Here is a 57,671-nt window from a genome sequence, read left to right as displayed (position 1 = left end):
CAGCATACTCCTGGAAATATTCACCAAAGACGGTATAGGCACCATGATAACCCCATAATAGGACAACCAAATTTATTCTTTTTTTTAAATAATAAGTAGAGATTAAAAAAATTGGGCCTATTTGCATTAATAAGCTGCTATGAAGATAAAGAAGAAGGGTATAAAGATAAAATGAAAGGTAATGCAGATACTGAGGGGAATGAATAAAAATACAGAGGGAAATGTATGAAAATAAGCATAGTAACCGATGGACCCTACGGTGAACGGGCCTACGCCACCATTAAAGAGGAATTCGACTGTGACTACGTGGTAATGGAAGCTCCCCAATCCAGCTTCATGGATGAAATCCAACTCCCCCCAAAAACCATGTCCCAACTGGAAAAAGCAGACCTCATTTTGACCTATGTTCTACACCCTGACCTCACCCTGGACCTGGTTGACGCCCTCCACGATAAAGTAGAATGGATCATTGTCGGTGCCTGGAGAGGAGAAGGTTTTAAAAATCAGTTGGAAAACTATGGTAATGTAAACTGCCCGGAAAACATGTGCGACCTCACGGAGAATGGAAACCCAGTTTTCGATAAATTCGTCTCTAAATTCGGGAGACCTATAGTTCGGGTTAACTGCCAGGGCGATAAGGTGGTTGAGGTGGAGGTTCTCCGCTGCTCACCCTGTGGCAGCACTAACTTTGTGGCCCAGGAAATGGTAGGTGAGGACACCGCCACCCTCCCCATTAAGGCCGGTCTCCGGATACAACATTACCCCTGCCGGGCCCCTAAAATGCGACTGTTCACTGATGATGAGTGTAAAAAGGAAATGGCAGCTAATTTCCACAAGGAAGCCTTCCAGGAAGCCCTTAAACATAAAAAATGATTTAAAATTGAATTAATTCCTTTTTTAGTACCTAATTTTTTTAACCTATTTTTAACCTCTTCTCATTAATTACCCACTTAGAAACCATTTTCTTTAAATTAATCTTCTGTTATTAGCCTCTTTTTCCCTCAATGAAAAGGGGGTTTAAGTGTAAACTGGTCTACTCTGAAAATCCTGACAAAACCTACATTCATATAAATATTTAATAGTCCCCGTCACCCAACAAATGTATGTGAGAAATATGTTAGAAGTAGCAATTATTGGAGCCAGTGGCTACACCGGAGGGGAACTGTTGCGGTTCCTCCACACCCACGGTGAAGTGGAAGTTGTGGCTGCAACCTCCCGGCAATATGCAGACACCCCCGTCCGGAAGGTGCACCCCCATCTACAGGATATGAGTTTGGAATTTACCAACCAATCCCCGGAAGATTTGAATGTTGATCTGATATTTACCGCCACCCCCCATGGTGCCTCCATGAGCATAGTCCCGGGACTGGTTGAAAGGGGAATTAAGGTAGTGGATCTCAGTGGTGATTATCGTTTTGATGATATACACCTCTATGAGAAATGGTACGGCTTAAAACACGAAAACCCTCTGGAAGCAGTTTATGGTTTACCGGAGATGTACCGGGATGAGATCAAAAAAGCCAACCTGGTGGCCAACCCGGGATGTTACCCTACCGGATCCATCCTGGCTGGTATTCCCCTGGTAAAGGCGGGACTGGCGGATACCCTGATTGCTGACTCCAAAAGTGGAGTTAGTGGTGCCGGGATTAAACCTACCCCAGTTACACACTACCCCAATATCAGTGACAACATAGTGCCCTATGCAGTAACCACCCACCGGCACCTGCCTGAGATCCAGGAAAAACTGCAAAAATACGGGGATGTTCGTGTTTCCTTCACACCTCACCTGGTACCAGCCATCAGGGGTATTATAACCACTTTACATTCATTCCCAAATCAGGACATCAGCAGTGATGAAATTCAAAAGATGTACCAGGAGCAATACCGTGACGAACCCTTTGTCCGGGTGCTGGATGTGGGTGAAATTCCCCGCTTGAGTGCAGTGCGCGGATCCAACTTCTGCCACATTGGATGTTTCGAAATTGATGAAAATGGCCGTTTAGTGGTAGTCTCAGCTATTGACAACCTGGTTAAAGGTGCCTCTGGTGCAGCAGTGGCCAACATGAACCTCATGTGTGGGTTCAAAGAGAACATGTCCCTGGAAAGCTGTGGTTTACACCCCTAAAAAGGTGGTCTTAAATCACCACCAATAACTCCTGGAAGGATAAAACCCATTCCTGGTGAAAGGTTGTAAAGGATTTAGGCCAGTTATAAACCTTTATCCCCACCATAAAAGCCTGAATTACCGTTATAGGGGTGTGAACTACTACCCCTAAACCTTTATAAACTGGGATACATATAACTTATGAGATGAAAAGCAAAAGGTGAGAATTTCAATAATAGTACCCAGTAAATCCATTTATTCTTAAACTACCATTGAGTGTACCACTATACAAAAATCACCACAGTGTGAGTTTACACCTTCAGTAACCATTTATTAGAACCTAACATCTTTAAAACAAAATATTCTTATTTATTGAATTTTTGAGGTAAATCCTATGAAAACCATGATCCTGTTTTACTCACGAACCAGGAAAACTGCCCTAATTGCCAAGACACTGGCCCATGAAATCAATGCTGATTACTTGGAGATCACCGATCTCAACAACCGAGGAGGGGCCTTGAATTATCTTAGAGCATCAGTGGATGCTTTCCGCGAAAACAAGACCCTGATTAAACCAAAAACAGTGGATCTAACTGACTACGATCTGGTGTATCTGGGTAGCCCCACCTGGGCTGGTAAACCCGCACCAGCGATCATCACCCTCATTGACCAGTGCAACTTCCGGGGTAAAGATGTGGTACTCTTTGCCACCATGGGCAACTCTGGGGGGAATAAGGTTATCGAACGCATGCGAGAAAAAATTGAACCCCGTGGAGGGCGTTTCATCAAGTCCTTCCTGATTAAAACCGGTAACAAAAAGAGTGAAGAACTGGTGGAAGATGTTAAAGAGATGGTTAAGGAGGAAGACCTTACACTCTACGGGATATAGTATTAGAGCAACTCGATAAGGTTATTAAGGCAACTCGATAAACTAATTAAAGTATTTAGATCATTATGGAAATACGAACCAGGGAAAAATATTTAGGATAAAAATAGAAGTAATTTCTTGATAATCATAATTTCCCCTAATAGAAAATATATCTTCTATAATAGAGAATAATACAGGTTTATATAATTTTTAATTTGACTAAACTAACTGGTGATTAAATGGTAAAATTTGAAAGATTCATAGAATCATACAAACCTCTCATCGCCATCCCAGTGGCCATCACCATCATTTCCCTTCTATTAATCGCCTTTATAGGTGTTAATCAGGGAATAGAACTTAAAGGTGGTACGGAAGCAGTTATAAATCTGGATAAATCCATCAGTCAAAGTGATCTCCAGTCACTGATCAGTGCTGATTTTCCAGGTCAACAGGTGACAGTTAAATCTGTGACCAATAACCAGGCCACCGTGGCCATCACTGGAGACGTTGATGTGGTTAAACTGACATCAGTGCTTAAGGGCACCGGAACTATTTCCAGCTATAAATCTGTGGGTCCGGTGTTGAGTGCAGAATCAATGACCCAGATCTACTATGCTCTGGCCTTTGCCTTCATATTCATGAGCATAACGGTGTTCATCATCTTCCGTGATGTGGTCCCCAGTCTGGCAGTTATTTTCGCTGCCTTATCTGATATCATCATTGCCGTGGGTGGGATGAGCTTATTTAACATACCCCTGTCCATCGCCTCAGTGGGTGCACTGTTAATGCTTATCGGTTACAGTGTGGATACAGATATACTCCTAACCACCAGAATTCTTAAAAGAACCGAAGGTACAGTGACTGAAAGGGCACTCGAGGCTATGAAAACTGGTTTAACCATGTCGGCCGCAGCTATTGGTTCCATGGTAGCACTGTATCTGGTGGTTATGTTCCTGATACCCGCTGCCCATACCATGGCAGATATAGCTGCCGTGCTCATAGTGGGACTGGTGGCTGATGTCCTGGCCACCTGGCTCATGAACCTGGGAATACTAAGATGGTACACGGAGGCACGTAAATGAATATCAAGGAATTCCTCAAGGACAAACGGGTACTGCTACTGGTAGTGCTCCTCATTGCCAGTATTGGTGCCATCTCCTACCTGGGTATACAACAGGGTCTGGATTTAAAGGGTGGTTCCACCATCCAGCTCCAGCTGGAACAACCAGTGGACACCGCCACCATGAACACAGTTACTGCGGTCCTGGATAAAAGGTTAAACATTTTCGGGGTTAAAGACGTTAAAGTTTACCCCAGTGGAAACCAGAACGTTATTGTAGAGATTGCTGGGGTCCAACCAGATGATGTGACCAAGATCGTGGGGAGTAATGGTAAATTCGAGGCTAAAATCAACAACCAGACTGCCCTGGTGGGATCAGACATCACCCAGGTAAAATCCTACCAGGTAACAGGAACCCAATGGGAAGTTCCCTTCACCGTTTCACTGGAAGGTGCTAACCGATTCGCCAAGATTGCTCAGGGTCAGGCTGGAGTACCGGTGGAGATGTACTTGGATGACCAGTTAATTACTTCTCCTGAGCTTTCTGCGGAGCTGGCCAATGGACAGGCCTCCACTGATGTGATGATCAGCGGGAGTGAAGCAACCAAAGAAGACGCACAAAATCAAGCCAAAAGCACTCAGACCCTTTTACAATCTGGTGCATTGCCGGTTAAGGTGAAAATCGTGGGTATAAGTAGTGTTTCCGCTGATCTTGGTGATCAATTTATTAACGGTGCTTTAATAGCAGGTATACTGGCCCTGATCGTTATTGCCGCTATTATCATCGTCAGATACCGCAGCCCCATACTGGTGATACCTATCATGTTAACCAGTATTGCCGAGTTGATACTGGTTCTGGGAGCAGCGGCCGTGGTTCACTGGAACATAGATCTGGCAGCCATTGCCGGTATTCTGGCGGCCATTGGTACCGGGGTGGACGACCAGATCATCATTACCGACGAGGTGCTCAAGGGTTTCCAGGAGAAGAAGAGAATTTCTGGTGTGCGCCGGCAGATTAAAAAGGCATTCTTCATTATCTTTGCCTCAGCCGGAACCCTGGTAGCCGCCATGTTACCACTGGCCTACATTGGATTCAGCAGGGGAGCCACCGGAATAGGTATACTTTCTGGTTTCGCCTTCACCACCATACTGGGTGTTCTCATTGGAATATTTATAACCCGACCAGTGTATGCCAAATTCGTGGAGATGGTTCTGGATAAATAGGAATATCCAATATTCAGAACATGAAACGGGAATTTTACCCCCTTTAGGGTAATAGATTCCCTTTAATTTCTTTTTATTTTACATTTATTAAAGTCCTTAAAAAAAATCCTGTTAAAAATCTTTTTTCCTGATTTTGAATTGTTATTCTCATGACGGGCCTTTCTCCAATGTTTTATTGTCCCTTAAACTAAAGGATAATCTTATAAAATATTATCTGAATATATTTTGGTGTATAAGATTTGAATGAATTATTTGATAACCAGGTTGAAATTATCGGATAATAAGGTATCTAATGGAGAATGGTGAAACATGAAAGCTCCCCGGGAATTGAAGGTAAAACCTATTAAAAATGGCACAGTTATTGACCATATCAACGCTAATAAAGCTCTGAAAGTCCTTAAAATACTGGGACTTCCCAGTCCGGGGATATCAGTAACCCTGGCCATGAATGTGCAGTCCAGCCAGATGGGAAACAAGGATATTGTTAAAATTGAAGGACGGGAACTGGCATCCCGGGAAGTGGATGAAATTGCGTTGATCGCCCCCCAGGCAACTATCAACATTGTCCGGGATTATGAAATCGCCGGGAAAAGCAAAGTTAACCTTCTTGATGAAATCAGCAGTATATTGGAGTGTTCCAATCCCAACTGCATAACCAATACTGATGAACCAGTAACCACCCATTTCACCGTGCTGCAGAAGGAACCCCTAATACTCCGCTGTCATTACTGTGAACGTATACTGGATCAAACCGATGTGGAGACCCAGTTTAAAGTCTACTAAACACGTTAGTCTACTAACCACTTAGTCTACTAAACACAAATCTTATGATAAAAACCAATGAAGAATAGTAATCGGTTTCTGATTAATTTTATTTCATTCTCCTTTAACAACTTTATTTATCCAAAACTCATTTAGTACTAAACTCATTTGTACTAATATGTTAAAAAAAGCAATATGTTAAAAAAAATAGGATTTAATAAAACCAAATCTTTAGAAGGGGTTTCTATGGGGATAAAACGTGAAAGTGTGGAACTTAACACTTCCCAGCGGGTGGAGATTCAGGACATCACCCGGAAAGTGGAAGCAGTTTTAGACAACAGTGCAATTATAAATGGTCTCCTGAATGTTTACAGCCCCCATTCCACATCTGGAGTGGTTGTAAACGAAAATGAATCAGGTTTAGTAGATGATTTTAAATTAGCCCTTGAAAAACTGGTACCTGAGGGTGCAGGTTACCAGCACGACCGTATAGACAACAATGCCGACAGCCATATCCGCGGATTTCTTACAGGTGGCAGCGAAACCATACCCGTGGAAAAGGGTAGGATGATGCTGGGTACCTGGCAGAGCATCTTCTTTGTGGAACTGGATGGCCCCCGGCACAGAAGACTGGTGGTCACAGTTATGGGAGATTAATGAACATTCATAACCAGTTTGATAGGACTTATAATATAGTTTAAGACTTAAATACAGAATTTAATATGAATTAATGAAGGCATATGCTATTTTTTTCTATTAAACAGAAGAACTAACATTAAAATAAACTAAAATAAACTAAAATAAAAAAATATTGATTTTTCCCAGAACATCGAAATTAAACTCACTAAATCCAAACTCCATACATTTCTAGAATTCCGGGATAATTGTCCAAAGGTCCCAAAACTTATTTAATGGATTTAAACTCCACTTCCAGGGCCACCACCGGGTACTCCAGCTGGAAGTTACGGATGACCTCAGGGTGCATTTCACCGAAGAATCCTTCCACACATACCTGGGAGCTTCCCTCTTTAACTCCTTTTATGCAGGCGCATCTGCCCTTAATGAAGCTGGGGTGGTCCAAGTCTTCGATCTCCATAATCAGGCCCAGGTTACTTATCAGGGCATCACTGGTAGATTTTATTTCGGTGAAGTTGGCCTGGGAATGGGTGGTCATGGCGGCCATCTTCTTAACACCGGCGGTTCTGGTCTCAGTCTCCTCATCCAAGAAGACAGTTTCTCCCACTTCAAAGATCTTTTGGGGGAGTTCCTCGTGCTTGTTATCCTCCAGGAACTCTAAAAGACCGTTAAGGAGGCTCTGCCGGATCATGGTCCTGTCCTGACTTATAGGCTGGGCTACCTCCACCCTTTCAGTTTCAGGGAGTTTCATCTTCTGGTAGTGGTTCTCCTCGTTGGTTAACATGAGGCTCATGACCTCGGCAAATCCCAGTCCATTCATGATCTCCCGGACATTCTGGTCAAAATCAATGTAAGGGTCTACCCGGGCCACAGTAGCCACCTGAGGTAGTTCCGGTTCGATCTTGCGGAAACAGTAACCTATGGCCACGTTCTCTATGATATCCACCTCGTGGAGTATATCTGCCCGGTAGGATGGGATTTTAACCCGGACCGTGTCATCATTAACGGCATCTGCATCAAAACGAACTTTTTTCAGGGCTTTAACCACCTCATCAGCAGTAAGTGGTATTCCAATTAGTTTAACCGCATTTTTCACACTGACTGTCCTTTCCTTGGGGGTTAAATCCGGCCTTATTAGGGTTTCATCTTGATATATGTTTTCCATGGTCTGGATGGTGGCCCCGGACTCAGCAAAACTGGTGGCGATGATATTTAGGGTACGCTCTACTGCCTGCTGATCAGAGCCCGTCACATCCACAAAGAGATTTTTAGTGTCCGTGGTAAGTTTGGTTAACTCTCCATTGATTATAGGGGGCATGGAAAGTACATTATCCTCAGAATCCATTATCAAGGGGTACTTATCGAACTTATCTATTAAGTGGGCGTAGGCCTTTCCCTTCTTGTGCACGGTGAGTATTTCCCGGAGGGTCATTTCCTCCTCCATTTCCAGGGGTACAAAGGATACTTCATCAGGGTCAGCGGCGAGATAACGGAAAGGACCCTTTAAAACATCCAGGTTGTGGATTCCAATGGCCACCTTTTTACGGTCACGTCCTATCACCCAGTGCAGGTCTTCCTGGAAGTCCATTATCTGGGCTAGTTTCTCATCGGAAAATTCAACCCCCCGAACCAGACAGCAGGCAGTGTAGGGCCGGATACCCTCCAGTCCAGGGTCTATGGTGATACTGGTTCCAGAGGGTTCCAGATGGTACTGGGGCATTCCCTGTTCTATTCCCAGGAACCCCTTGAGTGCCCGGGCCACTCCTTCCACACTCAGGTAGTCTGGGCGGTTGGGAAAAAACTCCACCTTAACCTCTTCGTCATCGTAGTCCTCTATATCGCTCCCGATCATGGGGAGCATGTCTATGAGTTCGTCCTTGTCCATGGATCTATCCAATAATTCTTCCAGATCAGTGTAGGTGAATTTTATAACTGGCATGACTCTTTCCTCTATTTAAGTTATTTTCATGGTCTAAATTTGGTGTGATTTATCTAAGATTTTTGGGTGAATTTAGTTTTGTATAAATTATATTTACTGTGTAAATATTTGGTTTATGAATTTTAATTGGTTTATGAATTTTAATTGGTTTATGATATTTGATAAATGAAAATAAATTTTTTAATACCCTTTTCCTTATATGCCTAAAAACAGGATGAAGAACAGGGACTCTACTGTGAAGTGCAGGGCACGGTGCTGTAACCATGTCATTTCCAGGCCAGCTACTTCGTGGTAGAGGTCTATAACCAGGTGGATGATTGCTGCTAATAATCCAATTTCCAAGGATAAAAAGAGCAGGGATAACAGGATGAAGTGGAATATGGCTTCCAGAACTTCGTGCACCATCCACATTCTAATGTTGGATCCTACTATTTTCTGTATCATTCCCGCCAGTAAGACGTAGAAATCAAAGAAAAGCTTCCAGAAGATTTGGCTGTGCGCCTCATCACTTATTGCCAGGATAACAGCTATGTAAAACCACAGCATTTCCATATTATGCTCACCGTATCATTATCATGGTTACAATTTTGTGTCAGTGTAATTTTATACCATATGTAACTATAGATTTAATTATATCCATTGGTTAAATAGACTATAACAATACTTAACTTGAAAGCATATATATTTAATTTAGCTATTTGGCTGATTTTAGAATTTACTAATGATTTAGCATGGAGAGGAGACCGAAGATGAAGGAAGTTGAGGTTCCTAAGGACTACAATCACGAAAAAGAAATCGAGTGGCAAGAGATATGGCAACAAACAGAGCTTTACCAGTTCGACCCCAATGAAAGCCGACCCCGTTACATAATTGACACACCACCACCGTACCCTACAGGATCCATACACATAGGCCACGTTCTCAACTGGCTTTACATGGACTTACTAGCCCGCTGGAAACGTATGCAGGGCTACTCCGTACTGTTCCCCCAGGGCTGGGACTGTCACGGTCTGCCCACCGAGGTTAAGGTGGAGGAAACCCACAACATTAAGAAGAACGACGTGCCCCGGGATGAATTCCGCGAAATGTGCATAGACCTCACCCGGGAGAATATCCAGGGTATGAAAACCCAGATGCAACGCATGGGATACTCCCAGGACTGGAACCGGGAATACGTGACCATGACCCCCGAGTACAAGGAAAAGACCCAGCGTAGTTTCCTGAAAATGTACCATGATGGTCTCATCTACCGGGCAGTGCACCCGGTGAACTGGTGCCCCCGCTGTGAAACTGCCATTGCTTTTGCTGAAGTTGACTACCAGGAAAATGAAACCTTCCTCAATTACCTTGAATTTCCTTCAAGCAGTAATGAATCTGGTGTGCCCATCGCCACCACCCGGCCAGAATTACTGGCAGCATGTGTAGCAGTGGTAGTGCATCCTGAGGATGAACGTTACCAGCACCTCACTGGCAAAAAGGTTAAGGTACCCCTCTTTGACCGGGAAGTGGAGATCATCACCGACCGAGAAGTGGATCCGGAATTTGGTACCGGGGCAGTTATGATCTGTACCTTCGGGGATAAAACCGACGTAATGTGGGTTAACCGCTACAACCTGGACATTATCGAGGCTATCAATGAACAGGGAATAATGCAGGATGTCTGTGGCAAATACGCCGGACTCACCCTCCAGGAGTGTAAACAGGCCATAGTAGAAGACCTGGATAAAGAGGGATACCTCACCTGTAAAGAGAAGGTAGACCAGAATGTGGGCCTGTGCTGGAGATGCAAAACACCCATTGAAATCCTGGTTAAAAAACAGTGGTTCGTGGCAGTCAAAGAACTCAACAGCCAGATAGAGGAAGCTGCCGAGAACATGGACTGGATGCCCGAGCATATGAAAACCCGTCTTTTAAACTGGACCGGTAACATGGACTGGGACTGGTGCATCAGCAGGCAGAGGATATTCGCCACCCCCATACCAGTATGGTACTGTAAAAGTTGTGGAGAGGTAATGTTACCCTCCGAAGATGAATTACCCATCGATCCCACCCAAACCCAACCTTCCACTCCCTGTAAGTGTGGAAGCACTGAGTTTGAAGGTGAAGTTGATGTACTGGATACCTGGATGGACAGTTCCATCACCCCACTGGTGATTGCTGGTTGGCCCTCCCCAGAGTACAAAGACCTCTTCCCGGCCACCATCCGTCAGCAAGGACACGATATCATACGAACCTGGGCATTTTACACTATATTAAGGTCTCTAGCCCTTACTGGAGAAGCACCCTTCCAGAATGTAGTGGTTAACGGAATGGTATTTGGAGAAGACGGTCATAAAATGAGTAAATCAAGGGGAAACGTCATTGCCCCCGAAGATGTGGTGGCAGAGTACGGTGCCGATGCCCTGCGTCTGTGGGCCGCCAACAGCGTCCCCGGCTCCGATGTTCCCTTCGCCTGGAAGGATGTGCAGCACGGCTACAAATTCCTCAGGAAATTCTGGAACGCCTTCCGGTTCGTGAACATGCACCTGGCCGGTTACAATAATGAAGAAATCAAACTGGAAAGTCTAAAACCACTGGATAAATGGATACTCTCTGGTTTAAACCAGTTGGTGGCCGAGATCACCCAGGCCATGGAGGAGTACAACTTCGCCCAGGCCCGTAACCGCATACAGGCCTACATCTGGCATGACTTCTGTGATGATTACATTGAAGCAGTTAAATACAGATTGTACACTGATGATGAGGGAGAATCAAAACAGGCTGCACTTTACACCCTGAACACAGTTATCAGGACCTGTTTAAAACTTATGGCCCCCTTCACCCCCCATTTCACTGAAGAGGTAAATTATTATCTGGGCCACAACCATGAACCGGAAGAATTTAGAAGTATTCATCAAGAAAAATGGCCGGAAGTGGTGGAGAAACTCTGTGATGAAGAAGCAGATGAAATGGGAAAACTGGGATCCGAAGTGATCAGCCAGTTAAGACGCTTTAAAGCCAGTCGCAAAATGCCACTTAACGCCCCCCTCAAGTCTGCCACTTTATATTCCAGTTCTCCTGCAGTTTACAACCAGTTAATGGCATTACAAGAAGATATACAGGGCACCATGCGTGTTGAGAAGTTAATGGTTACCGAGGGAAAACCCGATGTACGGGAGATAGTGGTGGAAGTAACCCCCCGCATGGACCAGATCGGACCGAAATTCAAGGGCCAGGCCCCGGTAATTGTGCAGTACCTGCAGTCTGAAGACCCACAGGAAGTAGCCAACACCCTGGAAAATGATGGTTACATTGATGTGGAAGGATCCCACGTCACTGCTGATCATGTTTCCACCAGGAAAGAACTGGTGGGACGCACCGGGGAAAAAGTGGAACTCCTGCTCCTGGAAGAACTGGAACTGGTAATTGAACTGGTGATCTAACCAGTTACCCCATTAAAAACAGGTGATTATGGTGGAATTAAAGGTAGAAAAAGCCAGCGAAATAATGGGAGTGGTGAAAGCTCCCCCATCCAAAAGTTACACCCACCGTGCCTTACTCTTAGCTTGCCTGGCCCGTGGCCAGTCCCATCTGAGGGATCCCCTGTACTCTGCTGACACCTTAGCCACCCTGAAGGCCTGCCAAGCTCTGGGGTGTGACATTGAACTTGAAGATGAAGGTTGCACTGTTCAGGGTACTGCCGGAGAGTTAAAAACCCCGGAAAATGTTTTGAACCTGGAAAATAGTGGCACCACTCTTCGCTTTTTAACCACCATGACCAGCCTGGCACCAGGATGCAGTGTGCTCACTGGTGATGATTCTCTGAGGACCAGACCCATGCAGGACTTACTGGATTCTCTCCAGAAGCTGGGTGTGGCTGCCTACTCCACCCAAAGTAACGGTCTCCCCCCAGTGGTAGTTAAAGGTGGTTTTACCGGAGGTAAAAGTGACATCAAAGGTAGTGTGAGCTCTCAGTATATCTCATCTATTTTACTCTCTGCCCCCTACGCCCATAACCCGGTGGATCTCCAGGTGGTAGGGGCATTCAAGAGCCGGCCCTACGTGGAGATGACCCTGGACATCATGGAAAAATTTGGTGTTCAGTGCGGTCAGGAACCCGAAAACAAATTCCACCTGGACCAGCAAACCTACCAGGCTAGGGATTACACCATTGAGGGTGATTATTCCTCAGCATCGTACCTGATGAGTGCTGCCGCCATATCCGGTGGGGAAGTTACGGTTCTGAATTTATTCAAAGATTCCCAGCAGGGTGATAAGATGATTCTGGACATCCTGGAGAAAATGGGGGCCAATATAAAGGCTCAGGAAGACAGAGTTACAGTTAAGGGAGATTCCCCGAAAAACAAAACAACCGGAAAGATCACCTCCAATCTCACCAGTATTGATGTTAACCTGGAAAACTCTCCCGACCTCCTACCTACAGTGGCTGCCCTGGCAGCAGTGGCCCAGGGAACATCCCACATTGTAGGGGTGGAACACGCCCGTTACAAGGAAACTGACCGGGTGCATACCATGGCCCTGGAATTAGGTAAACTGGGAGTAGATGTAACTGAAGAACGGGACAGCCTAACCATCACCGGAGGAGCAAACGGCGGTGTGGTGGAAAGCCACACTGATCACCGCCTGGTTATGTCCCTGACACTGGTGGGACTTCTTACCGGTGGAGTGCATATTAAAGGGGCCGAGGCCTACCAAGTTTCATTCCCTAACTTCCCCCAGGTGATGGAAGATTTGGGATGTCCCATCAAAATCATCTAAACTATTTTTTTTATTTCCATTGGGAATTGGCCCAGGGATAAAGGGATAGTTTAATAAAAGGATAGTAACTAAATAAATTCATTGATTAATACTTGTACGGGATAGGTATTATGCACTGATTAAGGAGAAACTTGTATATTGAGTGAAGGGATTGGAATATTTTTTACAGGTGGGCTAAAATGAGACACAACAAGGAAACCAAAATAGTGGTTCTGGGCGCCTATAACTCAGGAAAAACCACTACCTTAGAACAGATCTGTCACAACAGGGCCAAAGTTGAGTACAACGGAACCACCACTGCCCTGGACTATGGTAACACCATGATCAACGGTAAAAAAGTGCACTTCTTCGGAACCCCGGGCCAGGACCGATTCCGCTTCATGCGGAGGATAGTCTCCGAAGGCCTGGACGGAGCCATACTGGTTGTGGACAACAGCAAGGGAATAACCTCCACTGACCAGGAAATCCTGGGGCGACTGGACCAGTTCAATATCCCCTACGTAATTTTCGCCAATAAACAGGACCTTAACTCCGATAACCTGGATACTGATTCTGCTGCACCAGTAATCCCCACTATTGCCCAGGATGGAGACGGAGTTATGGAAGGAGTAGAAGCCCTCCTGGAAATTCTCCAGTAATATTTGATACCGCTATAAACCTTTATTTTTCTCATATTTTATTCCTTCAAATTATTTTAGGGGAGATAAATTATTTTATGGAAGAAATATAGTTAGATTTACCACGATTAAGATTACAATTCCTAAAAAGTAATTCATAAAACGAAAGGGACGGTATTGAACATGGATCTCCACCAGCGTATTGATCTGGTTATGGAAAATTTAATGCAGAAATACGATCTGCGAGTATTTGAAGGAGGGGATCCCTACCGGGTTCTCATCAGGACCATAATCTCCCAGAGAACACGAGATGAAAACACTGACCGGGCCTCTGCCCAGCTTTTCTCCCAGTACCACACCATGACCGAGATCGCCAATGCGGACCCCACCCGACTGGAACCACTGATACGCCCAGCTGGTTTCTACCGGGTTAAAGCCCAACGTATTGTGGAAGTTTCAAAGAAGCTTCTGGACGAATTTAAAGGCCAGGTCCCCGATGATATTAAAAATCTGCTGAAATTACCCGGTGTGGGGCGCAAGACCGCCAACTGTGTCCTGGTCTACGGTTTCCAGAAGCCAGCCATACCCGTGGATGTCCATGTGCACCGTATAAGCAACCGTCTGGGCCTGGTTAAAACCAAAACCCCGGAAGAAACTGAGGTAGAACTGGAAAAAATTGTCCCCAAGGAGTACTGGATTGAATTAAATGACCTCATGGTGCAGTTTGGACAGACCATTTGCCGCCCCCAATCCCCCCGGCACGAGGAATGCCCCCTACAGGATATCTGCGATTATTACCAGGCCATAAAGAATAATGGTATTAATCAAGAATAGAATTGCCTAAACTATTTTATCCTTTTTTAATCTTTTTAAAGAGTTATCATCTCTAAAGAGCTAATATTCCCAATAGAGATTCCTAAATAGAGTTAATGTTTAATACACCTTAACCCCGAGTAAATGCTAAATTTTACCAAATATTGTGGGGTTATTGTTGCTCACTTATCTGACTATTTTTAGTGGTCTGTAGTTTTTGATAATCTTACAACCAAAATTATTTATTGTCATTAAGTTAGTACATAATATAAAGTAATATTGTTGAATCATATTTGTGTTAAATTAGGTAAGGTAAATTGAGTTTGTAGTGATTAAGTTACGTGAGTAACTAAAGTTTGCAAAGTCAGACACGCAAATAACTAAGATTGTAGTGTTAAGCCCTGCAAGTAAATTGAATTGGTAACTAAGGAGAGGAATCTATGGAAACTAAGTATTTAGTGGGAATTTTAGTCATGATTGTGGCCATTGGTGGTGCCACCGCTTGTAATTTTTTATTGCCCGTAAATGAACCTGTAACGCAGGATCAATCTCCAGCAAGCACCCCTGCTGTGGGCAATGCTTCTGGAGGTGAAGAACAGACTCAGGACACAACCAAAAAGACGGTTCAGGCCCAGAAAGTCACCTGCACCAAATGCGGAGGAGATGGAGTTCTCACCTGCACCAGCTGTAGAGGTAGTGGTGGGTTAAAAGGATCCTGCCCCACCTGCGGCGGTGATGGTGAAGTATACATTGATGGTAATGGTAACACCAACCCCAACTTTGTACAAATGGTGAAGGTACTGGCCTGTCATACCGAAACCTGCCCGGCCTGTGGAGGAACTGGAGGAGAAAAGAAAACCTGTACCAAATGTGGAGGAGACGGTAAAATATCCTGCCCAGCCTGTGGTGGAGACGGATACACTTAAAACCTTCATTTTCCCATTTTTTCCTTTTTAAATGATTGACCTCTATTTACCCTGTATGTGCCTCCAACACATATTTTACTGCACCTATACACCTAAATGTTTATTTAACTTGTAAAATCTTAATCTATCACAGATAATACAGTTTAGCTATTGATGATGCATGTGGGAGTCACCATTACAGCCTGAACCCGAACAAATATTAAGGTCATATAAAATACCTAATGTTAACTACTTACGATTACATTTATAATTGTAAGAAATATTACATGGGGGAATTTAATATTAGCATTGATTACCTTGATGTTTACTCCAAAACGAAGGATCAGATGAGATACATTGCTGGTTCATCCGTAAGGGTGCAGATTTTAGTCTGCCTGGGCAAAGGTTCCAAAACCATGTCTGAACTAAGATCAGAAACGGGACAGAGCAGTTCCACCCTTTCACACAACCTGAGTAACCTTGAAAAAAAGAAAATAACCACTAAGAACGAAGAAAAATATTCTTTAACTTCCTTTGGTAAGATAATAAGTATTAATCTCGTGGAAGACATTAAAACCAACGCAGCCATCAGTAAATTTAGGAGGCTGTGGATTAACCATGACTTGAGCAGTATTCCTCCAGAACTTTTAAGGAGAATTGGGGATCTCCATAACTCCACACTTATCGAAGCAGAGTCCGGGGAAATATTCAAACCCCAGGATGCCTACGAAAAAATATTAACTGAATCGGAGTACATTAAAGGAATTTCACCCATTTTCCGTTTCAATTACATTGACATGTACCAGAAGGTGATTGAAAAGGGTACCAAAGTTGAATTAATATTAACCCAGGACATTGTTAACCAGACCATGGATGGTATAAGCAGTGAGGAAATGGAATATCTGAAGAGTTTCATATCCCAGGAAATGGTTAAATTTTGGGTTATTCCTGAAGTTAAAATTGCGTTTACCGTTACTGACAAATACTTATCATTAGGTTTATTCCGGGAACAGGGGGATTATGATAATAATAAAGACCTGATTAGTGATGATTATGACGCAGTTACCTGGGGTAATCAGTTATTTAAATACCATAAGAACCAGGCTAAACCATTCACCCTATAGATCCATCATTAAAATATTAGTTATATTAACTTCCAGTTCAGTGTTCATAGCCCTCAGCGGTTGTTTAAAAACCTTTTTTTCCTTTTCTTTATATGGCGTACCCTTATCTTACCCACTTTTAATAGCTACTTTTCTGGTGATCTACTCGGTTTACGGGTTAAACAAGATAACTGACACCAAAGAAGACCAGTTAAATGCACCCGAGAGATCAAAAATCATCTCCAGTCACCTGAAACTGTTCAAGTACACCACATTTTCCTCCCTTATCCTGTCCCTGATCATTGGAATTCTCCACAGCTGGAAAGTGTTACTGGTGCTCATTTTCCCATTGATAGCTGGTTTAATATACAGCATAAAATTTCACCCCCGTATACCGCGCTTGAAAGATATATATGCCGTGAAGAGCTTCACTGTTGCTTTAAGCTGGACTGTGGGTAACACCTTCCTGCCGGTAATAGGCCACCGTGTGGATTTCATCCTCATGGGCCTGGTTTTTTACTTCTTTTTCATTAAAAGTTTCATTAACACTGTGCTTTTCGATCTCTTGGATCGCAAGGGTGATAAAAAGAGCAAGACCATAACCATACCCGTAGTTATGGGCAAGTCCCGCACCATTCAATTACTTCTAATTCTCAACACCACCCTGATCCTGGTTATTCAACTGGCACTGGCCTTTAAACTCCTGCCAGTGTTCATCATACCCCTGATTTTTTGCACGGTCTACGGTTACCTTTACATATTTTACTTTTCTCGCCAGGAAAACCGTTTAGAAATGGATATCCTGGTGGATGGTGAATGGATACTGGTGGCATTCATCACCATACTGTTGGTGAAGTTATAGAATACCAAATCTCACAAAAAATCAGAAATAAACAGAATACCACACTCCTAAAAATTGGAAATTAAACCAAACATCAGATAATCATAAAAATTGGAAATTAAACCGAACATCAGATCGTCACAAAAATAGGAAATAAAACAGAATATTAATAGTTATGAAATTAGAATGCCCAAACTAGCCATAACTATTTTCCTTGAATTTTATACGAAAAATGGTTCCATCCTGGCTATCCAATTCCAGTTCACCATCGATCTGTGCCGTGAGACTGTTCACCAGTAACATGCCCAGACTGTCACTCTTCTTTAAATTAACATCATCAGGGATTCCAACTCCATCATCACCGGCTTCCAAGTAGTATTCATCACCCTTTTTATGGAAGTTTATCCACACTACCCCTTCACGGCCAGGGGGAAAGGCATATTTGAGACTGTTGGTGATGATTTCATTAATTATAAGGCCCAGTGGCACGGCGTAATCCACATCAACCATAACATCCGGAATATCCATTTTAAGCTCGATTTTCTGTTCCGTACGGTAAGTATCGAAAATATCCCTGACCAGGGAACGGATATAGTCCGAGAAATCAACACTTTTAAGATCATCAGAACGGTACAATCTCTCGTGGATAAGTGCCATGGAACGGGCCCGGGTTTGGCTCTCTTTAAAAACCTCCCTGGCAGCTTCATCTTTAATCTGCCTTGATTGCATGCTGAGGAGGCTGGATATAATCATTAAATTATTTTTGACCCGGTGGTGTATCTCTTTCATCAGCATTTCCTTATCCTGGAGCAGGTGGTTAACCTGAACAGAGAGCTGGCGAGTCTGGAGCAGTACCTTAACCCGGGACTGGAGCACCATCTTGGTAATAGGGACAGTTATAACCTCATCAAAACTGGTCCAGACATCTTTCTGCACCTTTAAAAGGTCATTAGGAGATATGACCAGGAGATATGGTAAAAATAGGGGTGCCTCATTTTGTTTTCTTAATTCCATTTCTTCCCTTTTGGCTGCCCAGCGGGCTAAGTCCATAATCCACAATCCAAGACCATCACCCTCATCAGGAATCTCTGATTCATGGTATATTATGTTATAATCTTTTCCCAGGAGTTCTCCAACCATTACACTGTTTTTAGTGTTAACCATTGATATTAAGATAGTTTCCTTTGACTCCACTGACATCACCCGCTTTCCCTAATCCTGAATCAAACTTTTAATTAAATGTAAAAGTTCTTTGACAGCTAGAGGTTTGACTATGACTCCTTTAGCACCATAAATAAGGCCCTGTTTTTCCACAGCATGGTGATGTTGCGGACTTAAAACCAGAAAGGGGATATCTGCACTGCGAAGGAGTTCACAGGAATCCCAGACACTGCGGTTAAAACCAGTTATATCCATTAACACCAGGTTTATATCCTGCTGTCTGGTTTGAACTTCCCGGTCCAGTGATTCCAGGTCCCGAGAACCCACAACTTCATATCCTTCCTCACCCAGAATTTGATTCAAAATGTCCAAATTTCTCTGGTTACGATTTAAGACCAAAATAGTGGGGTTTTTTGGCATTTTATCATTCCCTGTCATTTCTGGAAAATTCTAAGTCTCCACTGAGTATTCCCTTAATATCTAGGGGTGGTCCTACCCTAATTCCGTACTGAGTAATCTGTAATTCGCGGATGTTCTTTTCAAAGTCACTTAAACGTTTTTTAAGTACACCAATGGCTTTTCTCAGTTCCCCGCCCTGTTCGAAGTAGCGAAGGAATACCATATTATCCGCCAGATAGCTGATACCAATTTCAGTTATCTTTAGATCTCCACTGAGATTTTCCACCTCGTTGATCAAGATCACCGTGACTCCAGTGTGGGTCATGTACTTGGCCAGGGAGTGCAGGTGGCTTACCGGGTCTTCGCCTCGCAGGGAAAGGTTGTAACCCGAGGTACTGTCGATCATCACGATTTTAGAGCCATTTTCATCCACTTCATTCCGTACCAGCTGGGCGAATTCTTCCGGGGAATAGCGCAGGGGTTCCACCGGCACCACCGAGAGCATACCGGTGTTGATCATGCTCTTTACCGGAATGTTAATGGATTCACAACGGTTAATCAAGTTAGATTCACTTTCTTCAAAGGTGTAAACCACGGAACGTTCACCTCTACCAGCGGCTTCCTTCATAAACTGGATTCCCACCGTGGTTTTACCCACTCCACTGGGTCCACTGATTATGGTGGTGGTGCCCCTTTCAATACCCCCGTGAAGGAGTTCATCCAGTTCTGGAACTCCCGAGGATATGGTTTCATGGGTTAATTCCTGTTTCTGGACAGTGGGTCGCAGTCGGGGGTATATTTTAACACCACTGCGGGTTATGCGCATGGAATGCACACCGAACCTGAATCCTGATCCTCGGAATTTACTTATAGATATACTTCGACCTTCTTTGAAGAATTCCAGGTTTATTATACCGTCACACATGAACTGGAGGTCATCATCCGGGTCCTGTTCACTGAATTCTGAGGTGAAAAGTACGGTGGCCCCGTTATCCGTTAAAAAACGCAGGAATGATAGGGCCTGTTTTCTGAACTGAAATTCATCTGTGGATAGATATCTGAACTGAGTTATGGGATCCAGGAACACCCTCACTGGCTGCAATGACTGGACCTTTTCGATTATGGTGTTGGTGGTTGATTCCCGTTCCACTTCTGCTGGTGAGAATATATCGTAGGCTTCCTGTTTGGCAAAGAAATCCTCGTCAGGACTGAGATCTAAAAAATCAATACCCTCAGTGTCAAAGCCCATGGCCTGGGCATTACTGATCACCTGTGGGGTGGGCTCACCCATGTTTATGAATAGAACTTTCTCCTTATTTTTCACTCCTTCCGTTAAAAAGTGCATTCCCAGGGCTGTTTTTCCAGTTCCTGGTAAACCCCTTAGGAGATATGAACGCCGGGGTACAAATCCACCCATTAATATCTCATCAAAACCAGGGATGCCACTGGATAACTTCTCTTTTGTTTTCTCTGTATTTTTCACTTATATCCCCATCTCAATATTTAGATTCTTGCTTAAATATTGAATTCACTTAAACATAAAATTTAGGATCATTTTGGTGAATCATTTCACAATACAGGTTGGAAATCAACTCGGAGGATGATTTAGAAAATATTTAACTCCAATTTAAACCTATTTCACCTATTAAACCATTTAATAATCTATTTTCCAATTTTCCAAGTGAAAAAACATACCGGGACTTCGATCTTAAAAACATTAACCATTACTATGCCTGTAAAAAAAACCTTTTTAAAGTAAGATAAAATAGTGATTAGCCGGGAAATGGTTAAAAAAAGTAGGATATTGATGGAAAAAATAATTAAAATAATGAGGTGGATAATTCTGAAATTAGGGATGAAAATATAAAAATAAATCCCTAATTTCACGCCTTTAGCCCGGCAACCTTACCCGCAAAGGCCTGCAGTACTTTTTTGGATAGTCCTTCCACGAATTTCAGGCTACCGGCACATTCGTGGCCTCCACCATCAATACCTGCTTCGGGTATTTCCACCAGGAGTTCCTGAATTATGGTGTTGAGGTTGAAACCGAATATCTCATTCACGGCATCGGTGGCCCGTATAACTCCAAAGTCTGGGCCGTAGGCCAGGGTGATAATGGGTGTTTCTTCCCCGTGTTTCTGGACCATGCTGTCGTGGACAAAGCCACAGGTCTTACCGGGAGCAGGGAAAGTGAATTTATGGGCGAACTTCTCCACGTCCAGAACACTGAATATAATTCCGTTGGGGAACTTCTGGGTCTTGAGATTTGGCAGGGCTGCGGCCAGCTGCCATTCCACACGTCTTTGTGACTCTTTGTAGAGTGCATCCACCAGTTTGGTGTGTTTTTCCCTGTTACCCAGTCCCAGTATGGTGTCCATGATTCCCCGGCCATTCATGAAGCGCAGGAAAAATGCTTCAAAGTCAATGGCCGTGGCGATCCTGTCCAGGTCTTCCAGGTCGTAGCCTTTTTCCTTGGCCAGGTCGATGTACCACTGTGCTTCTGGTGAGCGGGCGTGGTCACCCACTGCTGCTATACCCGGCAGGTGGAGGAGTCTATCCTTTACCTCGGGGTTGATCATCTGGGCCAGTTCCACGGCCAGGGCCCCGGCAGTGACCTGGCTGTCTCCTCCTTCCAGGTAGGGGTTCACGTGGACATCAACGTAGTCATCTACGGCTACCCGGCCATCGGTGACCTCTCCCGGATAGTGGTGATCCACTACCACCACTTCAATGTCGTATATCTTAACCTTCAACAGGGCCAGGATGTCCTCTTCGGTGGAACCGTTATCCATAAGGACCAGTAATGGTAATTTCTGTCCGTGGCGTTCCAGGTCTTCCAGGGCAAAGCTCAAGTCCTTCACCACATCTTCGATCTCGTAGAAGGGTGCTTTGCTGGGAGAACGGCGGAAGTAATGCCATTCTGCATCGTTGGCCGGGTTGATCTCCTGCAATAGGGGGATGACTGCCTTTTCCACAGCCACACCGGCACAGATACCATCGGCGTCAGCGTGGTGACGTACCAGTATACTGCGCCCGTCCATGATGGCTCGGCGGATGGCTTTAGCCGCAGCAACTAGGCGTGGTTGTAATTTCTGGATTATGGGTGCGTCCTGTATGAGCTCGGTGTTTTCTGGTTCTGCCCGCTTATCCAGGGCTTCATCGATACGTTGCCTGGCTTCGGTAGCGTCTGATCCATGGAGGCGCTCGATGCTCTCGGATTCTATCTGGATCTTACCTCCGTGGAGGGATACTTCCCCCAGTACTTCCACCATATTGTCGATGTTGATGTTGGGATAGACCCGTACTCCGGGTTCATCAAAGGCTGCGGCCCAGGTGATACCAGTTTCATCGGAGATGGTGAAGATGGTGGGTCCACTGGTCTGCTGGATCTGGACCACTTCTCCCACCAGGCACACATTCCTGCCCTTCATTTTAGGGGTGATATCGGCTATTCGGGTACGGGGCATTTCCTTTTTGAGTTTCACCAGTTCGTAAGCCCCTTTGATAGCAGCGGGTGCCAGGTCCACTTCTCCCCGGTGGTGTTTGATCTCCATGATCTGGACAAATAACTCCTCACCCACACTGTAGGGTGGGCTCCTCATACGCAGGAGGCCGTAAAGTTTCTTGGAGAGACTAACAAAAACACCGTAGTCTTCTACCCGGGTGATCTTTCCCTTGTAGTGTTCCCCTAACTCCAGGTCCTGTAGTTCTGAGGCAGGGTGCAGTATATACACCCGGGGTTTGTCCTGGCAGTCGTCACAGTAGTCTCCCTTTTCAATGGGTTTACCACATTTGGTGCACAGGTTGATTTCTCCTTTTCCCTGACATTCCGGGCATTCCTCGGTGACTTCCACTTCTCCTTTCCCACTGCATACACTGCAGGGGACTTCCTGTCCCTGGTCCAGTTGGAAGCGTTCTCTAGCTCCCCCGGAAAGGCCTTTTAGGTGGCCTTTAATATCTACTTCGTCGGAAACTCCCGTTCCGTGGCAAGCTTCGCATATCTTATAGCTCACCACCCGGCGTCCCTTCCCTTTACATTCTGAGCATGTTTTTTTCATGATTGTATCCTCAAAAAAATAGTTATGGTAACTTAGTTTTCGTGAAAACTTATTATGATTTTATAGGAAATTTAGTTGGTTTAATTTGATTATAGTTAAATTAATTTTGTTTTAGTTCTAATTCATTTGTTTAAAGTTTAATTAATGCATTTATAGTTTTAATTTAATTCATTTGAAGTTTAATGCATAATTATAGTCTTATTCAATCAACATATGACTTTATAAATTTATTCACTCCCGGATACGAATAAAACTTAATTCAACAATCTATTTCAGTAAAAAGAAAAGATTTATGAATCATTTAAATTTAGAGGGGTTCTGCTGTACTATCTCTTCCCTCTGTTTCTGGTACACCTGGGAAGCGTCCATGAACTGGTTGGCATTGTCCACATGGGTGTTGGCAGTTCTGGTGTCATTGCGGGCAAAGAGGGGGATGGCAACCTTCAACTGGTTGGTGGCGTTGATCTTGGCATCCAGTTCCTGGAGGGTGATCTGCAAGTAAGTAACGTAAACCTGATCCTGGAGATTCTTAGCGTATATCAATGCCTCCTGGGTGGATGTTCTAGCATCACTGAACTGGGATGAGGCGTTGTCAGCCTGTGACTGGGCAGCTTCGTACTGGTACTTGTTGGTACTGGTGGCAGCCTGGTTGAAATAGGTGTCACCGGAGGATATATGGTCGTTTATGGTGTCGGTTAACTGATCTATCTGGGAGACTTGAGTGCCTAAACACCCGGATAGAGAAACAATCACCAATACCAGGGCGAATATAATGATTACTTTACGCATAACACACCTGCACAGTTTGAATTTATTTTCAATCCACCAATTATTTCTAAAATCCTGTGAATTTAATGATAAATCTAATATGTGTGGAATTACTTGAAATATTTGCCTATTAAAAGTGGAGATATCCCCATTATCTAGTTTGAATATAGATTTCAATAGTATTTGATTCCTTAAATAGTTTTAAACTAAGTATCATAAACCAGCAGTTTGAACTTAAAAACTATACAAGAAATATTTCATTTAATAATTACTTATTTTCCAGGTAAAAATGTGCTTCAAAGAAAAAATTTTTAAAAAAAAAGAGATTTCAAAGAAATAAAAAAAATAAATTGATCATGCCCCTTTAGATTTTCCCGGAGATTAGGACTTCCATAACCCGTGAATATTACAGTAACTCCGTATCTGGGTTACTGTATCCGAATCAGCGGGAAATTCTGCTTCGGGCTGGTCTCCAGGTTTTAGAAGCTGGACAAAAACCTGGTCACCCGTGGCTAGCTCCACCCACTCAATGTGGTGATTTTCCTCCATGGGATGGGCTACTTCTCCCACCTTAACCTTCACTCCCTGGGCTGTTTTTTCCATAATTGGCCGGTGTTTCAGGGCCCCGTCATCATCCTGCCTTTCTTTCAAGAGTTCCATGGGCACTTCACAGCAAACCAGCTTACCCTGGCCGGCACACCGCACATTCACAATGTTTCCACAAATATCACAGCGATAGATCTGTCCTTTTTCCGTCATTTGAACCCTCAATGTTTTTTACCATACATTAATGTAAATTTTAATGTAAATTTTTTCCAAATGTAGATTACTACTTTTAATGTAAATTAAGTTTCAATTTGAAACCCCATGAGTGTATCTTTTTAATGTATCCCTGTTCTTGGTATAATTTTTAGAAAAAAAACAAAATATGATAATCCCCCAAATAGGGAATATTCATCCCCCAAAAAAAGTAGGGATTAATTACTGTGCTGGAAACCCTAGATTTTCCTTGTTTTAGTATTTTTCGCAGCGTATCATGAAGTATTCTGTGGGGTGGTCACAGGAGGGACATTTTTCTGGTGGTTGTTTTCCAGTGACTGAATATCCGCATTTAATACAGGTCCAGGTGACCATTTCATCTTTTTTAAAGAAGGTTCCGGCTTCGATTTCTTTTAAGACCTGGGTGTACCTTTCTTCGTGGTGGATCTCTGCGCGGCCAATGGAATTCAAACGCTGGGCAACGTCATCCAGTCCTTCTTCCTTAGCTACTTTAGCAAATTCTGGGTACATTTCACTGTTTTCGTAGTGTTCACCAGCGATGGCTGCTTTTAAGTTTTCCACGGTGTCTCCCAGGGTGAGGGGGGCTTCCGCTTCCACTACAATGGCATCATCATCCAGTGATGCGTCTTTTTTCAGGTTCTGGATCATCCTGAATAACCATTTCGCGTGTTCACGTTCGTTATCTGCAGTTTCCAGGAATATTTTCTCGAGTTCAGGGTACCCATCCTTTTTAGCCTGTTTAGCATAGAAAGTGTACCTGTTTCTAGCCTGACTTTCACCAATAAATGCTTTTGTAAGGTTTTCTAAGGTTTTTTGCATTATTGACACCTCATGTTATATTTAGGCCCCCAACTTTATATAAATTTTTATCATTAATGAAATTGAATAATACCCTCATTAAAGTTGCTAATCACTGAAAGGAGTGCGTTATCATTGATTATATGTTATGAGAGTGTGGAAAGGTTATTTAATATTCCTTCTCACTTTTAACCAACCTATTTATTACCTATTAATCATATAATAAAAAAGTAGATGCTTTTAATGTGTACAACCTCCATAAGTGGTTAAATTTGTGCTACAGGGTTTTAGAGGGGTTTGTTCCCTGGAACATACTAACACTAACTCTTTAAAGACCGGTCATTGTCGATTTAGATTCCAAACTAAGGGAATGGTTCCCATGGATCAGGATACAAGGGACGATTTTGAACCCTTTAAACTAGAACACCTACCTCGAGAAGAGGATGAAGAACAGCTTTCCATCTATTTAAATCGAATACGAAAATTTAAATCTTTTTCTAAAATTTTAGCAATAATGGTAATTATTCTGGGAGTTATGGGGGTCCTGGGATGGTTTTTCAATGTACCCCTGCTCCGGGGAGAATACGGAGGGGTCATTGGAATAAAGCTCAACACCGCCATCCTGTTCATACTGGCAGGTTCCGGTGTTTATCTTTTGAACCTTAAATTAAAGGGGAAACAGGTACTAATTACGCGAATATTAGGCATTATCATATTAGTATGGGGAACTTTAACCATCTTTGAATATATCAGTGGGACAAACCTGGGCATGAACTACTTATTCAGCAGTATACTACCAAATAACAGCATTTTAGCCAAAAGCAGACTGGCCAGCAGTTTGAACTTTATTCTAATAGGCGCTGCCCTTCTCATGGCCAGTTATAAATTTAAAATTCGTTATGTGCAGATTATCGCATTTTTTTGCGGTTTTTTAGCCTTTTTTGGATTGTCTTCTTACCTATACGGGAGTAGCTCTGACTATCTCCTGGACCTCATGGCCCAAATGGCTTTTATGACATCCATAATACACATAATTCTCTCGTTGAGTATACTGTGCCTCTGCCCGGACCATTCTTATATGGGAAGGATAACTGCCCAGAATTCCGGTGGTTACATGGCACGACGCTTGCTACCCGCGGCTCTTATGGCGGTGTTCCTGATAGATCTGTTAATAGTTAGTGGAGAAAGATTCAACATTTACAGTGCTTACTTTGGGAATATATTCGGAATTATACTGGCTTTAGCATTTTTAACCATAGTAATTATCTGGAACGCCAAAATGCTCAATAAAATGGATCGTCAAAGACAAGAGTCCAATCGTCATCGTCTTGATCTTAAAAGATTCTACGAAAACCTGGTGGAGGGTATTAACGAGGGGATATGGGTTACGGATAAACACGACCGCCTGTACTTCATGAACCGGGGAATGGAAGAAATAAGTGGTGTTACCAGCCAACAGATGGAAGGCCTGCATATACTGGAGGATCTGCCTGATAATACCACTGATGGACTCAAGGATTACTACCGGAAATCAAAAGAAACCCTGAAACCAGTGCACTATGACTCCCTTCAAGCCACCAGCCCTAGTGGTCGTCAATCATATCAAAGTGGCTGGATCATACCCCAGCTTAAAGAGGGAAAGTTTAACGGAGCAATATGTACAGTTATCGATGAAACACTGCGTAAAGAAGCGGAAAATGCTCTTAAAAAGTCTGAAACATTTTACAGAACCATCTTTGAGAATACCGGTACAGCCACCATAATCATAGACCAGAACACCACCATAATCATGGCCAACAAACGCTCTGAATCCATGAGTGGGTACAGTGTGGATGAAATTGAACATAACTTAAGCTGGACTGATTTCGTTCACCCTGATGACCAGGAAAAAATGAAAACCTATCACCAGATGCGCCGAATGCCAGGGAAAGAGGCTCCCTCCGAATATGAGTTCCGCCTGCTCAACAAGGAAGGTGAAGAAAGACAGATACTGCTTTTCACTTCACTGATTCCGGGCACCACTGATAGTGTGGTTTCCATGCTGGACATAACCGAACGTAAGAAGGCTGAAAATGTTATTAAAAAATCTTTAAAAGATAAAGAACTTCTTTTAAGGGAGATCCACCACCGGGTGAAGAACAACATGCAGATCATAAGCAGTCTCCTGAATCTCCAGCGCAGCTACGTGGATGATGAGGAAGCCGATAACATACTCCAGGAGAGCCAGGGAAGGGTGAAGAGCATGGCCCTGGTTCACGAGAAACTGTACCAGACTGCTGATCTGGCCAAAATAAACGTGGGGGAGTACATAGAAAGCTTAACCATGAACCTGTTCCACAGTTACCGTACCAAGCCCGGTATAATGCTCAACCTGGATGTGGGAGATATCTACTTTAACATTGACACCGCCATCCCCCTGGGATTGATTATCAATGAACTGGTATCCAACTGTTTGAAGTACGCATTTGAAGACCAGAATAAGGGTGAAGTAGTTATATCCATCCGTAAAGTGAATATTGGCGAATTAGCTGAAGGAAAAGAAGTAAACAAAGCGAATGGAATAGGTGAAGGGAATTATTTCCTCCTGGAGGTTCGGGATGACGGGATGGGGTTACCCGACGATTTCGATATAGAACATACCAACACCCTGGGTCTGCAGCTGGTTAAAACCCTGGTATTGCAACTGGATGGTACCATTAAAATAATAAGAAATAATGGAACCTGTTTCCACATCATATTCCAGGAGCAGAAGTACGTAAAGAGAATTTAATATAATTCCCTTAAAATGAAATTCATTAGAGGATTAAATCCTTTAATTAAATGATTCAAATATTATCATGATTAAATTGAATAATAAAGATAATAAAAACGATTTTTTTGAATTAAATACTTAATAGGATATTTTGGTATATTGATATAACAAAACTGTTCTGGCCATTATTTCTATTATATTGAATCTATGCTTATATTGAATCCATATATAAAAACGAAAAGGTATTTCTATAATTAGCGAACCTATTTTTATCCAATGAAAACATTCCTATTAATGGAAATGAAATCCTTTTGTCAATTGAAGGTACAAATGTTAAAGTGCAGGACTATGATTTCTCCAGGGGGAAGGTAAAGTGAAACTGAACACACCACTCCAAAGGATGGTAACCGGGCTTATTCTGGTGGCTGCTCTGGCAGTACTATGCAGTAACTACGCCATAGAATACGAGTACCATCAGAAATACCCATCTTACGGAACCATACTCTCAGATTATCCTGAGGGAGAGGTGGTAAATGTCGGTGGGACAGTTACCAGCACCAGTTCCAGCCAGTTCCAGATCCTGGAGAACTACCACGGTCAAAACATTAACCTGAATATCAACAGCTCCACCCCTGTAAACCTGGAGGACCAGGTGTCAGTGGTGGGCGTCTTGGGGCCTAACCACACCATCATCCAGGTGGAACGAGTGGAGGTCAATGAATACTGGAAGTACCTCTTCCTGTTGCTCCGTTCCTTCCTGGCTGTAATCCTCCTGATTTTCATATTCTACCATTACTGGTCCTTTGACTGGAAAAGTTTCGAGTTCCGGAGGCGGTAAGCATGCCAGACTGGATAGTTCACCTGGCAGTGGCCTGGAGTGTGTGCCGTATACTCAGCTTCCGATACCCTCAGTTTAACCCGGCCAACACTGTTCTGGTCATGGTGGGATCCATCTTCCCCGACGCCATTAAAATATCCATACTAGCCGAACTAGTGGGATACGATGTGTGGGACTATATCTACGTGTTCCACCTCCCCCTAGGTACATTTTTACTGGCAGGAATCGCCGCCTTACTCTTCAGGGAGAAAAAAAGCGCCTTCCTATTTTTATCCATGGGAATAGTAACCCACTACCTCCTGGACCTGCTCCTGATACAGGTGGGATATGGTATGGCCCTCTTCTATCCCCTAAGCTGGACTGGGTTCACCCTGAACCTGGTCCCCAACGATGATTACTACATAACCATCGTGGCCCTGTTTATAGCTCTGATAGTTTACTTGGTGTCAAAATGGGTGAAAAAAAGAAGTTTAACCATTAATACACTGCAAAAACCTAAGTAACACTGGAAACCTTAAAAACCCACTGAAACCCTACTATTCATCATTTTTTAAAGGGTTTCCATAATCCTCTTCAGCAAAGGTCAAAGTGAAGGAGGTACCCTGGTTGGTGTCCAGTTCCATCTCACCATCCACCTGGTCAGTAAGGGTATCCACCAGGCGCATGCCCAGGGAATTGGTTTTTCGAAAGTCCAGGCCTTCAGGGAATCCCACCCCAGTATCCGCTACCTGGAATATGTAGTGGTCATTGGCTTTATGGAATTTAACCGATATTTCACCATCTTCACCGTGGGGGAAGGCATGTTTGAGGCTGTTAGATACCAGTTCATTGACGATTAGGCCCAGGGGGACAGCGGTGTTGATATCCAGGGGCACGTTACCCACATCCATTTTCAGTTTGATGTTGTCCCGGATAACGTATGTCCGGAAGAGTTCCTGGGTGAGGCTGGTGATGTACTCCCCGAAGTTTATGCACTTGAGATCCGTGGAACGGTACAGCATGGAATGAATGAGGGCCATGGACCGGGCCCGGTTCTGACTCTCTTTGAAAACCTTCCGGGCGGCCTTATCCTCAATATACTTGGATTGCAGGTTGAGGAGGCTGCTGATAACCATGAGATTGTTTTTAACCCGGTGGTGTATTTCCTTAAGCAATAGTTCCTTTTCATCCAGGGACTTGCGGAGCTGTTCCTCAGCCTGTTTACGGCGGGTTATATCCCTCAATATGGAGAGCACCATTTTCTCTCCACGGAGGTTGAATATATGGGCACTCACCTCCACTGGTATCTGGTGACCATCACTGGTGAGGTTGATCGCCTCAAAGGTGGCACTCCCCTCCTGGAGAAGGTCCCACAAGCTCGGTTCTTCCCTAGATTCAACTTCAATATCTCTGGGAGTCATCTTCAGAAGCTCGTCCCGGGTGTACCCCAGGCTCTGGCAGGCCACGTCGTTAACTTCCACAAACTGGCCACCAGTACCATCACCGGTAAGGGGGTAAAGGAAAATGGAATCATTGGCATTGTTAAACAGTTCCCTGAACTTTTCCTCACTTTCCTGTAGCTTCAGTTCCATTTTTTTACTGGTGGTAATGTCCCGGGAAATAGTGGAGGCCCCTACCACCCGGCCCAGGGCATCCTTAATGGGGGAGACACTGAGGGAAATATTAACCAGGGACCTGTCTTTCCTGCGGCGTAGTGTCTCGTAATGAGTGATCCTTTCCCCATTTTTGATCCAGGCCAAAATCAGAGATATTTCATCGCTGTTGTAGGGTGGTATCATCATAAAAACACTGCTACCCAGTGCTTCATCAGCAGAAAATCCGTATAACTTCTCGGCAGCTGGGTTCCAGCTTAAAACCGTGCCATCCAGATCCAGACCTACAATGGCATCCTCAGTGTGCTCTACTATAGATTTAATATAGTTTAATTCATCATGGGTTTGGGACAACCTTCTTTCGGTTTCTTGAAGCCGGCTCTGGAGTTCTTCACGGCTTAAATCTGGATGTTTCATATTAATAACTCGTGATAACTAACTAATAAAGGGATTTTTCTATAGGGTTTTATCTTTAACCTTTTATTTGATTATTTCGGCCACAATATTAACTTTTTACACCTCAAAACTTTACCGGTTTATAAACCACTACTCCTACCCGGAGGAGGGTTTAAGGGAAATATTTATGAGAATTAAGGGAAATATTATATGAGATTGAAACTGAATAAGATAACCCTAAGGTTCATAAAAAAAAATTCAATTACAGGATTTGATAAACATGAAAGGAATCATTCTCGCCGGCGGATCTGGAACCCGGCTTTATCCCATTACTAAAGCAGTTTCCAAACAGTTACTACCTATTTACGATAAACCAATGATATATTATCCCCTTTCCGTGCTCATGCTGGCCGGTATAAGGGAAATACTCATCATCTCCACCCCCCGGGACTTGCCACAGTACCGGGACCTTCTGGGTGATGGCAGTCAACTGGGAGTTTCCTTCTCTTACGCTGTTCAGGAAGAACCCCGTGGACTGGCCGAAGCCTTTATAGTTGGTGAAGAGTTCATTGGTCAGGATAACGTGGCCCTGGTCCTGGGAGATAATATTTTCCACGGCCACCGTTTCAGTGAGATACTGCAGAGGGCAGCCTCCCTGGAGGAAGGGGCCATCATATTCGGTTACTACGTCCGGGACCCGGCAGCTTTCGGTGTTGTGGAATTCGATGAAGACGGTAATGTACTGTCCCTGGAAGAGAAACCAGAACAACCAAAATCCAACTACGCCATACCCGGGCTTTACTTCTACGATAACAGTGTGGTGGAGATTGCCAAGGGAGTGGAACCCTCTGACCGGGGAGAGTTGGAGATAACCTCGGTTAACGAGGAATACCTTAAAAGGAAACAGCTGAAGGTGGAACTTTTAGGAAGGGGCATGGCCTGGCTGGACACCGGAACCCATAACGGACTCCTGGAAGCCAGTAACTACATTGAAGCCATCCAAAAAAGACAGGGATTCTTCGTGGCCTGCCTGGAAGAAATAGCTTATAACAATGGATGGATTGATGCTTCCACTGTCCTTAAACTGGCCGAAACCCTTAAAAAAACTGATTACGGTAAGTACCTGGTTGAACTCATTATCGGTGAACTGTAAATAAGCATTTTGTGAATAAAAAATTAAAATATTAATTCTAAATTTAGTACCATACGTTCTAATAATGGTACTCATATCTTTTTATTTTAACCAGTTTGATCACTGATATAAAAAATAGGGGCTTTTAAACCCCAATAACCGACTGGATCAATGCCTTTTCCTCCGGGTTCTCCAGGTGGAAGGCATGCCACACCAGGTTGTAACCAATCCAGATAATGCGCCCCTTACCTATCTTCTGCTCCCCGATGAGTATGTTACCATTGGCAGTGACCAGTGGCTGGATCTGGGACTGGTTAGTGGGTTCATAATGGGCCCCGTACCATGTCTCTCCATCGGACAGGAATGGGGAAAACTTAACAGTGTCGGGTTCTATTTGGGGATTGGGCTCCAGGCTTTTCCTGGTGATTATGGTGTTCATGAACTCCGCATTGTCCAGGTTGTAAAAGGAGCCTTCCAGGTTCCCGGAAGCATCAATCACCAGGATGCCCCCGGATTCCACGTACCGGGTTAATAATTCTTCCGCTTTTTCCTGATCATTCCATTTGAAGTTATAAAGGAGGAGGTAGGGATATTTCTGCAGTTCTTCCAGGGAGTGTGAGTCTATTTCTGTGGGTTTACCCCGAACTACCTGGCCCAGATTCTCGTATATAACATAAGCCTTGAATCCCAGAACCTCGTCAATGTAATTCTGCCAGTTCTGCCCAATATAAAGCATTTGAGTTTTGTTTTCAATTTTAGAGGGGTCTTTCTGGTAGATGAACACTTCTCCAAACTGTGCCACCTGGGGGTAGGCCTCTAAATTCAGTGATTGTGTAGCTATGTAGTAATCGATGTTATTCTTCTCCAGTTCATGGGAAATCAGTTCAGTGGTGTTCCAGGTGGGCTGTTTATCCATATAGGTCCTTAAATACCATACCATCCCTGGCCACTGGTTGGATCGGATTTTCTTGGTACTGTACTGGGGATCATGCTCTTTCAACCAGTCGGCAGCCAGTTTCAGATTATCGGCCGTGTACTTGTTCCTTAAAAGGTCCGTGGAATTGACAATAAAAGGGGTATCATCCGGCTGGGAAATGGCCGACAGGTACTCCTGGTTATCATTCAGTGAGTGATCCAGACCCGTCAGATAGGTGGTGGTGGAGAGCAGGGCCACCATTAAAAGTAAAAGGGGTAGGATGTAGCGGGTGAGGTTCAGCTGGCGGTAATTGATTTTCACCTTCCCGGCTATCTGGTTCAAGCCCAGGATCAGGAAATACACCAGGGCCGGGGCCATGGTGATGAAATAGCGGTCCACTTTCTGTGCATACTGGGCATGGACTATGAACTGGGCCATGAACCAGGCCACAAAGAGCAGGTCCAGGTCCAGCTTCTCCTTACCCCTCATAAGATCGTAGGCCACATAACAGATCAGGACCACCAGGCCAATGCTGGCCATGCTGCTGATTTTACTGAAGGTAAAGATGAACCCTAAAAGTAAGACCACCAGTAAGAGGGTTTTGAACTTGGCAAAGGAAGAGTCCAAGTGGAACTTATGGCCTTTAACCAGGTTATAAAGGTAGATCACTGCCCCGATAACTATTATCAGCAGGAACAAATAGTAAATCTGGTTGTGGAATTGTCCCGGGATCGATACAAAGAGATCCATAGTTTTTAAATAATATAAGGAGTCTGCCGAGTAGGCGGCCAGTCCGGAGACTGATTCTGATTGTATGCTCAACAGGCTGGTGATGGTGACAAAGGGATCCCCGGTCTTTTGATACATGAAGAGGAGGTAGGGGATTATAATCAAAACACTGCCCAATAATCCCTTTAACATTTTTTTAAGGTGTCGCAGATAGTTACCACCCATCAGAATGTATAGAATGATGGGGAACACTACAAACCCTGCGGTGAAACGGGTGAGAAAAGCGATCATGGCCAGGGGAAAGGCCAGGTAGAAATAGCGGGGATTCTTCTTCACCGCCAGGACAGTGGTGTAAATAGCCCATATGGAGAATGAAACCGCCGCAATGTCCAGATATCCCACTCCCAACCAGGCCAGTATCACCGGGAAGGAAATGTACACTGCACAACCAGCCAGACTTTCCAGGGAATTGAATCTGAGCCGGAAAAGATGGTAAAGTCCCACTACCCCCATTATAAATATGATTCCATCCACCAGGTAGATGGCCAGCTCCGAGACAAAACCTGCCCGGAACAGCAGGGAAGTTAAGAAGGGTAGGAATGGTGAACGGTCCAGTTCAATGTAACCCGTACCCATACCTGCATATTCCAGGGCATTATCCAGGAAAGCATAGGTATCCCAGAATGGTCCTATGCTCATTTGCAGTTTAAGACGATAATACACCACTAAAAACAGGGTGATCACCAGGATAATCAGGCAGATGAGGTTCAGTCCATGGGAACGGATGAATTTCAGATGGTTGATTTTTGTCAAAACAATCGCCCGGGTGATTTTATTTAATTTTTTTAGATGAGGGGATAAATATAACTTGGCGTTCTTACCCATTAGTATTAATGTTCAGACTAAACAATATTCGTAATAGAAATATATTTAAGAAATATTTAATCAACTAAAGTATTGATAAATTAATCACCTGGTGGATATGTTTTATGAATTATAAATTAAAATATCCTGACATGGAAGTGGCCCCTGGCACCAATCTACTGCTTCTGGGGGATCTTTTTTCCGGCAAGGATATTTTTTCCAAGGATTTCATTAAAGAGGGACTCAAGAATGGTGAGGCCTGTATTTTCGTCTCAACCAACGACCCCATACAGGATACCCTGGAGGAGTTTAAAGACTACGATATTGAGTTACTGGGGATGATCAACTGTATGTCCTCTCGATCCGACCTGGCCAATGATTACCCCCATGAGGACCAGATACGCTTTGTTGCCAGCCCCACAGAACTGGCAAGCATCATGGCTTATATCAATGAATTCCTGGACATTTTAAGAAACAGAGAAGTCCCAGGTATAAGGATAGTCTTTGACTCAGTTTCCACCCTGTTGATGTACTCCAACCTGAAGACCATATACAAATTCCTGCACGTACTGACCAACACAGTCAAGGCCCAAAATGCTGTCTTCCTCATGACCATGGAGGATGGAGTCCACGACCGGATTGAGATAAGCAGCCTGGAAAGGTTAAGCCAGGGTTTGATAACCATGGCCCAGGGTGAAATATCGTTCAATGGTTTTTCCCGCCGGAAATTTGACTATGAAACTGAAGACGACCATATAATCATTACCGGGGAGAAATAGATTGCTTTTTTTTGTTCCGGGTAGAATTTTCTAATTCCTTAAAATAATTTCTTAATTCCTTAAAATAATTCACAAAACTCCTCTACTACTTTCTAAAATAACTTTGATCATTGGTAAGCCGGATATTTTTACGGGATGATACTTACTCCCTGGTGCTTATTGCAGCCTAATGATCTGATATTAGTAACACATTTATAGAAGTAACCAATAAATTGACACTTATAAACAATATTAGGTTTATGAAAGGACACATAGTTCCATGATACTTGAATAACGGACTGAGTGAATAACGGACTGAATTTAAAAATGTACAAAAGATTACCAGTTATTATTATAATGGTTGCGATCATTTCTCTCTTAATGGTTGCCCCCACCTTTGCTGGAGAATACGGTGGATCCATAACCAGTTTAAATCCAGATAAGGCCAGTTACCCTAATCCTGGTGAGACCATAACCATAACCTGCCAGGGCGTTTTAACCGATACCAAAGGGCACGGTAAAACATTAAGCGGTTCACAGATCGTCTACCAAATCACCGATGGCTCGGGAAATGTGGTGGCCACCCATACTTCAACTTTGGGCAACATGGTAGAAGGGGGTACCTTTACCAATACCTGGCAGACCACCAACACCAATTTTCCAGTCAACGGGAGTTACACTGTCAGTGCCACCTGGTACGATGGCAGCAATCACTCCCCGGGACATGTGATTGACTCCCGGAGCACCACCTTCACCAGTATTCCTGCCCCCTGGATCATCGTGGCCATTGCCGGGTTCACCATGACCATTGCTGCCCTGGCCCGGAAGAAGAGATGGTGGCTTTCCTACTACCTGGTGGGTAGTGTGGCGGTGGTGGCCAGCCTCATGTCATTCTTCATTTTAACGGGCTACGACAGTTACGTTATGGGTGTTGAAGCCCAGTCCATGGCCTTGGTGGCCAGTGCCCTGGGGATGCCCGCCCAGTACCTGTCCCCCAACGCCTTCCTCTTCCCGGATCCCACCGGGTGGAGTATCTTTGGGATTGGCCTGGAATGCTCATCCATAATCGAAATAAGTGTTTTCATAGCTTTACTATTATTTTATCCCAGTTACAGTTGGAAAAGGAAACTAAAATACGCCACTATAGGTGCGGTGGCCACTTACCTGGCCAACATAATCCGCATACTGACCATAGTACTCATAGTCTCTGTATTCGGGAAAACATCCATTTACCTGGCCCACGCCATTGTGGGTAAAATCGTCTTCTTCGTGCTCATCGTTATCCTCTACTGGTACCTGCTGACCAAACCCACCATGGGCCAGGTCCGAAAGAACATTAAATCAGGTAAGTTCTAGTACGCAAATAGGATATAATCTTTTATAAACACTTTAAAAAAAGAATAACCCATTATAACTGAATCAGTTAAGAAAAATTTCACATGAAAAAAAATGGACGGACATAGAATAAAATGCAGGATCCAAGCTGGGTAGTTATTCTGGTCTGGGGAACATGGTTACTGTTAACCATAATCATCGACGGGGTGCCCATACCCTTCAAGCTCTATTTCTCCAAGAAGACCAGACGAAAAGTGGATAAAGGGGTGAAAGATGATGCCTTACCGAAGGTCAGCGTGGTGGTGCCCGCCCATAACGAAGAAGGAACCATCGGCATCTGCCTTGAATCACTGGTAGAATCAGAGTATCCAGATGGTAAGATGGAGATCATCCTGGTGGACGATGGTTCCACTGATGGCACCCTGAACAAGGCCCGGTTATTCGAATCCAAAGCCGAATCCCATGGTAAAAAGCTTAGAATCATTGCCAAACCCCATACAGGTAAGGTTCAGACCCTGAACACCGGTCTCAAGAAGACCAGGGGCACTATCATCATCACCATTGATGCCGATGCCAAGATGGCCCCGGATGCCATCCACAACATAGTGGTGCCCTTTGTCCAGGAACCGGAGGTTGGTGCCGCCACCGGTTACATTGAAATCATGGTACCGGAGTCCGGTATGGGTTTTGGTAAAAACACCAGAATAACACCAAACTCCATTCGCAACATCATCCCGATAGATGGCTTCCATGACATTGAGGTCATAACCCACTTCCACGAAGATACTAGCATCGACGATGCCACAATCAGCAAGATCGCCATCACACCACCTGGATCCGGGGATGTTACTTCCAGCATTCAGGTGCGAAAATATGAGGGTGAGAAGAATGGGTTGCTGGAAACCTTCTTCTCCCGCTGTGAATTTTTGGAGTATATAACTGCCTTCAACTTCGAGCGGAGCTACCAGTCCTTTGCAGGCTCCATCTATTCCATGTCCGGTGCATTTTCCGCCTTCCGGCGTGAAGTGGTAGGTAAAGTAGGGGGCTACTGGCCCTTAACCGTGGCCGAGGACATGCACATGACCATGATGCTCCATAACCGCCAGGTGAGAATTGTCCACGTACCGGAGGCCGTGGCCTACGTGGACGCCATAACTGACTACGACACACTTTACAGCCAGAGGGTGCGCTGGGCCAGGGGACAGATAGAAGTGGCTTCCATGCAGGAGAAGCAGTGCCCCATTGGCCGGGAAGATATTTCACTCCGGGACATGCTGAGTATTGCCTGGCAGGATAAAAGCCTGGCCATGGTGGGGAAATATATCACCACCAAGCTATCTAACCGGGTCCAGAGGCTCAAACAGTGCACCTACCGTTCCTTCAACTTCATGGGCTTGCAGAGGATCCTATTGGTGGACCACACCATTGCCTTCCCGCGACTGTTGTGGGTGTTTGTACTGGCCCTTTTCCCCATACTGGGACTTTACCTGTACATAATACCCGTGGTGGCCCTGCTCCTCTATGCTTTCTACGTGGCCATCGACACCGTGGTCATTGTCTTCGTCTACCAGAACTCCCCGGAAACCACCCGGAACAACATTGAACGCTACTTCCCCTTCATCTTACTCCTGCCCATTTACCGGCTGATGACCTTCTTCTTCCGACTTTCCGCCTTCCTGCAGGTTCTGAAGGAACCCTCGGACTGGGCAGTGGAAGGGCCGGTTAACGGGTTTAAAAACGGAGTGAAGGAAGCTAAAAACGAGGCCGCCGCTGCCAAGGAATCCGTGGTTACCGCCATATTCAACTTAGCCGAATCCCGGAACATAAACCTGGAAAACTTCCTTAACCCGGGCCGGAAGGGGAAATAAGTTCTCTTTATTATTTTTTCCATAAGTACAGTAAATCATCAAGTGAACCTAAATACACTAGTTACCCTAAGTACACTAAATCATCAAGTGAACCTAAATACACTAGTTACCCTAAGTACACTAAATCATCAAGTGTATCTATCTACACAAGTGACTCTAAGCTTTTTTTTGCGTGTATCGATTACTTAATCCACTAATTTTTAAAAAAGTCTTTAAAATGAAATTTAAAAAAAAATGGAAATAATTTTTGAAAAAAAATTGTAACACCTATCAAATCTATCCCATAGGGGGCGGTTTGATAAATAAGGATAACAGGAACCCTACAAACAGGAGTAATGCAGTTGACAGGAAGGCAAACTGCATTCCCTGGGCCCCAGAGTAAAGGGTGAGACTGAGGAGGTTGTGATCCTTCTCTATGCTGGTAGCATTGGGGTGTATCACCTGGTCCACCCAGGAGTAAATATCCTGGTTCAGGATTTGCTGGTCCTGGTACTGAGGGTACTCCACCGGGAGGGAACTGACCACACTAAAATAGACAGCTATGAAGAAGATAAGCCCAATCAGGACCGTTCCAATGGAGGATCCCACGTTGTTGAAGGTGCTGAGAATCCCCGAACCATCCGCGTACTGGGACTCATCCAGACTGGAGAGAATGATATTGTTGAGATTGGGAAGGGCCAGTCCCAACCCCGCTCCCAGGATAAAGAGGCCAGGGATAAGATGGTACATGGTTAGATTCACATAATCCAGGAATACCATGTACAAGGTTAAAATGGCCACCATGGAAACCACAAAACCAATAGACACCATGTGGTTGTGTTTCAGGTACTGGGTCAGCTTGTTAGCGCTGAGGGAGAAAATTAGACTCCCCAGGGGTGCCGCCAGGAGTATAAGGCCAGTGGTCAGGGCATCGGTCTGCCAACGGGTCTGCACGTAGAGGGGAACCAGGTAGAAGATACCGGCCTGGATCAGGGCCATGATCAGTATGGAAACCACCCCAAAGGTGAAGGGACGACTTTTGAGGATGTCCACATTCATGAATGATTTTTTACCCTGCCGGATGAGCTTCCTCTGGTAGAAGAAGAATATCACCAGGAGAATGACTCCGGTGATGATCATGGCCATGGCCACCGCAAATCCCACCGGGTTGATAATAGTCCCGGCATAGTTAAGCCAGGTGTAGGGGGTGTTTAACTGGAGTACACCAATGATAACGATTAATATCCCTGCTGCCGAGAGAAGGGCCCCCTTGATGTTGAGATCCGACCACTGCAGCACCTGGGGTGATTCAGTGAGGTGCCGGGACAGGAGGAGTATAGCCAGGACCACGATGGTTTCCAGTCCAAAACCCCATCTCCAGGAGTAGAAAGTGGTGAGGAACCCTCCCAGGAGGGGTCCTATGGCCACGGATACCGTGAAGACCGTGGCGGTGAATCCCAGGGCAAAGGTCCTCCGGGGTCCGGAGTAGGTGGAAGTGATTATGGAGGAAGTGGCAGGTAGCATGAGAGCTGCCCCGAATCCCTCAATAACTGACCATCCCAGGAGCAACATGCCACTATTGAGACTGGTGGCAGCAATAACCGTACCAATACCGTAAATAATGGCCCCGGTTAGGAAGGTCCTCTTCCGACCCATTACATCCTGCATTTTAGCCCCGAATAGGACGAAACACCCCATGACCAGAGTGTACACGGCGATTATAGACTGCACATTCCCCAGGGTGGTGTGCAAATCCTTCACCAGGTACATCATGGCCACATTCATAAAGGTACTGTCCAGCCCAATGATAAACAGAGACAGAGAAACAACAAAGAGAACTGCCCACCCAGTTTTAACCTCATCCACCATTAAAAACACCTTTTAAACATTGTAAAAACCCCTAAATTTTCATCAAAGCTTTGAATTTCATCAAAACCAATTATATTTCATCAAATCCCCAAGATTCATCAAAACTTTAAGATTCCATAAAACTCTAAGATTTCATTAAAAACCTATTAATTTTCATTAAAATCCCCAAGATTTCCTTAAATTATTCTATAAAATTTTATAATCCCTCAAGATTTTATTAACACTAAATCCCCCTTCACCCAATACTTATTCCCGGGTCAGTAATAATAAACCTTTCGAATTTGGGATACTCTTTTGAGATACTCTTTTTCTCCAAGGGTCTGGAATGAAACCATGAGCAAAATGAAACCATGAGCAAAAAGATGAAGCCCTACTTAAAAAGAATTCAAATAGTTTTATAAGATTTTAGGGATGTACTATAATCTAAGTAATTTTAACCTGGAACTTATTGTTTTAGAGAGTGTTAAGTTTTAGCGTGTGTTAAAAATTTTTAGAGTATGTTTTAAGAAAAATTTACCTTGCCAATAAAAAGGAAGTATAAGTGCAAGAAAAATTTTTACATCGCGTAAAAAAAGGAAGGAAGTATATTAGTATGAACTGGAATGGAAAGAACGTCCTCATAACTGGGGCCAATGGATTTGTGGGCTCATATCTGGCTAAAGAACTTTTAGATAAAGGTTCAGATGTTTATGGTTTTATAAGGCCGGAAGATATGGTGGCCATGGAAAAGAACTTGATTGATAAGGGTATTAAGGACAAGTTGAAGATGCTGGAGGGTGATCTGGGAAATATATCCTCCCTGGCCAGTGCCCTGGACCATTCCCAGCCCGATGTGATCTTCCACTTGGCAGCCCAGTCCAGTGTGGAGTTTTCCTTCCGCCGCCCCCTGGATACCCAGGATATCAACACCATTGGTACCGCCAATCTCCTGGAAGCCGTGCGGATCAAGGATGTTGACGCCAAGATAGTGTTTGCTGGTTCCAGTGAAGTGTACGGTATGGTCATATCCTCCCAGGAACAGTACCAGCGTGCCCTTGATTCAGGTAAGACCATCTTCCCGGAACCGGAGAGGATCCCCGAGTTACCTATCAGTGAATCCAACCCCCTGCGTCCCATGTCCCCCTACGCCGTGTCCAAGGTTTCTGGGGATTTCCTGATGCAGAACTACCACCACTCCTACGGCCTGGATACCGTGGTTTCCCGGGCCTTCAACCACGAAGGGGCCGGTAGGGGTATGATGTTCGTGACCTCCATCATAACCAACCAGATCATGAAACTGAAGTACGGTGAAACCGACCGGATAACCATCGGCAACCTCAATGCCTGCCGGGACTGGTCACATGTAACCGACATAATCCACGGGTACCAGGTACTGGCCAGTAAGGGACGTGCCGGTGAAGTGTACAACCAGGGATCCATGAGAACCAACTCCGTCCTGAGCTACATACTCCTGGGACTGGAAAGGGCCGGATGGAACATAAACCAGATTGAAACCCTTAAAGGAGATGACCAGAGCAAGACCATCGACAACCCCACCGAACTGGTAGATGACCCTATCTTCGGGGTTAAGTTCGACAAGACCAGGGTGGACCAGATGATACTGGAAAACCAGCTGGAGTACACCATCCAGGATAAGGGAATCAGGGTCACCACTGACCAGGGACCCCTGACCATTGAGTTCAACCCCGACCGGTTCCGACCATCAGAGATACCATTACTCCTCTGTGATAACCAGAAAATCCAGAAGATAGGTGCAAAAATTGAATACAGTCTCAGTGACGTGATCCAGGACCAGCTGGACTATTTTGACCAGAAGGAGAACCGGGTTTAAATAATATTTGCAAAGAAGGATAATTATATTTTTTTCCTTCTATTTTCAAAAATACCGTAGTGTTCTGAGTAATCAACGAGACTATCTGGATCTTTAAGTAATAAAAGTGACTTTCTGGATCTTTTTTCTTAATATAATAAATTTAATAGGTTCCATTTTCTCTATAGGGCTTGAATGTTCTCAGATATTCTTTGAATAATCTGTCCCGAAGACAATATTTACCACGACTTTTCTTTATTATGAGATTCTTGTTTACCATGGCTCTTAACCAGAAAGATGGTTCTGATTTTAATTTCAAACCTTCTTTGATTTCCTTGTATGATAAAATTTCTTTCGGATTCTCCGCCATCAACCCCAGAATATTTCTTTCTTCATTGGTTGACTTCTCATACATCCCCCTGAACTCTCTTTGGGCCAAGAGATCCAGTGATCGGGGAAATGATTTTTTAAGCTCATTAACTCCTACTTTACCATCAACTGCTTCAGCAAAACAGTTGTAGGCTAAAACTTGCATATAGTAAGGAATTCCCTCTGACATTTTATATATTGAATCTATTACTTCCTCAGCAAATTTAACACCTTCATTATCTGCAGGTATGAATATAGCATCATTTACTTCATTTTTTGATAATGGTTTGAGCTCATAAGGCTCAAATATTCTAACAGCAGAATCAAGGTGATCCTGTATTTGTGAAAATATGTCATGTGCCCCGGTGGCCACGAACATTACATTCATACCCTTTAGATTAAGTTCCACTAGGGCATTCTGTAATATGTTTAAAACCTTGTTCGTACCTTTATTTGGAATAATTCTTTGAAGATCATCAAATAAAAGTATTAAAACTGGATTTTCACCTGTTAATTTGTTGTATATTGATTTTAATATCCTTTCAAGGGCTACAGATGGACTGGTTGTGGGTCTTTTTCTGGACACGGTAAATCCTCCGGCCAGGGGAATGTTAACCCCTAAAGAGGTTATATCATCCCAAAAATTTCCTTCACCTATTTTAAGAGTTTCAGCAGCTTTATCAATAATTAAAGTGTAAATTTCATCAAAGTCACCCTCAATAAGAGGAATGCGTACGGGATAAACTTCATCAACGCCTTTCAACTCTTCTTCAAATTTGATAAGTAGGCATGTTTTTCCAATACCTTTGGGACCGTAGATGATTATATGGCCGGCAGCTCCGGCCTGCGTAGATTCGTAGATCTCCCTTAATTCATTAAGTTCATCATCCCTGCCAGTGAAATATGAGGGGAAAATACCGGTTCTTTTTCTAAAGGGGTTCATACTAAACACACCATGTTCCATAGTAAACATAGAAAAATTCTATGATTGCTATGTTTTCTATGTTTGACTGATGATATAAAGTTAATAGGTAATCATAGTAAACATAGAAATTTTCTATGATTGCTATGTTTTCTATGATTAATCTTCCCCTAAGTTTTTCTTCTCCTAAATCCGTTAACTCATTCCTATTCCATGTTTAGCCACCTTAAATCATTAATGGCAAACTCAATCGGGAAAAAAGAGTTTAAAATCTTTAACAATATTATTAGAACTATTTAAGAATTAAATTATTTTTTTTGACTTAAAAAAATCTAAAAAAAATAGGGGAAAGAGGATTATACAATCCTCTAGTTACATCTTGCGTGTTCCCAATAGTCCGGCGGTGACCAGGAGTAGGGCCATGATTATTCCCACCAGTGGTGCACCGGTGTTCTGCAGGGCCACTGTTTTCCTGTTTGAGGTACTGGTGGCAGCATTTACTGTGGCTCCATTTACCGGATCTGCGGTTATGGTTACCCGGGTAAAGACACTGGTATCATAGTCCACCAGGGACCGGACCAGGGCCAGTCCTGCGCCTTCATCCCCCCTGAGGGTTCCTCCAGCAGCTCCATAGAACAGGTTGGTTAACAGGGTCTTACTGCCAATGTTACCGAGGTCCGTGGTTAAGGTCACTGGTATGTAGGCCGGGTAGAGGCTGGATTGTGCCTGGTGGTTGCCACCATCCGAGTCCGTGTAGAGGTCCGTGGTAATTGCCGAGTTGGCCCCGGCACTTATAGTAGTGGGGTTGGCAGTTATGGACAGTATTAACCAGGGCGTGTAATCGGCTGGCCCCTGGATCAGTGGTGTGAAGAAGGGATTGTTGATTCCCCACCAGTTGTACTGGAGATCGGTGATTTCTTCGGATTCGATGTATACGGCACTACCCTGTGGTGCAAGGTTATCCCGGAAGCGGTTGTAGTTGACGGTGATGGTTCCCCCTACGTTGGCTATGGCACCCCCACCCCGTGGTGAGGTGTTATCCAGGAAGTTGTAACCGGTTATGGTGCTGGGACTATCAGTCTGATGGTAGATGTACAGGGCACCCCCAAATCCCGGGACAGAACCTGTACCGGCACTGTTTCCAGTGCAGTTACCCTGGCTGAGGTTGAGAACTCCCAGGGCAAAGATTGCCCCTCCGAAGCCTCCAGAACCAGGTGATCCTGCTCCCAGAGCATTTCCACCATTACCCGCCTGGTTGGACTGGAAGCTGGTGTTTTCAGAGTTTAAAAGCCCAATTAAATATATGGCTCCTCCGCTCCCACCACTAGCACCATTTCCCTCTCCAGTGTTTTCTCCACCATTACCAGCCCGGTTGGAAGAGAAGGTGGTATCTTCCATCTCGAATAGTCCTATGTTATAAATGGCACCACCTTCCCCACCGGATCCTGCAGTAGGTCCACTGCCCCCAGTACCGGCCAGGTTACTGTTGAAACTGGATTGGGTGATGTTCAAGGTACCCACGATGTAGATGGCCCCACCAGAACCAGCAATACCTGCGGTAAATCCGTTACCACCGTTACCAGCCAGGTTGCTGGTGAAGCTGGACTGGGTCATGTTCAGGGTTCCTATAACGTACAGTGCTCCGCCATTACCACCGTTACCAGCATAGACATCATCTTCGGCATTGGCATTACCACCGTTACCTGCCAGGTTAGCAGTGAATGTGGATGATGATAGGAGGAGATTTCCGGCGTAGATTGCCCCACCATTACCACCATTACCACCATTTTCATAGTGGTTATTATTATTACCACCGTTACCAGCCTGGTTAGACTGGAAGGTACTATCCCGGACTTCAAGGATGTTGAGGCAGTAAATGGCACCTCCTGATCCACCATCTCCGCCAGTAAAATCAATTTGGCTGTTACCATCTCCGGCCAGGTTACCGGTGAAGATACAGTCGGTGATGTTTAACTTCCCAATGGTGTAAATGGCACCACCATCCGCACCATTGACCGTGGTTTCTCCGTTACCCCAGCTTCCCACGTGGTTAGCGGTGAAGTTACTGCTGGTGATGTCCAGATCATTGAGGCTGAAAATAGCCCCACCGTAACCTCCTCTGGCTGATTCCCATCCAGAGTTACTGCCGTTTCCACCGGCATTGTGGTCGAAGGTGGATCCAGTTACGGTAGATACTCCCAGGTTGTAGATGGCTCCCCCTGATCCTCCAGGACTACCGTGTTGCCCGGTGCTACCGGCGTTACCGGCAGTGTTGGAGTTGAAGACCGTGTCAGTGATGGTGAAGTTGGTGAGGCTGAAAATGGCCCCACCATTACCTCCGGTTCCGGCCCGGAACCCGGCGTTGTTACCGTTTCCCGCACTGTTGGTGTTAAAGGTGCATCCAGTTATGGTGAGTGTTCCCGTACTGTAAATGGCCCCACCATTACCCCCAATCTGGGAGTCGGTCATGGCATTACCATTACCGGCCCGGTTGCTGGTGAAAGTGGAGTCGGTGACGGTGAGGTTGCCCTGATTTAGTATGGCACCTCCGGGTTCACCGGGAGACTCAGAACCGTCTGGTGCTTTACCATTCTGAATGGTTACCCCCGCCAGCAGGAAATTAACTCCGCTGCCGATGTTGAACACCCGACCGTTACTCTGGGGGTCGATGATGGTCTGTCCTTCCCCGGCACCCTGAACAGTCATACTCTGGGTTACGTCAATGTTGTAGTCCCCCACATCACTGTAGGTTCCCGATGCCAGGTTAACCACATCTGAAGGATCGGTTACACTGGTCACACCCCGGTTAATGGTTAGAAATGGATCACCCGGAGTGGTACCAGTGTTAGTATCATCCCCGGTATCAGGGTTAACATAGAAATCAGCGGCATTGGCGGTAGTGATGGTTAAAAAAAGGGTTAGTATGAGTAGGATAATTTTGGTTTTCAAGCTTTTTCACCTCCTTTTACAGTGATTGCTTAATTTATCAATGGGATTAAAACATAAAGAAGGGAATAACTTAAAAAAAAGTACACCCCCCATCCCCATTTATATGTTAGTGTTTACTTAATAACTATTTTTTGCTGGGAAAGTGGATTCCTATAGATGGAAGGTGGAAGTACTAATCGGAGAAGGTGGAAATACTACTGGAAAAAAAGGGTAACTGAAAAAAATGAAGGATCGTGCTTACCTTGAAATACGAATGTATTTTAAGTCTTGTTTAACTTTAAAAATAAAAATATAAAAAAAGGAGGATAAGATTCCTCCATTTATTCTCTTCTGGTACTTAACAGTCCACCCATGACCAGTAGTAAGCTCAGGAATATTCCTGCTACTGGTACTCCGGTTTCCTGCATGCTTATGGTTTTAGAGCTGACTGTGCTGACTGCATTTACTGTGCTGGCTGCATTTACTGTGGTTGGGGTTATGGTCACTGTGGCGTACCTGGTTTCCAGGTCAAGGAGTGCATAGGTTAATGCACTGCCGGCTGCTTCATCTCCGCGCAAGAGGATGGTGGCAATGCCGTTTAGGGTTAAAGATGTGGCGGTTTTACTGCCCACATTACCCAGGTTGGTGTTGAAGGACACTGGTATACCGTCTGATAAGTGGCCCATTGCAGGGTCGTGGAATGTTCCATCTGAATCGTATCTGAAATCAGCAGTCAGGGTAGAAGTTTCACCCTGCTGGATGGTTGTGGGATTGACACTGTAATTCATAACCAGCCAGGGGTCATAGTCCACATTACCAGAAATACTCCCGTCAGCAGGGCCAGTGTTCTGTCCCCACCAGTTGTAGAGTGCATCAAAGGCCACAGTTTCGTAGGTGTAGTAAATGGCATCGGGTAAATTGTTCACTATGCGGTTGAAATTTGCCCTATCATCACTTACGTAGGCGTATATTCCCCCACCATTTCCTTCCGCGATGTTACCAGTGATCTGGCTGCCGGTGATGGTGAAGTGATTGTAATCAATGTATAATCCTCCCCCTAAAGCATCGGATATTCCTCTTTTGGCAGTGTTGCCGATGATCTGGCTATCAGTAATGGTCATAGTACCCATTAAAGCAGCTATTCCCCCACCATTAGCACCATACCCGGTTACTTCAGCCAGGTTTCCTGATATTTTACTGTTGTTGATGTTCACCGTATTGTAAGCAGCAATTCCACCACCCATGGCTCCAGTTCCAGTGGCAGTGTTACCCTCTACCATACAGTTATTCAAAGTTAAGGCACCGTGATCATAGGTACCCTCTGACCAGATTCCTCCACCAGCTGCAATGTCACCGGTGGCAGTGTTGTTGATTAGGTTACAGTTGGTCAAAGTTAAATTACCCTCGTTGTAGATTCCCCCACCACGGGCAGTGGTTCCAGTTACATTTCCATTGATTATGGTGAAGTTAATCAGGTTAACCAAGGTTGTGTAACCGTTAATGGTCAGTGGTCGGCCGTTGTTGGTTCCGTCGATTATGGTACCACTGGTACTCTGCCCCAGGAGGCTCAGGTTTTTGTTAATGATGATGTGTTCCGGGTAGATTCCATCGGCCACCGAGACTGTTCCCTCGGGATCCACAGTATCGGTCCCGTTCTGGATGGTTGCCTTGGCAGTTTCTGGTGTTTCTCCATCCCAGTCATCGTTACCAGAGCTACCATTAACATAGATCATGCTGGCTGCAGCAGAATCATCAATAAGACTCAAAGAAGCAATGGCCATTAAAAGGGTTAGGAATAGAAAGTAGTGCTTGGTTTCTAAATGTTTGGTAATCCTTTTCACCTCCTTTTACAATTTTTAAAGAAAAGGGAAATTTTACCCCCTCCATATGTTATTGTGTGGTAACATAATAATATTTTTATGCCAGAAACACCATGCGGAAATTGGGCTTCCGGGAGGGGAAATGGAATTCAGTGAGAGGATATAATTCAGTGAGGGGATGGAATAAATCAGAGTAATAGATACAAGTTAACACTTTAATTAAGAACCTTAAAAAAAAGGAAAAAATGGGAGGATTATTTTATTCTCCAGGGCATTATAATTCCTCCCAGTACCATTAATCCCGCCAGGATTGCTGGTAATAATGGTTGTCCGGTTTGCTGCATGCCGATGGTCTTGGTGGCGCTAGCACTGACTACTGCAGGGTTTAAGGTTATGGTCAGGGCTTATTTTAGTATAATTTTTTCAAAAACTTCATTAAACACTTTTTTAGCATCCAAAAAGGTTGTATATTTAATGTCAAGCCTCTTATTCGATGAAATTTCTCTTACCTTTGCGTTGGCCTTCAAAATATCGCAAACTTTATTTTTATAGTCCGATTTAGTCGTAGCAACCTTTCTAGGGTCTTCGCCATATTCAGGATGGTAGTATTCATCAAAAAAGCCATCGGCCATGAACTCTATATCCCTGAGATCTATCTCATCAAAACTTAGAAAACAACTGGGAATCAGTGTACTTAATACTTGTTGGGGCATATCTCTTTTTAAATCGGTTATGGCAACAGGAAGGGCGCTTTTTTTACTGCAGCAGGATATTAATATGCTTAGGGTAACCCCGGATATGACTAAAGCAGCAACCGCACCACCACTAATAAGAGTCTTATGTTCCTTAATGTATTCCAAAAAGCCATTGGTATTGGAAGCCTTAATGGGATGGGATAATTCCAGTAAGAATTGTTCTGCCTGTGTTTCATTGTACTGTAATGGTCTTATGACTGTTTTTGCTTCTGAATCATTACCCCAGGATGATTCCAGTTCAGTGCGGTTTACAGAAATATTAACAAATGAGTTCATATCCGATGAATTAACCATTCTAAATATGAAAGAATTTTCAGTGATATTTACCAGTAACAGATGAATGATCACCGCCAGGGGGTTGGTTATATTTGTTCTAAAAACTATCATGTCCCCCACTTGTAGTTCGGTGCTGTGGTGTACCTGGACTAAATTTCCATAGGTTTGGTTGGCCTGGTTTGTGATGTTAATTTCAGTTCCATTGCCCAGGGCATTGATTAATTCACGGTTAAAATCCTGGATTTCATCCATTTCAGTTGCTGTTTCATTTAATATGTTCCCTATACTGGGTTTATTTTCGCGGTTAACCTGAAGGCTACCGGCACTTTCATTGGTGGAATTTACTCCAAAAGCATTGCTCAAAGACGAGTCATCGGCATTAATATTCATGGACCCCCCAAGAGAAGCAGAAACCGGTGTTAGTGAAGCAATCAACCATAGGATCAGTACCATGCTGATTCTTAATTTTTTCATTCTTAATCCTCACAATTTTCTCATTTTTAATAAACTAATCCCGTTTTAATAACTAAATCAAGATTTAATGAACTAATACAGATTTAATGAACCATTCCCCATCATCTAGAACCAGTCCGGAATCTTACTAGCCAAGTAATCAAGTCCAAATCCTACTCCTTCACATAAGGCACCCGCTATCAAAGAACATCCTGCAACCACAAAAGAAACAGCGGCCACAGCTTCTAAAGTTACTTTAGTAGCTGGACCAGCAAATGCTCCTAATCCCTGGCAGATTAACCCCAAACCAAAACTAAAAGAGGTGATTGCGCCGAATCCTGCACCTATAACTTTGAACACAGTTCCAACCGTTTCCACTACTTTAACTGCTTTTTTGGCAGCAGGGCTAATGGCCGTGATCTCATTTATACAATATAATACTGATTCTCTACTCTTTAGGGTACCATTGAGGGTGATTTTAACCCCGGTGTAATCACATAAGAATTCTTCCAGTGGCATATAATCCCGGGTAAGAGTGCCCATTGACTCCAGATAAACCTTTTTGGAGTTTTTATCGCATCCCAGGTAAATGACATAAACCAGCAAGCCATCTATGTCCATCTGTACAATATCATAATCATTGATGTCTCCCCTTCCGGCAAGCAGGTCATCAACAGTTACCACCTTAACCTCGACATTTATACCGTAATCATTTTTCAACCTTTCTCCAATCTTATTAGCTTTTTCCAGGTTACTATCATCAACGTTAAATTCACTGCTGGCATTATTACTGGTCTGATTGTCAGTACCTCCCACAGCAGTTTTATTAGTTGCCAGTCCGGTGGTGTTAGTTCCAGAATTAGATGGTGTTTGGGTTGTACTTTTGGTAGTTTGAGCATTACCAGAAGTAGTTTGAGAATTAGAAGTAGATTGAGAATTAGAAGTAGATTGAGAATTAGAAGTAGATTGAGAATTAGAAGTAGATTGAGAATTAGAAGACTGTGAACCAGAAGTTTGACAACCAGAACCAGTTTTAGCTATTGGAGATGAATCACTAGTGTTTGTGGTGGTTTGATTGGTGCGATTAGTGTCGTCCGGTGTAGTGGTGGGTGTGTTTTCGGTAGTTACATGTTCTACTGTGCCTTCAAATTCATTTTTATTTAAATCCGTGTTTTCAATTTTGTTTACTCGATATGTGCTTTTAGCTTCGGTCTTTAGATCTGTATTTCCGGATGTCGTTGTTGCCGGCAGATCACTGCTTAAAGTTGTGCTGTTGCTGTAATTATCAGTAAAACCAGGACCAACCAGGGAATTAATATTGTTATCTGGCACATCTGTAAATTTTACCGATGAAACAGGCGTAGAAATTTGATGTGCAGTTATTGGAGTTATAGAAACAATTAAAAAAACAATAAGTAGCGACGATATTCTTCTAAAATCCATATATTGGTACCTCCCATTTTGCCCGTTTGATTAAGTTGCGAAGGGCAATTTTAACTTAAAAGTTTAAATATATAAATTTATCTATCGATTTTGAGAATATTATCATAAAGTCTGGTTTATATTACTTAAAATGATCCTATATTACACGAGTTGACCTTATTTAACATATAAAATTTAAATAAACTTGATAAAAGTGTTTAAACTAATTTTAATCCTTTAAAATATATTTAAAGTTTTGATATTCCCATTATAAAAAAAATAATCGGATTAAATTGTTTATAGCAAAATTTACGGAATTAACCTAAATTAAAATGAGTATTAACCGGTGAAATTGTAGCAAATTATAGAAATATTTATATAGTTAAACTTTAAAGTTTAACATGTGTAAAATATCTTGAGGTGTTAATATAAAATTAGTTAAAATAACCTCCGCAGTCTTATTTGTGCTGTTTACAATCAGCATGACCTCCGGAGCATTTGCAGCAGAACAATATAGCGGGAAGTACATACAAACACAAAAGCCAATATATAATCCAACAGTGATAAATGTCAAAGTAAACGAAACCTTCTGGCTATATAGTTTCCATACAACCCCCTCTTATGACCCAAATTATTTGGAAATAGTTAAAAAAGAAAGTTACTGTTACCTTCAGGGATGTATAGTTATAATGGGTACTACATACCAATTTAAAGCCCTGAAACCAGGAAAAACTTATATTTCAGATGACTATTTTCTGCCAATTAACAACTTTATGCCAAGTACAAGTTATTTAGTGACAATAACCCCCTAATGATTCCACAAATTTTTATAAAATATGTCACGTACTTCCATTTTTTTCTTACAAAACCGGAATTTTTTTAATTGCTATTTTACACGATTTATTAAACCAGAAAAGTAGTGAGGATGTCGTAAAATGTTATTTAACAAAATTTTAGTTTTTTTAATGGTGGTGATGGTTGTTTGCATCACACCCGCGTTTGCCAGTGAAATAGCAGCCGCTAACAGTTCACCCGCAGGTTATGATACCGGAAGTAATGCCCGGATTGGTGCAAGTGATGATTCACCCCGTGGTTTAAATAATAATAATTCACCCTGCACACAGCTAATAAAGACTGAAAACAAAGAAAATATCAATGTTCAAACAATCAATGAACTTGAAAAAACAGGAAAGAATGAAAATAAATACAGATCAATAAAAACAACCGTTAAGAACCAGGGGAAATGTATTAAAAACACCAATAATCTTGAAAACTTGAAAAAATCTCACACACATAAAAACTCTGGAAATCATTTTAATAATCAAAATAAAAAATTAACCCCGGGCAACAGCTCAAATGAGAACAAGAATACACCTGAAAGTTGCTATCACAGTAATGATATATCTGAAGATGGAAATGCGTCAAGAGATATTTCCCAAGCATCAACTACTAACCAGGCACCGGATGTTTCTGCGGTTGAATACAGGAGTGCTTGTGGAGAATGTTCAAATTCTCCGGCAATTACTAAAACCAGTTCAGCATCAGAAGATCAAACCAGTATCACTAACCAGTCATCCACCTTCAACAACAGTACAAACCGCACGGGTAATTCAACATCAAACAGTACTGATAATTCAACAATGAACAATTCCACTGGTAAATCATATAAAGAAGGTGCAATAGCTATAGGCTCTACCGCTGCAGTTGCTGCAGGGGCAACAGTGGTGGCAGTAATGGCCCAATCAGCAGCAACCACTGCAGCAACAGCAACAGCAATGGGGGCAGCACTGGCAGCAACCTATGAAGGTGTAGCGGCAACAGCAGCCGTTGAAGTAGCAGCTCAGGCAGCTGCAAATTCAATAGTGGTTAGTGGCGTGGCAGAATCAGTTGCAGCCTCCGCTGCAGCGGCTAGTACAGTTGCGGTTGCAGCCACAGTGGTGGCAGTAGTGGCAGTAGTGGCATTAATAGCCGTGGGAACCTACTTTTTAGGAAGCTGGCTTGACTGGTGGTAATTTATTAATTCTCTTTTTTCAACTTTTTAATTTCCATTTTTCTTAAGATACATTACCATACCTGGTTAATATGCTAATTATCTCCTTAACTTCCTTAGAACTCAGAATTTTCCTTTGATGTGTTAGGTAATGAACCAGATCCTCAGGAAAAACGATTTCATAAGACTTAATATCATTTTTAATGATTAAGTTATGGTTTATGGGAGATATTACTGGGTTGATGGCTGCTTTATTTAATTTTTTTCCCAGTTTCCTTACGAGAAAACCATTCAATTTTGATACCTGTAATTTCACCTGTTTTGCGGGGTTTAGTGGGGATACTCTGCCCGAGGTATGGTACCAGCAGTCCTCATCCGGGATGTAGGTTGGTTTGTAATTTTTGGTTTCAATAACGTAGATTCCAGTGGGCCCCACTACCACATGGTCTATATCTCCCCCCATGTTTGGTATTTTAACATCCCGAATAGCCGTGTACTTTTTAGGTAATTTTTTGAGTTTTTTGGCCACTATCTTCTCACCCTTAGCACCCTTACTCCATATCCTGCGTTTAGACCATCCATATTTACTTATGATTAGCCCCACAATGATCAGTAAGGCAAATAAGGATAATTGAGGTAATTCTAAGATCCCCATTAATAGAATGAATCCTAAAATCCCTATTAATATAATAATTACTCCCAGTAAGGTTATTTTAGTGTAATAGGATACCCTGGATTTGACATGTGATTTCTGTTTGGAAATGTTCATCACTCCGTATTTTCTGATAAAATTAATTATTTACCTATCTTTTTAACTGTTAAGTTTTATATAAAGGTTTTTAACGGTTAAATTAAGGGGAACATTGTAATTTCTTCAGAAAGAGTTAATTTTAATTCAAATACAAATTATTTAAAAATAAACACCAATAACAATATAATCTTTTAGATAAATTCAATGAATAGGGAAATAATGAGCCATACAGTATCATTTATTTAAAAATTCCAAGTATGCCTTTAGAAATGTTCTAATGTCATTGATATCCCGGTTGAGTATTTCATAGACCATCTCATCATCTATATCCCAGTAGATATGAACCAATCTATTCCTGAACCGGGCCATGTCCATTAATTTAAAGTTAATTCTGGGGACAATACTCCCTCATCTTTTAGTATACTGAATGAATCAGCGTAACTTTCAGGGATGGGGAAGTTATTCTGGGAAATCAGGTGGTTGGAAAGGTCAATTGAAGCTTCAATAGCCACAATAAAATAATACTTTGCACCGGCGATTATGTGGCGTTTCTGGAGAAAATCCTCTTTAGGTATGTCTGAAATTTCCACCAGATCATCCAGTGCGTTGTAAATTTCTGATGATAGCCGGGCAACCCGGTCGGCATCATACTTCAAGCCCTAAAGCCTCCCTCATGTAGCGTTTACGATAGAAGTTAAAGTCATGGTACATGGCCAGAGTTAGAGAGATAAAATCACTGCGTACCAGTTCATCTTTACTAAAAATGAGGGCACCTTCTTTAAAGACATTATACCTAAAAGATAACGGGGAATGGTTCAGGATTCTAACATCAACTGGAAAATGAACTGCATTTTCAAGTTTTCTTTCCATTTCAAATTCCAAGTTAAGGGCCTCTTTTTTATCCAGGTTTTTTTCAAGATAAATTGCCAAGTCTATGTCCCTAAACTTCTCCTTCAAAAAGGACCCGTGCAGATAGGCAAAAGTTATCTTTTCCTGATTTAAAATGGAAGTTATACCTTCCATAATATGCTTTTTTTCAGGTGGGGTTAACTGGTAACTTTTAAGACTCTGCACTGTATCACCATCTGGGATAAATTATCTTTTAAGGATTATATAAATTATTAGATTTATATCACCGGCTTTATTTTTAATTTTTCATCACTATTTCTAATCATCCCCAAAATGGGGTTTTGATGGTTAAAAATTTCTTTTTCCACGTGCAAATGGTGGGAAAATATTACGGGTGAGAGTGACTACTTTGTGAGATAAAACCTCGGATATGAAATTTACATTAACTGTTCAATTTCGTTTTAAAAATCATTGTAATAATGTTAATTATTTTAATATTATGGTAGTTTTACCATAAGATTATGGTAATTTCACCATAATGGTAATATTTAAATTTTTTTCAAATACCTAGACTAACATAGAAAAATCTGGAGGAAATTAAGTATAATACATTAGAAATTTCCAAAATAAGCAGAATTGTATTCTAAATAAGTGGAAACTATTTCTAAATTGATTAAGTTAAGAATCAGTGCATAAAAAAAAAGAAAAATGGAGAATGATTATAACTTTCTCCTACCCAGAACTGCACCACCGAATATGGACAGTAAAGCCAGTATCAAGCCCACTGGACTGGTACCTGTTTTTTGCATCCCCACGGTGGTTGCGGCGTTTACGGTAGGGTTTGTACTGTTTTCTCCGGCAGCGTTGATGGTTATCCGTGTGGAACTGGTCTGGTTATCCAGGGTGGCCGTGATTACGGCACTACCCACACCCGAAGCTGTGAAGAGGCTGGTGGCCCGTCCACTGGTTAAACTTAACTGGGTGGGGTTGAGACTTCCCAGGGTTCCGGTGAGATTCACCAGTATTCCGTCGGGGACATGTCCATAGGCCGGGTCGTAGTAGTTGCCCAGCTGGTCGTGGAGTAGATCCACAGTCACGGTTGATGTTCCTTTGCTGTTGATGGTGGCAGGATCCGGGTTTAGGCTTAAAACCAGCCAGCGGGAGATGGTGGCACCGCTTACTCTTCCCGCGGTTACCGGGTCGGTTCCGGTGAAGTTAGTTCCCCACCAGTTATACTCGGCATCCAGGGTGGCCTCGCTATTGTAGATGTCCACCGGGGTGTTTCCCACCAATCGGGAGAAGTGCATGGTAAGGTTGCGGCGGTTGACTATGGCTCCTCCCAACATGTCTGCCTGGTTACCGGTGAAGGTGCTGCTGGTTATGGTCATGTTTTGGTTGTTTACTATGGCCCCACCGTCCTGGGCATGGTTACTGTTGAAGATAGTGTTGGTGATAATGGAATTTCCACGGTTTACCAGGGCACCTCCAGCCAGGGCAGAGTTACTGGAGAATACTGAGTCGGTGATGTTCAGTGGCCCATTGTTGTAGATAGCTCCTCCGGATAAATCCGCAGTATTACTGGTGAAAGTGGTGTTTTTGATGTTAAGGGTTCCACCATCGTTGATTATAGCCCCACCAGCACCTCCATCATTGTTGGCGGTGTTACTGGTGAAGGTACTGTCATTGATAGTCATCAGTCCAGTGTTTAAAATGGCACCACCCATTCCATAGTTGGCTTTGTTGCCAGTGAAGGTACAGCCGGTGATGTTCATGGTACCGGTGCTCATTATGGCCCCGGCTGATGCTGCACTGTTTGAAGTGAAGGTACAGCCAGTGAGGGTTAAATCACCATTGTTTCCAATGGCCCCGGCATCGCCGTCCACACCGTTATCCGAGAACACGGAGTTTCTCACCTGAGCAGTGGCACCAGCATCGTTGAAAATGGAAGAAATGGACAGTCCCAGGTTTCCGTTGAAGATGGAGTTATCCACATACAGGGTGTGGGCATTGTAGATGGCACTGCCATACTCAGCCATGTTAGCGGTGAAGGTACAGCCAGAGACTGTTAAGTTTCCCAGGTTGAACACGGCGGCACCCATGCTTTCATCGATGTAGCTGTTGGCCAGGGTCATATTGATGAGGGATACTGTGGCCCCGTTTTCAATCACGAACAGGCGATTGGTATCTGTTCCATTCAGGATGGTCTGGTTCTGGTGTTCTCCGATGAAGGTCACATTCTTGTCCAGGGTGATGTTGGTGTTTTCGTCTCCAGTGTAGGTGCCGTCGGCAATGTAGACTGTGCCCCCATCATTCACTGTGGCGGTAGCGTTTTTAATGGTTAGCTTGGCGGTGAGCCAGGTCAGCCCATCCCAGTTATCATTACCCGAGGACCCATTCACGTAAATAACATCATTATCGGCAGCAGACACACTGTTTATAACTGTGATCACGGTTAATCCCAAAATAAAGATAAAAATAATAGCCCTAAATTGTTTGAAGTTTGTTTTTCTGCTTGTTTTCTCTATCAGATTTTCACCTCCTTTATTTAATGGTCTTTCATAATATGCTCCTGGTTTATATTATTTTGGATTTAAATCCCGTAATTTAAAAGAAATGACCTTATAAACCCCATAGAATATGTAATTAATTACATAAGTGGAGGTTTATATGAAATTCTACTCCTCCCCCGAGTCGTTGATATTCA

The 57,671-nt window shown here is 43.5% G+C and carries 47 protein-coding genes (1 of these 47 cut by a window edge); 25 read left to right on the top strand and 22 right to left on the bottom strand.

Annotation, left to right across the window (positions count from 1 at the left end):
* The 8 genes from argB to CIT02_RS00870 form a co-directional block, all read left to right on the top strand.
* Positions 1-58: the final stretch of an acetylglutamate kinase gene (gene argB, locus CIT02_RS00905; protein WP_292613144.1), read on the top strand. Its footprint begins 824 nt before the window's first position; the window shows 58 of its 882 coding nt (coding positions 825-882); its start codon lies beyond the left edge, outside the window; the stop codon is at positions 56-58.
* Between the two features lie 167 nt (positions 59-225).
* The gene (locus CIT02_RS00900; RefSeq protein ID WP_292613142.1) at positions 226-873 is read left to right on the top strand and encodes a DUF166 domain-containing protein; all 648 of its coding nucleotides are present in this window, start codon (positions 226-228) and stop codon (positions 871-873) included.
* A 241-nt stretch (positions 874-1,114) separates the two neighbouring features.
* On the top strand, positions 1,115-2,125 hold the full coding sequence (gene argC / locus CIT02_RS00895; protein ID WP_292613140.1) for an N-acetyl-gamma-glutamyl-phosphate reductase: 1,011 nt from the start codon (positions 1,115-1,117) through the stop codon (positions 2,123-2,125).
* Positions 2,126-2,498: 373 nt separating this feature from the next.
* Positions 2,499-2,993, top strand: a complete 495-nt coding sequence (locus tag CIT02_RS00890; protein WP_292613138.1) for a flavodoxin — start codon at positions 2,499-2,501, stop codon at positions 2,991-2,993.
* A 218-nt stretch (positions 2,994-3,211) separates the two neighbouring features.
* The gene (locus tag CIT02_RS00885; protein WP_292613136.1) at positions 3,212-4,054 is read left to right on the top strand and encodes a protein translocase subunit SecF; all 843 of its coding nucleotides are present in this window, start codon (positions 3,212-3,214) and stop codon (positions 4,052-4,054) included.
* A complete protein-coding gene (locus CIT02_RS00880; RefSeq protein ID WP_292613134.1) occupies positions 4,051-5,256 on the top strand; it encodes a preprotein translocase subunit SecD in 1,206 nt (401 codons plus the stop codon). Before CIT02_RS00885 ends, CIT02_RS00880 begins: the two co-directional genes overlap by 4 nt.
* A gap of 309 nt (positions 5,257-5,565) precedes the next feature.
* Positions 5,566-6,039 (top strand): aspartate carbamoyltransferase regulatory subunit, encoded by a 474-nt coding sequence (gene pyrI / locus CIT02_RS00875; RefSeq protein WP_292613131.1) that lies wholly within the window; start codon positions 5,566-5,568, stop codon positions 6,037-6,039.
* Between the two features lie 225 nt (positions 6,040-6,264).
* Positions 6,265-6,675, top strand: a complete 411-nt coding sequence (locus CIT02_RS00870; protein ID WP_292613129.1) for a secondary thiamine-phosphate synthase enzyme YjbQ — start codon at positions 6,265-6,267, stop codon at positions 6,673-6,675.
* Positions 6,676-6,922: 247 nt separating this feature from the next.
* Here the strand turns inward: CIT02_RS00870 and pheT are convergent, their stop codons facing one another.
* Both pheT and CIT02_RS00860 read right to left on the bottom strand, forming a co-directional pair.
* A complete protein-coding gene (gene pheT / locus CIT02_RS00865; protein ID WP_292613127.1) occupies positions 6,923-8,593 on the bottom strand; it encodes a phenylalanine--tRNA ligase subunit beta in 1,671 nt (556 codons plus the stop codon).
* 195 nt (positions 8,594-8,788) lie between these two features.
* On the bottom strand, positions 8,789-9,145 hold the full coding sequence (locus tag CIT02_RS00860; RefSeq protein WP_292613125.1) for a hypothetical protein: 357 nt from the start codon (positions 9,143-9,145) through the stop codon (positions 8,789-8,791).
* Positions 9,146-9,342: 197 nt separating this feature from the next.
* On the opposite strand from CIT02_RS00860, the gene CIT02_RS00855 reads away from it, so the two are divergent.
* The 7 genes from CIT02_RS00855 (at position 9,343) to CIT02_RS00825 (ending at position 17,651) form a co-directional block, all read left to right on the top strand.
* Positions 9,343-12,015, top strand: a complete 2,673-nt coding sequence (locus CIT02_RS00855; protein ID WP_292613123.1) for a valine--tRNA ligase — start codon at positions 9,343-9,345, stop codon at positions 12,013-12,015.
* A gap of 31 nt (positions 12,016-12,046) precedes the next feature.
* Positions 12,047-13,351: a 3-phosphoshikimate 1-carboxyvinyltransferase gene (gene aroA / locus CIT02_RS00850; protein ID WP_292614997.1), complete on the top strand. Its 1,305-nt coding sequence runs from the start codon at positions 12,047-12,049 to the stop codon at positions 13,349-13,351.
* A 179-nt stretch (positions 13,352-13,530) separates the two neighbouring features.
* The gene (locus CIT02_RS00845) at positions 13,531-13,989 is read left to right on the top strand and encodes an ATP/GTP-binding protein (protein ID WP_292613121.1); all 459 of its coding nucleotides are present in this window, start codon (positions 13,531-13,533) and stop codon (positions 13,987-13,989) included.
* A gap of 162 nt (positions 13,990-14,151) precedes the next feature.
* A complete protein-coding gene (gene nth / locus CIT02_RS00840) occupies positions 14,152-14,802 on the top strand; it encodes an endonuclease III (RefSeq protein WP_292614995.1) in 651 nt (216 codons plus the stop codon).
* A 419-nt stretch (positions 14,803-15,221) separates the two neighbouring features.
* Complete coding sequence (locus tag CIT02_RS00835; protein WP_292613119.1) at positions 15,222-15,707, top strand: hypothetical protein; 486 nt, start codon at positions 15,222-15,224, stop codon at positions 15,705-15,707.
* A 326-nt stretch (positions 15,708-16,033) separates the two neighbouring features.
* Positions 16,034-16,810, top strand: a complete 777-nt coding sequence (locus CIT02_RS00830) for a winged helix-turn-helix domain-containing protein (protein ID WP_292613117.1) — start codon at positions 16,034-16,036, stop codon at positions 16,808-16,810.
* On the top strand, positions 16,734-17,651 hold the full coding sequence (locus tag CIT02_RS00825) for a UbiA family prenyltransferase (protein WP_363124180.1): 918 nt from the start codon (positions 16,734-16,736) through the stop codon (positions 17,649-17,651). Before CIT02_RS00830 ends, CIT02_RS00825 begins: the two co-directional genes overlap by 77 nt.
* A 174-nt stretch (positions 17,652-17,825) precedes the next feature.
* On the opposite strand, the gene CIT02_RS00820 is transcribed toward CIT02_RS00825, so the two are convergent.
* The 7 genes from CIT02_RS00820 to rbr all read right to left on the bottom strand — a co-directional run bounded on the left by CIT02_RS00820 (position 17,826) and on the right by rbr (position 25,615).
* Positions 17,826-18,830 carry a sensor histidine kinase gene (locus CIT02_RS00820; RefSeq protein ID WP_292613112.1) on the bottom strand — a complete coding sequence of 335 codons (1,005 nt, stop codon included), beginning with the start codon at positions 18,828-18,830 and terminating at the stop codon, positions 17,826-17,828.
* A 12-nt stretch (positions 18,831-18,842) separates the two neighbouring features.
* On the bottom strand, positions 18,843-19,211 hold the full coding sequence (locus CIT02_RS00815) for a two-component system response regulator (RefSeq protein ID WP_292613110.1): 369 nt from the start codon (positions 19,209-19,211) through the stop codon (positions 18,843-18,845).
* A 4-nt stretch (positions 19,212-19,215) separates the two neighbouring features.
* Positions 19,216-20,673, bottom strand: coding sequence for an ATPase domain-containing protein (locus CIT02_RS00810; RefSeq protein WP_292613108.1), 1,458 nt, complete (start codon positions 20,671-20,673; stop codon positions 19,216-19,218).
* A 400-nt stretch (positions 20,674-21,073) separates the two neighbouring features.
* Positions 21,074-23,248: a DHH family phosphoesterase gene (locus CIT02_RS00805; protein ID WP_292613106.1), complete on the bottom strand. Its 2,175-nt coding sequence runs from the start codon at positions 23,246-23,248 to the stop codon at positions 21,074-21,076.
* Between the two features lie 297 nt (positions 23,249-23,545).
* Positions 23,546-24,037, bottom strand: coding sequence for a hypothetical protein (locus tag CIT02_RS00800; protein ID WP_292613104.1), 492 nt, complete (start codon positions 24,035-24,037; stop codon positions 23,546-23,548).
* Between the two features lie 360 nt (positions 24,038-24,397).
* Positions 24,398-24,775: a desulfoferrodoxin gene (locus tag CIT02_RS00795; RefSeq protein WP_292613102.1), complete on the bottom strand. Its 378-nt coding sequence runs from the start codon at positions 24,773-24,775 to the stop codon at positions 24,398-24,400.
* A gap of 255 nt (positions 24,776-25,030) precedes the next feature.
* Positions 25,031-25,615 carry a rubrerythrin gene (gene rbr / locus CIT02_RS00790; RefSeq protein ID WP_292613100.1) on the bottom strand — a complete coding sequence of 195 codons (585 nt, stop codon included), beginning with the start codon at positions 25,613-25,615 and terminating at the stop codon, positions 25,031-25,033.
* Positions 25,616-25,973: 358 nt separating this feature from the next.
* Between rbr and CIT02_RS00785 the strand changes: the two genes are divergently transcribed.
* The 3 genes from CIT02_RS00785 (at position 25,974) to CIT02_RS00775 (ending at position 29,687) form a co-directional block, all read left to right on the top strand.
* A complete protein-coding gene (locus CIT02_RS00785; protein ID WP_292613098.1) occupies positions 25,974-28,364 on the top strand; it encodes a PAS domain S-box protein in 2,391 nt (796 codons plus the stop codon).
* Between the two features lie 355 nt (positions 28,365-28,719).
* Positions 28,720-29,184, top strand: a complete 465-nt coding sequence (locus CIT02_RS00780) for a hypothetical protein (RefSeq protein ID WP_292613096.1) — start codon at positions 28,720-28,722, stop codon at positions 29,182-29,184.
* Between the two features lie 2 nt (positions 29,185-29,186).
* A complete protein-coding gene (locus CIT02_RS00775; protein WP_292613094.1) occupies positions 29,187-29,687 on the top strand; it encodes a metal-dependent hydrolase in 501 nt (166 codons plus the stop codon).
* 33 nt (positions 29,688-29,720) lie between these two features.
* Here CIT02_RS00775 and CIT02_RS00770 read toward each other — a convergent pair whose 3' ends face one another.
* Positions 29,721-31,193, bottom strand: a complete 1,473-nt coding sequence (locus tag CIT02_RS00770; RefSeq protein WP_292613092.1) for a sensor histidine kinase — start codon at positions 31,191-31,193, stop codon at positions 29,721-29,723.
* A 259-nt stretch (positions 31,194-31,452) separates the two neighbouring features.
* On the opposite strand from CIT02_RS00770, the gene rfbA reads away from it, so the two are divergent.
* Complete coding sequence (gene rfbA, locus CIT02_RS00765; protein WP_292613090.1) at positions 31,453-32,325, top strand: glucose-1-phosphate thymidylyltransferase RfbA; 873 nt, start codon at positions 31,453-31,455, stop codon at positions 32,323-32,325.
* Positions 32,326-32,449: 124 nt separating this feature from the next.
* Here the strand turns inward: rfbA and CIT02_RS00760 are convergent, their stop codons facing one another.
* A complete protein-coding gene (locus CIT02_RS00760; protein ID WP_292613088.1) occupies positions 32,450-34,762 on the bottom strand; it encodes a glycosyltransferase family 39 protein in 2,313 nt (770 codons plus the stop codon).
* 176 nt (positions 34,763-34,938) lie between these two features.
* Between CIT02_RS00760 and CIT02_RS00755 the strand changes: the two genes are divergently transcribed.
* The 3 genes from CIT02_RS00755 (at position 34,939) to CIT02_RS00745 (ending at position 38,774) form a co-directional block, all read left to right on the top strand.
* Complete coding sequence (locus CIT02_RS00755) at positions 34,939-35,592, top strand: RAD55 family ATPase (RefSeq protein WP_292613087.1); 654 nt, start codon at positions 34,939-34,941, stop codon at positions 35,590-35,592.
* A gap of 336 nt (positions 35,593-35,928) precedes the next feature.
* A complete protein-coding gene (locus CIT02_RS00750) occupies positions 35,929-36,927 on the top strand; it encodes an archaeosortase/exosortase family protein (RefSeq protein WP_292613086.1) in 999 nt (332 codons plus the stop codon).
* Between the two features lie 113 nt (positions 36,928-37,040).
* Positions 37,041-38,774 carry a glycosyltransferase gene (locus CIT02_RS00745; RefSeq protein WP_292613085.1) on the top strand — a complete coding sequence of 578 codons (1,734 nt, stop codon included), beginning with the start codon at positions 37,041-37,043 and terminating at the stop codon, positions 38,772-38,774.
* A 276-nt stretch (positions 38,775-39,050) separates the two neighbouring features.
* Here the strand turns inward: CIT02_RS00745 and CIT02_RS00740 are convergent, their stop codons facing one another.
* Positions 39,051-40,622 carry an MFS transporter gene (locus tag CIT02_RS00740; protein ID WP_292613083.1) on the bottom strand — a complete coding sequence of 524 codons (1,572 nt, stop codon included), beginning with the start codon at positions 40,620-40,622 and terminating at the stop codon, positions 39,051-39,053.
* 592 nt (positions 40,623-41,214) lie between these two features.
* Here CIT02_RS00740 and CIT02_RS00735 point away from each other — a divergent pair.
* The gene (locus CIT02_RS00735) at positions 41,215-42,453 is read left to right on the top strand and encodes a GDP-mannose 4,6-dehydratase (RefSeq protein ID WP_292613082.1); all 1,239 of its coding nucleotides are present in this window, start codon (positions 41,215-41,217) and stop codon (positions 42,451-42,453) included.
* A gap of 142 nt (positions 42,454-42,595) precedes the next feature.
* Here CIT02_RS00735 and CIT02_RS00730 read toward each other — a convergent pair whose 3' ends face one another.
* The 5 genes from CIT02_RS00730 to CIT02_RS00710 all read right to left on the bottom strand — a co-directional run bounded on the left by CIT02_RS00730 (position 42,596) and on the right by CIT02_RS00710 (position 51,398).
* Positions 42,596-43,774 carry an ATP-binding protein gene (locus CIT02_RS00730; protein WP_292613080.1) on the bottom strand — a complete coding sequence of 393 codons (1,179 nt, stop codon included), beginning with the start codon at positions 43,772-43,774 and terminating at the stop codon, positions 42,596-42,598.
* A 321-nt stretch (positions 43,775-44,095) separates the two neighbouring features.
* Positions 44,096-46,672 carry a hypothetical protein gene (locus tag CIT02_RS00725; protein WP_292613078.1) on the bottom strand — a complete coding sequence of 859 codons (2,577 nt, stop codon included), beginning with the start codon at positions 46,670-46,672 and terminating at the stop codon, positions 44,096-44,098.
* 320 nt (positions 46,673-46,992) lie between these two features.
* Entirely contained in the window at positions 46,993-48,492 is a 1,500-nt protein-coding gene (locus CIT02_RS00720) for a hypothetical protein (protein WP_292613076.1), read from the bottom strand.
* Positions 48,493-48,875: 383 nt separating this feature from the next.
* Positions 48,876-49,976, bottom strand: coding sequence for a hypothetical protein (locus CIT02_RS00715; protein WP_292613074.1), 1,101 nt, complete (start codon positions 49,974-49,976; stop codon positions 48,876-48,878).
* A gap of 105 nt (positions 49,977-50,081) precedes the next feature.
* Complete coding sequence (locus CIT02_RS00710; RefSeq protein WP_292613072.1) at positions 50,082-51,398, bottom strand: hypothetical protein; 1,317 nt, start codon at positions 51,396-51,398, stop codon at positions 50,082-50,084.
* 461 nt (positions 51,399-51,859) lie between these two features.
* Between CIT02_RS00710 and CIT02_RS00705 the strand changes: the two genes are divergently transcribed.
* Positions 51,860-52,189 carry a hypothetical protein gene (locus CIT02_RS00705; protein WP_292613070.1) on the top strand — a complete coding sequence of 110 codons (330 nt, stop codon included), beginning with the start codon at positions 51,860-51,862 and terminating at the stop codon, positions 52,187-52,189.
* 162 nt (positions 52,190-52,351) lie between these two features.
* Complete coding sequence (locus CIT02_RS00700) at positions 52,352-53,389, top strand: hypothetical protein (RefSeq protein ID WP_292613067.1); 1,038 nt, start codon at positions 52,352-52,354, stop codon at positions 53,387-53,389.
* Positions 53,390-53,431: 42 nt separating this feature from the next.
* On the opposite strand, the gene CIT02_RS00695 is transcribed toward CIT02_RS00700, so the two are convergent.
* The 5 genes from CIT02_RS00695 to CIT02_RS00680 all read right to left on the bottom strand — a co-directional run bounded on the left by CIT02_RS00695 (position 53,432) and on the right by CIT02_RS00680 (position 57,417).
* Positions 53,432-54,136, bottom strand: coding sequence for a nuclease-related domain-containing protein (locus CIT02_RS00695; RefSeq protein WP_292613065.1), 705 nt, complete (start codon positions 54,134-54,136; stop codon positions 53,432-53,434).
* A 216-nt stretch (positions 54,137-54,352) separates the two neighbouring features.
* Positions 54,353-54,487, bottom strand: coding sequence for a HepT-like ribonuclease domain-containing protein (locus CIT02_RS12060; RefSeq protein ID WP_363124179.1), 135 nt, complete (start codon positions 54,485-54,487; stop codon positions 54,353-54,355).
* Positions 54,488-54,492: 5 nt separating this feature from the next.
* Complete coding sequence (locus CIT02_RS00690; protein ID WP_292613063.1) at positions 54,493-54,774, bottom strand: DUF86 domain-containing protein; 282 nt, start codon at positions 54,772-54,774, stop codon at positions 54,493-54,495.
* Complete coding sequence (locus CIT02_RS00685; RefSeq protein ID WP_292613061.1) at positions 54,764-55,192, bottom strand: nucleotidyltransferase domain-containing protein; 429 nt, start codon at positions 55,190-55,192, stop codon at positions 54,764-54,766. Before CIT02_RS00685 ends, CIT02_RS00690 begins: the two co-directional genes overlap by 11 nt.
* A 494-nt stretch (positions 55,193-55,686) precedes the next feature.
* Positions 55,687-57,417: a right-handed parallel beta-helix repeat-containing protein gene (locus CIT02_RS00680; protein ID WP_292613059.1), complete on the bottom strand. Its 1,731-nt coding sequence runs from the start codon at positions 57,415-57,417 to the stop codon at positions 55,687-55,689.
* Positions 57,418-57,671 lie beyond the last annotated feature (254 nt).

Origin of the sequence: Methanobacterium sp. BAmetb5, assembly GCF_003491305.1 — an archaeon.
Classification (GTDB): Archaea; Methanobacteriota; Methanobacteria; order Methanobacteriales; family Methanobacteriaceae; genus Methanobacterium.
This window is presented reverse-complemented; position numbering and strand designations above follow the sequence as displayed.

Bases quoted from the DNA above. Each gene is read 5' to 3' on its own strand.
- CIT02_RS00900 (WP_292613142.1), top strand. From the start codon at position 226: ATGAAAATAAGCATAGTAACCGATGGACCCTACGGTGAACGGGCCTAC.
- argC (WP_292613140.1), top strand. From the start codon at position 1,115: ATGTTAGAAGTAGCAATTATTGGAGCCAGTGGCTACACCGGAGGGGAA.
- CIT02_RS00890 (WP_292613138.1), top strand. From the start codon at position 2,499: ATGAAAACCATGATCCTGTTTTACTCACGAACCAGGAAAACTGCCCTA.
- CIT02_RS00885 (WP_292613136.1), top strand. From the start codon at position 3,212: ATGGTAAAATTTGAAAGATTCATAGAATCATACAAACCTCTCATCGCC.
- CIT02_RS00880 (WP_292613134.1), top strand. From the start codon at position 4,051: ATGAATATCAAGGAATTCCTCAAGGACAAACGGGTACTGCTACTGGTA.
- pyrI (WP_292613131.1), top strand. From the start codon at position 5,566: ATGAAAGCTCCCCGGGAATTGAAGGTAAAACCTATTAAAAATGGCACA.
- CIT02_RS00870 (WP_292613129.1), top strand. From the start codon at position 6,265: ATGGGGATAAAACGTGAAAGTGTGGAACTTAACACTTCCCAGCGGGTG.
- pheT (WP_292613127.1), bottom strand. From the start codon at position 8,593: ATGCCAGTTATAAAATTCACCTACACTGATCTGGAAGAATTATTGGAT.
- CIT02_RS00860 (WP_292613125.1), bottom strand. From the start codon at position 9,145: ATGGAAATGCTGTGGTTTTACATAGCTGTTATCCTGGCAATAAGTGAT.
- CIT02_RS00855 (WP_292613123.1), top strand. From the start codon at position 9,343: ATGAAGGAAGTTGAGGTTCCTAAGGACTACAATCACGAAAAAGAAATC.
- CIT02_RS00845 (WP_292613121.1), top strand. From the start codon at position 13,531: ATGAGACACAACAAGGAAACCAAAATAGTGGTTCTGGGCGCCTATAAC.
- nth (WP_292614995.1), top strand. From the start codon at position 14,152: ATGGATCTCCACCAGCGTATTGATCTGGTTATGGAAAATTTAATGCAG.
- CIT02_RS00835 (WP_292613119.1), top strand. From the start codon at position 15,222: ATGGAAACTAAGTATTTAGTGGGAATTTTAGTCATGATTGTGGCCATT.
- CIT02_RS00830 (WP_292613117.1), top strand. From the start codon at position 16,034: ATGAGATACATTGCTGGTTCATCCGTAAGGGTGCAGATTTTAGTCTGC.
- CIT02_RS00825 (WP_363124180.1), top strand. From the start codon at position 16,734: ATGATTATGACGCAGTTACCTGGGGTAATCAGTTATTTAAATACCATA.
- CIT02_RS00820 (WP_292613112.1), bottom strand. From the start codon at position 18,830: ATGTCAGTGGAGTCAAAGGAAACTATCTTAATATCAATGGTTAACACT.
- CIT02_RS00815 (WP_292613110.1), bottom strand. From the start codon at position 19,211: ATGCCAAAAAACCCCACTATTTTGGTCTTAAATCGTAACCAGAGAAAT.
- CIT02_RS00805 (WP_292613106.1), bottom strand. From the start codon at position 23,248: ATGAAAAAAACATGCTCAGAATGTAAAGGGAAGGGACGCCGGGTGGTG.
- CIT02_RS00800 (WP_292613104.1), bottom strand. From the start codon at position 24,037: ATGCGTAAAGTAATCATTATATTCGCCCTGGTATTGGTGATTGTTTCT.
- CIT02_RS00795 (WP_292613102.1), bottom strand. From the start codon at position 24,775: ATGACGGAAAAAGGACAGATCTATCGCTGTGATATTTGTGGAAACATT.
- rbr (WP_292613100.1), bottom strand. From the start codon at position 25,615: ATGCAAAAAACCTTAGAAAACCTTACAAAAGCATTTATTGGTGAAAGT.
- CIT02_RS00785 (WP_292613098.1), top strand. From the start codon at position 25,974: ATGGATCAGGATACAAGGGACGATTTTGAACCCTTTAAACTAGAACAC.
- CIT02_RS00775 (WP_292613094.1), top strand. From the start codon at position 29,187: ATGCCAGACTGGATAGTTCACCTGGCAGTGGCCTGGAGTGTGTGCCGT.
- CIT02_RS00770 (WP_292613092.1), bottom strand. From the start codon at position 31,193: ATGAAACATCCAGATTTAAGCCGTGAAGAACTCCAGAGCCGGCTTCAA.
- rfbA (WP_292613090.1), top strand. From the start codon at position 31,453: ATGAAAGGAATCATTCTCGCCGGCGGATCTGGAACCCGGCTTTATCCC.
- CIT02_RS00755 (WP_292613087.1), top strand. From the start codon at position 34,939: ATGAATTATAAATTAAAATATCCTGACATGGAAGTGGCCCCTGGCACC.
- CIT02_RS00750 (WP_292613086.1), top strand. From the start codon at position 35,929: ATGGTTGCGATCATTTCTCTCTTAATGGTTGCCCCCACCTTTGCTGGA.
- CIT02_RS00745 (WP_292613085.1), top strand. From the start codon at position 37,041: ATGCAGGATCCAAGCTGGGTAGTTATTCTGGTCTGGGGAACATGGTTA.
- CIT02_RS00740 (WP_292613083.1), bottom strand. From the start codon at position 40,622: ATGGTGGATGAGGTTAAAACTGGGTGGGCAGTTCTCTTTGTTGTTTCT.
- CIT02_RS00735 (WP_292613082.1), top strand. From the start codon at position 41,215: ATGAACTGGAATGGAAAGAACGTCCTCATAACTGGGGCCAATGGATTT.
- CIT02_RS00730 (WP_292613080.1), bottom strand. From the start codon at position 43,774: ATGTTTACTATGGAACATGGTGTGTTTAGTATGAACCCCTTTAGAAAA.
- CIT02_RS00715 (WP_292613074.1), bottom strand. From the start codon at position 49,976: ATGAAAAAATTAAGAATCAGCATGGTACTGATCCTATGGTTGATTGCT.
- CIT02_RS00710 (WP_292613072.1), bottom strand. From the start codon at position 51,398: ATGGATTTTAGAAGAATATCGTCGCTACTTATTGTTTTTTTAATTGTT.
- CIT02_RS00705 (WP_292613070.1), top strand. From the start codon at position 51,860: ATGACCTCCGGAGCATTTGCAGCAGAACAATATAGCGGGAAGTACATA.
- CIT02_RS00700 (WP_292613067.1), top strand. From the start codon at position 52,352: ATGGTTGTTTGCATCACACCCGCGTTTGCCAGTGAAATAGCAGCCGCT.
- CIT02_RS00695 (WP_292613065.1), bottom strand. From the start codon at position 54,136: ATGAACATTTCCAAACAGAAATCACATGTCAAATCCAGGGTATCCTAT.
- CIT02_RS12060 (WP_363124179.1), bottom strand. From the start codon at position 54,487: ATGGCCCGGTTCAGGAATAGATTGGTTCATATCTACTGGGATATAGAT.